58 protein-coding genes and 1 pseudogene (2 of these 59 cut by a window edge) are annotated in these 54,241 nt (G+C 62.8%); 34 read left to right on the forward strand and 25 right to left on the reverse strand.

Annotated features, from left to right (window positions below; translation table 11 throughout):
- Nucleotides 1–404, reverse strand: partial view of a CDP-2,3-bis-(O-geranylgeranyl)-sn-glycerol synthase gene (locus tag AArcSt11_RS05205; RefSeq protein ID WP_250595227.1) — the 5' portion only. 142 nt of this gene lie to the left of the window's left edge; only the first 404 of its 546 coding nucleotides appear in the window; its start codon is at nucleotides 402–404; the stop codon falls past the left edge of the window.
- 85 nt (nucleotides 405–489) lie between these two features.
- Between AArcSt11_RS05205 and AArcSt11_RS05210 the strand changes: the two genes are divergently transcribed.
- Entirely contained in the window at nucleotides 490–1,326 is an 837-nt protein-coding gene (locus AArcSt11_RS05210; protein ID WP_250595229.1) for a proline dehydrogenase family protein, read from the forward strand.
- 68 nt (nucleotides 1,327–1,394) lie between these two features.
- Complete coding sequence (locus AArcSt11_RS05215; protein WP_250595230.1) at nucleotides 1,395–2,144, forward strand: DUF502 domain-containing protein; 750 nt, start codon at nucleotides 1,395–1,397, stop codon at nucleotides 2,142–2,144.
- Nucleotides 2,145–2,160: 16 nt separating this feature from the next.
- On the opposite strand, the gene AArcSt11_RS05220 is transcribed toward AArcSt11_RS05215, so the two are convergent.
- Complete coding sequence (locus tag AArcSt11_RS05220; protein ID WP_250595231.1) at nucleotides 2,161–3,090, reverse strand: branched-chain amino acid transaminase; 930 nt, start codon at nucleotides 3,088–3,090, stop codon at nucleotides 2,161–2,163.
- Between the two features lie 108 nt (nucleotides 3,091–3,198).
- Between AArcSt11_RS05220 and AArcSt11_RS05225 the strand changes: the two genes are divergently transcribed.
- From AArcSt11_RS05225 to AArcSt11_RS05235, 3 genes are all read left to right on the forward strand, one after another.
- The gene (locus AArcSt11_RS05225; protein ID WP_250595232.1) at nucleotides 3,199–4,506 is read left to right on the forward strand and encodes a serpin family protein; all 1,308 of its coding nucleotides are present in this window, start codon (nucleotides 3,199–3,201) and stop codon (nucleotides 4,504–4,506) included.
- A gap of 68 nt (nucleotides 4,507–4,574) precedes the next feature.
- A complete protein-coding gene (pyrE, locus tag AArcSt11_RS05230; protein WP_250595233.1) occupies nucleotides 4,575–5,096 on the forward strand; it encodes an orotate phosphoribosyltransferase in 522 nt (173 codons plus the stop codon).
- 1 nt (nucleotide 5,097) lies between these two features.
- Nucleotides 5,098–6,255 (forward strand): MFS transporter, encoded by a 1,158-nt coding sequence (locus AArcSt11_RS05235; RefSeq protein WP_250595234.1) that lies wholly within the window; start codon nucleotides 5,098–5,100, stop codon nucleotides 6,253–6,255.
- A gap of 102 nt (nucleotides 6,256–6,357) precedes the next feature.
- Here AArcSt11_RS05235 and AArcSt11_RS05240 read toward each other — a convergent pair whose 3' ends face one another.
- Nucleotides 6,358–7,380: a Gfo/Idh/MocA family protein gene (locus tag AArcSt11_RS05240; RefSeq protein WP_250595235.1), complete on the reverse strand. Its 1,023-nt coding sequence runs from the start codon at nucleotides 7,378–7,380 to the stop codon at nucleotides 6,358–6,360.
- Nucleotides 7,381–7,469: 89 nt separating this feature from the next.
- On the opposite strand from AArcSt11_RS05240, the gene AArcSt11_RS05245 reads away from it, so the two are divergent.
- The 4 genes from AArcSt11_RS05245 to AArcSt11_RS05260 are packed head-to-tail and all read left to right on the forward strand — an operon-like array spanning nucleotide 7,470 to nucleotide 8,919.
- Nucleotides 7,470–7,745, forward strand: a complete 276-nt coding sequence (locus AArcSt11_RS05245; protein WP_250595236.1) for an AbrB/MazE/SpoVT family DNA-binding domain-containing protein — start codon at nucleotides 7,470–7,472, stop codon at nucleotides 7,743–7,745.
- Nucleotides 7,742–8,209 carry a type II toxin-antitoxin system VapC family toxin gene (locus tag AArcSt11_RS05250; protein ID WP_250595237.1) on the forward strand — a complete coding sequence of 156 codons (468 nt, stop codon included), beginning with the start codon at nucleotides 7,742–7,744 and terminating at the stop codon, nucleotides 8,207–8,209. Before AArcSt11_RS05245 ends, AArcSt11_RS05250 begins: the two co-directional genes overlap by 4 nt.
- Nucleotides 8,210–8,252: 43 nt before the next feature.
- A complete protein-coding gene (locus AArcSt11_RS05255) occupies nucleotides 8,253–8,531 on the forward strand; it encodes an antitoxin VapB family protein (RefSeq protein ID WP_250595238.1) in 279 nt (92 codons plus the stop codon).
- Nucleotides 8,518–8,919 carry a type II toxin-antitoxin system VapC family toxin gene (locus tag AArcSt11_RS05260; RefSeq protein ID WP_250595239.1) on the forward strand — a complete coding sequence of 134 codons (402 nt, stop codon included), beginning with the start codon at nucleotides 8,518–8,520 and terminating at the stop codon, nucleotides 8,917–8,919. Before AArcSt11_RS05255 ends, AArcSt11_RS05260 begins: the two co-directional genes overlap by 14 nt.
- Before the next feature lie 31 nt (nucleotides 8,920–8,950).
- On the opposite strand, the gene AArcSt11_RS05265 is transcribed toward AArcSt11_RS05260, so the two are convergent.
- Nucleotides 8,951–9,430 (reverse strand): hypothetical protein, encoded by a 480-nt coding sequence (locus AArcSt11_RS05265; RefSeq protein ID WP_250595240.1) that lies wholly within the window; start codon nucleotides 9,428–9,430, stop codon nucleotides 8,951–8,953.
- Between the two features lie 156 nt (nucleotides 9,431–9,586).
- Between AArcSt11_RS05265 and AArcSt11_RS05270 the strand changes: the two genes are divergently transcribed.
- Entirely contained in the window at nucleotides 9,587–10,606 is a 1,020-nt protein-coding gene (locus tag AArcSt11_RS05270; RefSeq protein ID WP_250595241.1) for an aldo/keto reductase, read from the forward strand.
- 14 nt (nucleotides 10,607–10,620) lie between these two features.
- Here AArcSt11_RS05270 and AArcSt11_RS05275 read toward each other — a convergent pair whose 3' ends face one another.
- The 4 genes from AArcSt11_RS05275 to AArcSt11_RS05290 form a co-directional block, all read right to left on the reverse strand.
- Entirely contained in the window at nucleotides 10,621–11,340 is a 720-nt protein-coding gene (locus tag AArcSt11_RS05275; protein ID WP_250595242.1) for a universal stress protein, read from the reverse strand.
- A gap of 51 nt (nucleotides 11,341–11,391) precedes the next feature.
- On the reverse strand, nucleotides 11,392–12,603 hold the full coding sequence (locus AArcSt11_RS05280; RefSeq protein WP_250595244.1) for an MFS transporter: 1,212 nt from the start codon (nucleotides 12,601–12,603) through the stop codon (nucleotides 11,392–11,394).
- Between the two features lie 66 nt (nucleotides 12,604–12,669).
- Entirely contained in the window at nucleotides 12,670–13,353 is a 684-nt protein-coding gene (locus tag AArcSt11_RS05285; RefSeq protein ID WP_250595246.1) for a DUF7546 family protein, read from the reverse strand.
- Between the two features lie 3 nt (nucleotides 13,354–13,356).
- Entirely contained in the window at nucleotides 13,357–14,796 is a 1,440-nt protein-coding gene (locus AArcSt11_RS05290) for a heme o synthase (RefSeq protein WP_353617698.1), read from the reverse strand.
- A gap of 117 nt (nucleotides 14,797–14,913) precedes the next feature.
- Between AArcSt11_RS05290 and coxB the strand changes: the two genes are divergently transcribed.
- The 4 genes from coxB (at nucleotide 14,914) to AArcSt11_RS05310 (ending at nucleotide 19,259) form a co-directional block, all read left to right on the forward strand.
- Nucleotides 14,914–15,666, forward strand: a complete 753-nt coding sequence (coxB, locus tag AArcSt11_RS05295) for a cytochrome c oxidase subunit II (protein WP_250595248.1) — start codon at nucleotides 14,914–14,916, stop codon at nucleotides 15,664–15,666.
- Nucleotides 15,667–15,793: 127 nt separating this feature from the next.
- The gene (locus AArcSt11_RS05300) at nucleotides 15,794–17,725 is read left to right on the forward strand and encodes a NosD domain-containing protein (protein WP_250595250.1); all 1,932 of its coding nucleotides are present in this window, start codon (nucleotides 15,794–15,796) and stop codon (nucleotides 17,723–17,725) included.
- Nucleotides 17,722–18,447, forward strand: a complete 726-nt coding sequence (locus AArcSt11_RS05305; RefSeq protein WP_250595252.1) for an ABC transporter ATP-binding protein — start codon at nucleotides 17,722–17,724, stop codon at nucleotides 18,445–18,447. The genes AArcSt11_RS05300 and AArcSt11_RS05305 overlap by 4 nt, the downstream gene beginning before the upstream one ends.
- On the forward strand, nucleotides 18,444–19,259 hold the full coding sequence (locus tag AArcSt11_RS05310; protein WP_250595254.1) for an ABC transporter permease: 816 nt from the start codon (nucleotides 18,444–18,446) through the stop codon (nucleotides 19,257–19,259). The genes AArcSt11_RS05305 and AArcSt11_RS05310 overlap by 4 nt, the downstream gene beginning before the upstream one ends.
- On the opposite strand, the gene AArcSt11_RS05315 is transcribed toward AArcSt11_RS05310, so the two are convergent.
- From AArcSt11_RS05315 to AArcSt11_RS05330, 4 genes are read right to left on the reverse strand one after another with little or no spacing between them, the layout of a single operon-like run.
- Nucleotides 19,260–19,823 carry a nitrous oxide reductase accessory protein NosL gene (locus AArcSt11_RS05315; protein ID WP_250595256.1) on the reverse strand — a complete coding sequence of 188 codons (564 nt, stop codon included), beginning with the start codon at nucleotides 19,821–19,823 and terminating at the stop codon, nucleotides 19,260–19,262.
- Nucleotides 19,824–19,880: 57 nt separating this feature from the next.
- Nucleotides 19,881–22,253, reverse strand: a complete 2,373-nt coding sequence (locus AArcSt11_RS05320; RefSeq protein WP_250595257.1) for a heavy metal translocating P-type ATPase — start codon at nucleotides 22,251–22,253, stop codon at nucleotides 19,881–19,883.
- Nucleotides 22,254–22,255: 2 nt separating this feature from the next.
- Nucleotides 22,256–23,059 (reverse strand): sulfite exporter TauE/SafE family protein, encoded by an 804-nt coding sequence (locus AArcSt11_RS05325; RefSeq protein ID WP_250595258.1) that lies wholly within the window; start codon nucleotides 23,057–23,059, stop codon nucleotides 22,256–22,258.
- A gap of 3 nt (nucleotides 23,060–23,062) precedes the next feature.
- Nucleotides 23,063–23,275, reverse strand: coding sequence for a DUF8131 family protein (locus AArcSt11_RS05330; RefSeq protein WP_250595259.1), 213 nt, complete (start codon nucleotides 23,273–23,275; stop codon nucleotides 23,063–23,065).
- Nucleotides 23,276–23,374: 99 nt separating this feature from the next.
- Between AArcSt11_RS05330 and AArcSt11_RS05335 the strand changes: the two genes are divergently transcribed.
- The 8 genes and pseudogenes from AArcSt11_RS05335 to AArcSt11_RS05370 all read left to right on the forward strand — a co-directional run bounded on the left by AArcSt11_RS05335 (nucleotide 23,375) and on the right by AArcSt11_RS05370 (nucleotide 28,149).
- On the forward strand, nucleotides 23,375–23,539 hold the full coding sequence (locus AArcSt11_RS05335) for a cytochrome oxidase (protein ID WP_250595260.1): 165 nt from the start codon (nucleotides 23,375–23,377) through the stop codon (nucleotides 23,537–23,539).
- Nucleotides 23,536–24,030, forward strand: a pseudogene (locus tag AArcSt11_RS05340) (cytochrome c oxidase subunit II); the annotation flags it as partial. The gene AArcSt11_RS05335 and the pseudogene AArcSt11_RS05340, both read left to right, overlap by 4 nt.
- A 2-nt stretch (nucleotides 24,031–24,032) precedes the next feature.
- Entirely contained in the window at nucleotides 24,033–25,745 is a 1,713-nt protein-coding gene (locus tag AArcSt11_RS05345) for a b(o/a)3-type cytochrome-c oxidase subunit 1 (RefSeq protein WP_250595262.1), read from the forward strand.
- Nucleotides 25,742–25,936 carry a hypothetical protein gene (locus AArcSt11_RS05350; protein ID WP_250595264.1) on the forward strand — a complete coding sequence of 65 codons (195 nt, stop codon included), beginning with the start codon at nucleotides 25,742–25,744 and terminating at the stop codon, nucleotides 25,934–25,936. Before AArcSt11_RS05345 ends, AArcSt11_RS05350 begins: the two co-directional genes overlap by 4 nt.
- Nucleotides 25,937–25,945: 9 nt before the next feature.
- Nucleotides 25,946–26,620, forward strand: coding sequence for a DUF7546 family protein (locus tag AArcSt11_RS05355; protein ID WP_250595266.1), 675 nt, complete (start codon nucleotides 25,946–25,948; stop codon nucleotides 26,618–26,620).
- Nucleotides 26,621–26,673: 53 nt separating this feature from the next.
- Nucleotides 26,674–26,931 (forward strand): hypothetical protein, encoded by a 258-nt coding sequence (locus AArcSt11_RS05360; RefSeq protein WP_250595267.1) that lies wholly within the window; start codon nucleotides 26,674–26,676, stop codon nucleotides 26,929–26,931.
- A 90-nt stretch (nucleotides 26,932–27,021) separates the two neighbouring features.
- A complete protein-coding gene (locus AArcSt11_RS05365) occupies nucleotides 27,022–27,861 on the forward strand; it encodes a cytochrome c oxidase subunit 3 (protein ID WP_250595269.1) in 840 nt (279 codons plus the stop codon).
- A gap of 6 nt (nucleotides 27,862–27,867) precedes the next feature.
- Complete coding sequence (locus tag AArcSt11_RS05370; protein WP_250595271.1) at nucleotides 27,868–28,149, forward strand: DUF7410 domain-containing protein; 282 nt, start codon at nucleotides 27,868–27,870, stop codon at nucleotides 28,147–28,149.
- A gap of 18 nt (nucleotides 28,150–28,167) precedes the next feature.
- Here the strand turns inward: AArcSt11_RS05370 and AArcSt11_RS05375 are convergent, their stop codons facing one another.
- On the reverse strand, nucleotides 28,168–28,443 hold the full coding sequence (locus AArcSt11_RS05375; RefSeq protein WP_250595273.1) for a DUF7111 family protein: 276 nt from the start codon (nucleotides 28,441–28,443) through the stop codon (nucleotides 28,168–28,170).
- Nucleotides 28,444–28,533: 90 nt separating this feature from the next.
- Here AArcSt11_RS05375 and AArcSt11_RS05380 point away from each other — a divergent pair, with 90 nt between their 5' ends.
- Nucleotides 28,534–28,821 (forward strand): PadR family transcriptional regulator, encoded by a 288-nt coding sequence (locus AArcSt11_RS05380; RefSeq protein ID WP_250595275.1) that lies wholly within the window; start codon nucleotides 28,534–28,536, stop codon nucleotides 28,819–28,821.
- Here AArcSt11_RS05380 and AArcSt11_RS05385 read toward each other — a convergent pair.
- Entirely contained in the window at nucleotides 28,803–29,966 is a 1,164-nt protein-coding gene (locus AArcSt11_RS05385) for an acyl-CoA dehydrogenase (protein WP_250595276.1), read from the reverse strand. The genes AArcSt11_RS05380 and AArcSt11_RS05385 overlap by 19 nt on opposite strands.
- Before the next feature lie 142 nt (nucleotides 29,967–30,108).
- On the opposite strand from AArcSt11_RS05385, the gene AArcSt11_RS05390 reads away from it, so the two are divergent.
- Nucleotides 30,109–31,164, forward strand: a complete 1,056-nt coding sequence (locus AArcSt11_RS05390) for a phytoene/squalene synthase family protein (RefSeq protein WP_250595277.1) — start codon at nucleotides 30,109–30,111, stop codon at nucleotides 31,162–31,164.
- A gap of 68 nt (nucleotides 31,165–31,232) precedes the next feature.
- A complete protein-coding gene (locus AArcSt11_RS05395; RefSeq protein ID WP_250595278.1) occupies nucleotides 31,233–31,694 on the forward strand; it encodes a DUF7992 family protein in 462 nt (153 codons plus the stop codon).
- 3 nt (nucleotides 31,695–31,697) lie between these two features.
- Here the strand turns inward: AArcSt11_RS05395 and AArcSt11_RS05400 are convergent, their stop codons facing one another.
- Nucleotides 31,698–32,417, reverse strand: a complete 720-nt coding sequence (locus tag AArcSt11_RS05400; RefSeq protein WP_250595279.1) for a ThuA domain-containing protein — start codon at nucleotides 32,415–32,417, stop codon at nucleotides 31,698–31,700.
- Between the two features lie 63 nt (nucleotides 32,418–32,480).
- On the reverse strand, nucleotides 32,481–32,705 hold the full coding sequence (locus tag AArcSt11_RS05405; protein WP_250595280.1) for a ribbon-helix-helix domain-containing protein: 225 nt from the start codon (nucleotides 32,703–32,705) through the stop codon (nucleotides 32,481–32,483).
- A 137-nt stretch (nucleotides 32,706–32,842) separates the two neighbouring features.
- Between AArcSt11_RS05405 and AArcSt11_RS05410 the strand changes: the two genes are divergently transcribed.
- Complete coding sequence (locus AArcSt11_RS05410; protein ID WP_250595281.1) at nucleotides 32,843–33,115, forward strand: DUF5827 family protein; 273 nt, start codon at nucleotides 32,843–32,845, stop codon at nucleotides 33,113–33,115.
- A gap of 10 nt (nucleotides 33,116–33,125) precedes the next feature.
- On the opposite strand, the gene AArcSt11_RS05415 is transcribed toward AArcSt11_RS05410, so the two are convergent.
- Both AArcSt11_RS05415 and AArcSt11_RS05420 read right to left on the reverse strand, forming a co-directional pair.
- Nucleotides 33,126–33,719, reverse strand: a complete 594-nt coding sequence (locus tag AArcSt11_RS05415) for a DJ-1/PfpI family protein (protein ID WP_250595283.1) — start codon at nucleotides 33,717–33,719, stop codon at nucleotides 33,126–33,128.
- Between the two features lie 54 nt (nucleotides 33,720–33,773).
- On the reverse strand, nucleotides 33,774–34,352 hold the full coding sequence (locus AArcSt11_RS05420; protein WP_250595285.1) for an MBL fold metallo-hydrolase: 579 nt from the start codon (nucleotides 34,350–34,352) through the stop codon (nucleotides 33,774–33,776).
- Between AArcSt11_RS05420 and AArcSt11_RS16930 the strand changes: the two genes are divergently transcribed.
- From AArcSt11_RS16930 to AArcSt11_RS05440, 5 genes are all read left to right on the forward strand, one after another.
- Entirely contained in the window at nucleotides 34,351–34,476 is a 126-nt protein-coding gene (locus tag AArcSt11_RS16930; protein ID WP_259371238.1) for a hypothetical protein, read from the forward strand. The genes AArcSt11_RS05420 and AArcSt11_RS16930 overlap by 2 nt on opposite strands.
- Nucleotides 34,477–34,507: 31 nt before the next feature.
- Nucleotides 34,508–35,251, forward strand: coding sequence for an FAD-dependent thymidylate synthase (gene thyX / locus AArcSt11_RS05425; protein ID WP_250595287.1), 744 nt, complete (start codon nucleotides 34,508–34,510; stop codon nucleotides 35,249–35,251).
- A gap of 71 nt (nucleotides 35,252–35,322) precedes the next feature.
- Complete coding sequence (locus tag AArcSt11_RS05430; RefSeq protein WP_250595289.1) at nucleotides 35,323–36,507, forward strand: helix-turn-helix transcriptional regulator; 1,185 nt, start codon at nucleotides 35,323–35,325, stop codon at nucleotides 36,505–36,507.
- A 193-nt stretch (nucleotides 36,508–36,700) separates the two neighbouring features.
- The gene (locus tag AArcSt11_RS05435; RefSeq protein ID WP_250595290.1) at nucleotides 36,701–40,492 is read left to right on the forward strand and encodes an MMPL family transporter; all 3,792 of its coding nucleotides are present in this window, start codon (nucleotides 36,701–36,703) and stop codon (nucleotides 40,490–40,492) included.
- Nucleotides 40,489–41,250, forward strand: coding sequence for a TrmB family transcriptional regulator (locus AArcSt11_RS05440; RefSeq protein ID WP_250595291.1), 762 nt, complete (start codon nucleotides 40,489–40,491; stop codon nucleotides 41,248–41,250). The genes AArcSt11_RS05435 and AArcSt11_RS05440 overlap by 4 nt, the downstream gene beginning before the upstream one ends.
- A 63-nt stretch (nucleotides 41,251–41,313) precedes the next feature.
- Here AArcSt11_RS05440 and AArcSt11_RS05445 read toward each other — a convergent pair whose 3' ends face one another.
- Together AArcSt11_RS05445 and AArcSt11_RS05450 are read right to left on the reverse strand one after the other, a co-directional pair.
- Nucleotides 41,314–42,645: an acyl-CoA thioesterase/bile acid-CoA:amino acid N-acyltransferase family protein gene (locus AArcSt11_RS05445; protein ID WP_250595292.1), complete on the reverse strand. Its 1,332-nt coding sequence runs from the start codon at nucleotides 42,643–42,645 to the stop codon at nucleotides 41,314–41,316.
- Between the two features lie 125 nt (nucleotides 42,646–42,770).
- Nucleotides 42,771–43,838, reverse strand: coding sequence for an mRNA surveillance protein pelota (locus AArcSt11_RS05450; RefSeq protein ID WP_250595293.1), 1,068 nt, complete (start codon nucleotides 43,836–43,838; stop codon nucleotides 42,771–42,773).
- 109 nt (nucleotides 43,839–43,947) lie between these two features.
- Between AArcSt11_RS05450 and AArcSt11_RS17205 the strand changes: the two genes are divergently transcribed.
- The gene (locus AArcSt11_RS17205; RefSeq protein ID WP_250595294.1) at nucleotides 43,948–45,633 is read left to right on the forward strand and encodes a histidine kinase N-terminal 7TM domain-containing protein; all 1,686 of its coding nucleotides are present in this window, start codon (nucleotides 43,948–43,950) and stop codon (nucleotides 45,631–45,633) included.
- 18 nt (nucleotides 45,634–45,651) lie between these two features.
- Here the strand turns inward: AArcSt11_RS17205 and rqcH are convergent, their stop codons facing one another.
- Nucleotides 45,652–47,772 (reverse strand): ribosome rescue protein RqcH, encoded by a 2,121-nt coding sequence (gene rqcH / locus AArcSt11_RS05460; protein ID WP_250595295.1) that lies wholly within the window; start codon nucleotides 47,770–47,772, stop codon nucleotides 45,652–45,654.
- An 89-nt stretch (nucleotides 47,773–47,861) separates the two neighbouring features.
- Here rqcH and AArcSt11_RS05465 point away from each other — a divergent pair, with 89 nt between their 5' ends.
- A complete protein-coding gene (locus tag AArcSt11_RS05465) occupies nucleotides 47,862–48,644 on the forward strand; it encodes a ZIP family metal transporter (RefSeq protein ID WP_250595296.1) in 783 nt (260 codons plus the stop codon).
- Nucleotides 48,645–48,652: 8 nt separating this feature from the next.
- Here the strand turns inward: AArcSt11_RS05465 and AArcSt11_RS05470 are convergent, their stop codons facing one another.
- Together AArcSt11_RS05470 and AArcSt11_RS05475 are read right to left on the reverse strand one after the other, a co-directional pair.
- Nucleotides 48,653–49,063: an SHOCT domain-containing protein gene (locus tag AArcSt11_RS05470; protein WP_250595297.1), complete on the reverse strand. Its 411-nt coding sequence runs from the start codon at nucleotides 49,061–49,063 to the stop codon at nucleotides 48,653–48,655.
- 79 nt (nucleotides 49,064–49,142) lie between these two features.
- Nucleotides 49,143–49,337 (reverse strand): DUF7511 domain-containing protein, encoded by a 195-nt coding sequence (locus AArcSt11_RS05475; protein ID WP_250595298.1) that lies wholly within the window; start codon nucleotides 49,335–49,337, stop codon nucleotides 49,143–49,145.
- 132 nt (nucleotides 49,338–49,469) lie between these two features.
- Between AArcSt11_RS05475 and AArcSt11_RS05480 the strand changes: the two genes are divergently transcribed.
- Nucleotides 49,470–50,429, forward strand: a complete 960-nt coding sequence (locus tag AArcSt11_RS05480) for a sensor histidine kinase (protein WP_250595299.1) — start codon at nucleotides 49,470–49,472, stop codon at nucleotides 50,427–50,429.
- 223 nt (nucleotides 50,430–50,652) lie between these two features.
- Here AArcSt11_RS05480 and AArcSt11_RS05485 read toward each other — a convergent pair whose 3' ends face one another.
- On the reverse strand, nucleotides 50,653–52,311 hold the full coding sequence (locus AArcSt11_RS05485) for a tRNA uridine(34) 5-carboxymethylaminomethyl modification radical SAM/GNAT enzyme Elp3 (RefSeq protein ID WP_250595300.1): 1,659 nt from the start codon (nucleotides 52,309–52,311) through the stop codon (nucleotides 50,653–50,655).
- Between the two features lie 43 nt (nucleotides 52,312–52,354).
- Nucleotides 52,355–54,241 carry the 3' portion of a DHH family phosphoesterase gene (locus tag AArcSt11_RS05490; protein ID WP_250595301.1) on the reverse strand. It continues 294 nt past the right edge of the window, so the window shows 1,887 of its 2,181 coding nt (coding positions 295–2,181); the start codon falls outside the window, past its right edge; its stop codon occupies nucleotides 52,355–52,357.

A 54,241-nucleotide genomic window follows, 5' to 3' on the forward strand; every position in this document is an offset into this window, starting at 1 on the left:
AGCACGAGCGAGACGACGACGAAGTCAAGTTGATCGATGCCAGGGAAGGCCGCACCACGTTCGCGTCCCGTTCGGCGTTTCAGAAAGGAAGCCAGGATGTCGCCAAGCATCGCTCCGGCGGCCAGCGCGAGCAGCGCTACGATTGGGAACTCGGCGACAGTGAAGCCAAGCGCCGAACTGACACCCTCGGCGAGGAAATTCAACAGGAGGCCGAGGCCGACACCTGCGAGAATGCCGCCCGCCGTACCGCGCCACGTCTTTCCGTCGCCGAGGACGCGCTTCCCATCCCAGGTTCGCCCGCCATCGATCGGTGGCCCACCGCCGGTCAGCACGGCCGCGTTGTTGGGGACGTACGCGGGCAACATCAGCCAGAAGGCGACGACGACGATCTCCAGTGGATTCATACACGGGTCTGTCGGCCGGTCGGCATAAACGGCTACGATTCTCGGCGGGGAATAGTATACAACCCTACACTACCAACGGTCCGATATGCTCCCGCCGATTGCGAGCAACTTCGTTGCCGGAGAGACGCCCGCCGAAGCACTCGCTCACGCCCGCGAGTACAACGAACACGGCATCGGCGTGATCCTCAACCTGCTCGGCGAGCACTACGATGCCCGTGCCGACGCGGCAGCGGACCGGGACGCGTATCTCCAGCTAATCGAGGATATCGCTGCGGAGGATCTGCAGGCCTGTATCTCGGTCAAGCCCTCGCAGATCGGCCTCGACGTCGACCCCGAGTTCTTCCGGACGAACCTCACGGAGATCGTCGAACACGCCGCACCGCGGGACGTGTTCGTCTGGGTCGATATGGAGGATCACACGACCACCGATGACACTATCGACGCATTCGAGCCGCTTGCTCGCGAACATGGGACGGTGGGACTCTGTCTGCAGGCGAACCTGCAACGGACCCGCGACGATCTCGAACGACTGGCCGACGTCCCCGGAAAGCTCCGACTCGTCAAGGGGGCGTACGACGAGCCAGACGACATCTCCTACGGGCGCAAGGAGCGCGTCAACGCCGAGTACCGCGAACTGCTCAGGTACGCCTTCGAGCACCGCGATGCAGGCGTCGCCGTCGGCAGCCACGACCCCGCAATGATCGAGCACGCACAGGAACTCCACGAACGCCACGGGACAGACTTCGAGATCCAGATGCTGATGGGCGTCAGAGAATCCGCTCAGTTCGATCTTGCCGAGGACTGTACGGTCTGGCAGTACGCGCCCTACGGCGATCGATGGCTATCCTACTTTTATCGGCGCATCAAAGAGCGCAAGGGGAACGCGCTGTTCGCGGCGAGAGCGGTCCTTGGCCGATCCTGATCGTTTTTCCTCGCGCTTGCCGGTGAAGGATAACAGCGCTCATTAGGGAGGACGCCGAAGTGGAAGTAATGACAACATGGAAACGGGACTTCGGGAGTGGCCTCGTCGTCCTGGTTCCGATCATCGTCACGCTCTGGGTAGTTATCTGGCTGGCCGGATTCATCGCCGGACTTCCGTTCGTCGCCGCTATCGACGCCGACCTGCTCGCGACGGTGGGGCTGGGTTGGCTTCCGACAGACCTGGTGCGGGTCGTCGTGACCCTGTTCGTGTTCGTGTTGCTGGTATTCGCGGTCGGCTATCTAATGCGGACCGCGCTCGGCGGGTTCGCCGAGAGCGCACTCGACGATCTGGTAAACCGCCTTCCCGGTCTTCGCGTCGTCTACAACGCCTCGAAGATGGCGGCCGAAACGGCACTGGGCGGGACCGACGCCCTCCAGACGCCGGTCAAGATAGAACCGTGGGACGATATGCGTCTCACCGCGTTTAAGACTGGCAAGCAGACAAGCGACGGTCGGGAGATCCTCTTCATGCCAACCGCGCCGAACATCACGACTGGCTTCGTTGTCGAGGTCAAATCCGAGGACATCAAAGAGGTCGACGAGCGCGTCGAGGAGGCGCTGACACGACTGCTGAGCGCTGGGTTCGGTGACTCCAACGGGAACGGGCCGGGGAGCCAGAGTGTCGGTGGGATCCCAATCGATGTTCAGGAGGCGGCCGACAGCGAGTACGGTCGGCTCGACCCACGGCGGGTGTCGGGAGGGCGAGAACAGGAGGAACACGATGAGAGCACCGACGTGACGATTGAGTCCGACGAGTGAGACCGGGGCCGAAGCGCTACACGTAGGTGAACCAGTCGTCGTACTTCTCGGGCGGCGATTCGAGCATGTCGAAGAACTCCTGTTGAATCTCCTCGGTCACCGGGCCGCGCGTTCCGGAGCCGATCTCGACGTTGTCGACCTGTCGGATCGGCGTGACCTCCGCGGCGGTTCCGGTGAAGAACAGTTCGTCAGCCGTGTGCAACTCGCCGCGGCCGATCGTCGCCTGATCGTGGACGGTGTAGCCCAGATCGCGGGCGACCTCGATGACGCTCTGGCGGGTAATGCCGTCGAGGATCGACTGGGAGAGCGCGGGCGTAAAGAGTTCGCCGTCGCGCACGAGGAAGATGTTCTCGCCGGGGCCTTCGGCGACGTAGCCGTCCTTGTCGAGCACGATTGCCTCGGTGTAGCCGTTCCGCCGGGCTTCCTCGCCAGCGAGCATGCTGTTGACGTACAGCCCGGTCGTCTTGGCGTTTGTTGGAATCTGGCTGGAGGAGTGTTTCCGCCACGAGGAGACCATCACCTCGACACCCTTTTCCAGAGCGTCCTCGCCGAGGTAGGTGCCCCACGGCCAGCACGCGATGGCGGTCCGGGTCGGGCAGTCTTTGGGGCTTACGCCGAGACTGTTGTAGCCGTAGAAGGCGATCGGCCGGATGTAACAGGATTCGAGATCCTGCCGGCGGATCAGCTCCATCGTCGCCTCGGTCAGCTCCTCACGCTCGTGGTCGATCTCCATCTCGTAGGGCTTGCCGGACTCGTAAAAGCGGTCGAGGTGGGCATCCCAGCGGAAAAGCGCAGGGCCGTCGTCGGTGTCGTAACACCGGACGCCCTCGAAGATCCCGGTACCGTAGTGGAGTCCATGTGTGAGCACGTGGATCTGGGCGTCCTCCCAGTCCACGAACTCGCCGTCCATCCAGATGGTGTCGACGTCCATCTCGTCAAATCCCATATGCACTCAATTGAAGCCCGTGTTTAAAACGGTTTACGAGGGAAGATGACGACAGCGGCTCTTTGAGTCTACAGAAAGCCCTTTGTGTGGGTCGTCGACTCTGCAAGTATGACACGGGAGCGAATGATGCCGACGCGTGGTCGTCGCGAGGTGCTGGCGCTGGCCGGCGCGGTACAGGGCGCACTGCTCGCGGGGTGTCTCGACGGAAACAGTAGCCCCGGTGGGGGGATGGGCGGCCACATCGACGACCTGCCGACCCGGGACCTGGATCAACTCGTCGCGGGCAACGACCAGTTCGCACTGGACGCCCTCATGGAGTTGATCGAGGAGAAACCTGACGAGAACCTGTTTTTCTCGCCGTACAGTATCCGCGCCGCACTGGCGATGACGTGGGCAGGAGCACGCGGCGAGACGGAAGCCGTGATGGCTGACGCGCTGGCGTTCGCGCTCGACCAGGACGACCAACACGCCGCCTTTGGGGATCTGGAGGCCGAGCTTGACGCCCGTTCGGACGCCACCGAAAACAACGATGGCGAGCCGTTCACGCTCCGCGCGGTCAACGACGTCTGGGGGCGCAAGGAGTACCCGTATCGAGACGAGTACCTCGACGCCCTCGACGAACACTACGGCGCGGAGCTCCACTCCGTCCCCTTCGAGACCGATCCGGAGGCCGCCCGCCAGGAGATCAATGAGTACATTGCCGAGCAGACGGAGGACCGGATCGACGAACTACTGCCGGAGAACTCGATCTCCGCCTCGACCGTCCTCGTGCTCACCAACGCAATCTACTTCCACGCGAGCTGGCTCCACCAGTTCTCGGAGGGGTCGACCGAGCCCGCCGAGTTCAGCGCGCTCGACGGTTCGACCGACGAGGTGTCGATGATGTCCCAGGAGCAACGGTTTCCCTACACCGAGGTCGAGGGCCACCAGCTCGTCGACCTACCATACGTCGGCGAGGAGGTGAGTATGACCGTGATCCTGCCCGCGGAGGGCGAGTTCGAGGAATTCGAGGAAGCTCTCGATCCGGCAACACTGGGCGGACTGCTCGACGAGCTATCGACGATCCAGGGGACGATCGAGTTGCCCCGGTTCGAGTACGAGTCGTCGTTCGCGCTCAAAGACGTCCTCTCCGCGCTTGGGATGGAGGTCGCCTTTGACCTCGGATCGGCGGATTTCAGCGGGATTGTCGAGGGCGGCGGCCTTGCGATCAGTGACGTCTGGCACGACGCCTTCGTCGCGGTCGACGAGGAGGGGACGGAGGCTGCCGCGGCGACCGCGGTCGGGATGGAGGAGTCGGCACCGCAGGAGACTTTCGAGATGACTGTCGATCGCCCCTTCCTCTTCTGTATTCGCGACCGGCCGACCGACACGCTGTTGTTCGTCGGGCGGGTCGTCGATGCCGCGGCGGCGCAGTGAGCAACCCGGCCGGCCCACCGCGCCGACGTTTCACGGCGCTTATACCGTCCCCGTGACGAGTAAGGAGTATGGCAAACGACGAGCTCATCGCGGCGCTACGAGACGCCGACGCGGTCCAGTACGGCGAGTTCGAGCTCTCCCACGGTGGGACGAGCGAGTACTACGTCGACAAGTATCTCTTCGAGACCGACCCGCACTGTCTGGAGTTGATCGCCGAGGCGTTCGCGGAACGGATCGGCGACGAGAAACTGGCGGGGGTCGCACTCGGTGCCGTCCCGCTGGTGGCAGTCACCAGTGTCGAGACTGGCCAGCCCTACGTGATCGCTCGCAAACAAAAAAAGGAGTACGGGACGGGGAACCTGATCGAGGGGCGTCTCGACGACGGCGAAGAGGTGGTCGTGCTCGAAGATATCGCGACGACCGGTCAGAGCGCCGTCGACGCCGTCGAGGCGCTGCGCGAGGCGGGTGCGACGGTCGACCGTGTGGTAGTCGTCGTCGACAGAAACGAGGGGGGTCGCGAGAATCTCGCCGAAATCGACGTCGAACTCGAATCGCTTGTGACGGCCGAGGAGCTGCTGGCAGACGCCTGAAGTGGGCCGCACTCGCCTCTTCGCCTCGCTGTGCGGGCTCGTCTTTCTGGTCAATCTCGCACGGATCATCTTCGCGCCGTTGCTCGACGTCTTCATCGCCGAGTTCGCCATCGGCGAGGCGACCGCCGGACTGATCGTCACGCTGGCGTGGGTCGGCAGTGCCTCGCTTCGCCTGCCGACGGGCTGGCTGTTGACGAAGGTCCCTCGCCACCACCTCGTGCTGGTGTCGGGGACGATCCTCGCGGGCTCGTCGGCGGTCGCCGCGACGGCGACGACGGTACCCCATCTGATGCTTGGGACCTTCCTCATGGGAATCGCTTCGGGCGTTTACTTCGTCTCGGCGAATCCGCTGGTGAGCGAGCTCTTCCCCGACCGCGTGGGCCGCGTGATGGGTGTCCACGGCGCAGCCAGTCAGGTCGCCGCGGTCGTCGCGGCCCCCCTGGTTGCGCTGACGCTGTTCGTGAACTGGCAGCTCTCACTGTGGCTGATCGCCGTCGCCGCGGCACTCGTCACCGTGTACATCTTCGTCGTCGCACGGGAGACTGAGCTGCCGGATGCGGGGCGACACGATAGCAACCTGCTCGCCAGCGCGCTCTCGGAGTGGCGACTCATCGGGACGGCGCTGGCGATCGCGGGCATCACCGTGTTCATCTGGCAGGGCGTGTTCAATTTCTACGAACTCTATATGCAGTCGAAAGGGCTCTCCCGGGGCATGTCGAGTACGATGCTCACACTCGTCTTTGCCGCCGGAATCCCCGCGTTCTTCGTCGGCGGCGATCTCGCCGACCGGCTCCCGAAAGTGCCCTATCTGCTGGGCATTGTCGGGACGTTTGCCGCCGGGCTCTACGCGCTGACGGCCGCCGAGAGCCTCTGGGCACTGATTACCCTCACCGTCATCGTCGGCTTCGTCATCCACGCACTGTTCCCTGCAGTCGACACCTACGTCCTCGGAACGCTCCCCGACGAGACCCGCGGGAGCGCCTATGCTGTCTTCAGTTCTATCTGGATGCTCAGCCAGTCGCTGGGCTCGTACGTCCTTGGCGTCTTCATCGAGGGAGGATACACCTACGACGAGGTGTTCGCCGCCAGCGCGGTCGTTCTGGGTGCGAGCGTGGTCGTGCTGTTCATCGTCGACCGGACCGGTCGGCTTCCGGGCTGACGAGATCGGCCGTGTTACGGACTCAGGATCGATATTCTCCTTTACTTCGAATACTGTAGTAATATGCTACAATTATTGAAGTAAGTGGCTGAAGTGGGCGGACTACCCGCTTCGAGCGTTTTCGATCAGCGCCTGCACGTCGACGCGCTCGCCGCGTTCGGCCGACATGGCTGCCGCCTCGGTGAGCGCAATGGCCCGCAGGCCGTGCTCGGGCGGCACCGCAACCGCTGTATCGTCACGGATCGCATCGAGCAGGTTCTCCAGTTTTGCCTCGGTCAGCGAGACGAAATCCGTCTCGCCCTCGACCGGAATCGAGGCCGGTTCCTCGCCCGGTTCTGTGCGTGCCACGCCGCTCTCGCCCTGCGAGACTCTCCCGTCGGTACCATAGATATCCAGCGAGTCACCGACATCCGGCGTCGTCGGGCCATTACCCACGAGCGCGGCGCTCGCGGTCACTCGCCCGTCCTCGCGCTCTAGCTCCACGGAGAGCGCGCTGTTGATGTCGACGCCAGTCCCGGACTCGTCGATCGTCGCGCTCACCGAGACCGGCTCGGCGTCGAGTACCCACAGCAGGACGTCGAGCAGGTGCGAGCCCGAATCGTAGAGGAAGCCCCCACCCGAGAGGTCAGGGTCGCCGCGCCACGTCTTCGCGTAGTCGACCCAGTCCTGTTCGAGGTGGCAGTCCACGAAGTGTGGCTCGCCGATCACCCCCGACTCGACGCACTCGCGGAGTTCGCGAAAGCGCGGATCGAAGTGGCGCTGGTAGCCCACCTGCACCAGCTGATCGGACGCCGCGGCGGCGTCGACGAGCGCCACGGCGTCCTCGACGGTCGTCGTCATCGGCTTCTCGACGTGGACGTGCGCGCCGGCGTCGAGCGCCTGCAGGACCTGCTCGCGGTGGACCGAGTGGATCGAGGCGACGTTCACGATCTCGGGGGTGTGCTCGTTGAGTAGTTCGTCGGTCGTCTCGTACGCCGGGGCGTCGAACTCGCTTGCGAACGTCTTTCGGGCTTCCCCGGACGGGTCGGCACCAGCAATCACGTCGACGCCGTCCATGTCCGCGAATAACTGGAGTTCTAGCTGACCGAGACCGCCGAGTCCGAAGCCCGCGACAGTGAGTGTCATAGTTTGGGGTTGTCGCCGCGCCGACTAATCTCTGTGGCATGATACGGACTGACGAAAACTGTTATACATTTCCCACTCAAAGTGGGACTATGGTGCAGGTCGACTCGAAAGGGCGGATCGTCCTTCCAAAAAAGCTCCGCGAGCGGCTCGGTATCGTGCCCGGTACGGAGGTCGACATCCGCGAGGAGAACGGGAAAGCGGTCGTCGAACCGGAACCCGAGCCCGAACAGGTCATCGACCGAATGGAGCGACTCGTTGGAGAGACCGGTGCGGAAAGCGACCTGAAGCCGCTTGACGATGTGGCCCCGAGCGCCCGTCGGCACCGGGAGGCGGTGGACCGTGGCGCGCGTGAGGACAGCCGATGACCGACGGCGGCGGGCCGTACCTGTTCGATGTCGGTGTGATTGCGCTGGCCCACACCGACGCGCCGGTCCGCGACGCCGCGCTCTCGTACGTCCACGACGCGATCGCGGGCGAAATCGACGCCGTCGTCCCCTACCCCGCGCTGTTCGGTGCCCACGCCGTGCTGACGACCTACTACGGGCGGACGAACGCCGAGGCCGCTCGACTGCTGGAGAACTTCATGGACGCGAGGCGGATCCACTGGTGTGACCGACTGCCGGAGGCGACGGTCCGCGGCGGCTTCGACCGCGTCCGGAGTGCGAACGTCGGCGGCTGGGATGGCTACTACGCACAGGTCGCCATCGAGGAGGGTGTCAACACGGTGCTGACGATCGACGACGACTTCGAGCGGTTCGACGCGTTCGAGACGCACGTCATTCTGTCGAGAGACGAGTTCCAGGAACTGAACGCGTTTCTCGGGGAGTGATCCGTCACCAATAGTTTTGTGTTTGTGTATCTATACACAAACTATGGGGACGAAAACCATCGGCATTCGGGAGGACGTATACGAGCGGTTGAAGGCTCGAAAACGAGAGGACGAGAGCTTCACGGACCTCGTGGATCGCATACTGGATGACACCACTGTCGATTGGCGTGAGGGATTCGGAACGCTCACGGAGGGAGACGCGGACGAACTCGAACGGATCGTCGAGGATAGTCGTGATCGGACAGGTGAAGGGCTGTCCGCACGCCAGCGGGAGGCTCTCGACGAACTCGCGGATGTAGAGGCAGACGATGAAACTGCTTGATACAACCTTCCTCATCCATTACTGGGCGGGACGGCAAGCGGTTGCAGAGTATCTCGAACGACACGAAGAAGAGGAGTTCGTGACGACGACACTGAACATCAAAGAAATCGCCGTCGGACGGGAGATTCAGGGGACGCTCGATCCAGTCGAGATTCAGTCACAGTTCGAGTGGACGACGATCCTCCCGTTCCAGATGGAACATGCGGTTACTGCTGGCGAGCTAGAAGCGGAATTTCACCGGGACGAAACAGTGAATCAGGACGAAATCAATTCCCTTGCCGGAGATCTACTGATTGCCGCCGTCGCCAAAGCGGAAGGCGCGACAGTCGTCACGCAAAATACGGACGACTTCGAGCGATTCGATGGAGTGGCTGTAGAGAGCTACTGAGTGTATGTCTCGTGAATCAGCGCCTGTCAGGTTACTCTTCACGCCCGATCCCGAGTGTCACGATTGCGATCACTTCTCCTTCATGTTCAAGATACGGGGCGTTCGGAAGTCCCTCCGCATTCTGCCGTGGGAGGTCCTCGTAGGCGTCCTGTGTCGCCTCGGCTTTGTCGGATGTCGCACTGACTCCGTGGATCGAAATCCCCTCGAACTCCCCGTGATCAGAACTGCGAACAGTACCGCGTTCGTACTCTACGTCCGAAAGCTTCTCGAACAGCTCGGCGAAGAGCCCGACCCCGTCGACTCTGTCGTCGTCCGATGGAACCGGATCGATCGATGACGGAACGTCTTCGATAACCCAGGCTTCGATATGCATCAGTTCCCCGGATTTTTGCTCGTCCTCAGTACTGTCTTCACGTTTATCGCCGCTAGTCGTCGAGTTGGAGTCTAGACAGCCTGCGAGGAGAGCCGGAGCACTCGCACTGAGGACCTGCCGACGGCTCGGGGGCGTCATCGGCTACCCTCCAGCGCGTATTCAGGGGTGACCATGGGTGATCGTTGATCGGATCGTCGTATATGTTTTGTGCCCGTCACGACGGTTCCACTATCCGACGTACCAGCTGACCGCTACCCAACCGATTAACTCCCTCGGCGGGCGATATACGGTCGTATGGAGTACACACAGCTCGGTTCGACCGGCACGTCAGTGTCACAGCTCTGTCTCGGTACGTGGCGCTTCGGCCGCGATACCGACGGAACCGTCGAAACGACGAAAGAGGAGGCCCACGAACTGCTCGACGCCGCCGCCGAGCGCGGGATCAACTTCATCGACACCGCGAACGTCTACGGTACGCCGAACGGGAAAAGCGAGCAGTGGATCGGCGAGTGGCTGGAGGACCAGAATCGGGACGACTTCGTCCTCGCCTCGAAGGTCTACTTCCCCTACGACGGCGACGGCGAACCGGGACCGAACGACTCGGGGCTCGGACGCAAACACATCCGAGCACAGATCGAGGGTACGCTGGATCGGCTCGGCACCGACTATCTCGACCTGTACTACATCCACCGCTTCGACGACGACACGAAGGTCGAGGAGACCCTGCGGACGCTCAACGACCTCGTGCGCGAGGGCAAGGTCCACTACATCGGCGCGTCGTCGATGGCTGCCTGGAAACTCACGAAAGCCCTCTGGAAGAGCGACGTCGAGGGACTCGAACGGTTCGACGTGACACAGCCCCTTTTCCACGCGGCCTACCGTGACGACGTGGTCGACTATCTGGACGTCTGCGCGGATCAGGAGATTGCAGTCTGTCCGTACTCGCCGCTGGCGGGCGGATTCCTGACGGGCAAGTACGAGCGCACCGAGGACGGCATCGAGGCACCCGACGACTCCCGCGGGGCGATCGACCCGAACTTCGACGACTACTACGTCTCCGATCGGGGCTGGCAGGTGCTCGACGAGATCCGGGCCGTCGCCGAGGAGGTCGACGCCACGCCCGCACAGGTATCCCTGCGCTGGCTCATGGATCAGGAGAAGTTCACCTGCGTCCCAATCGTCGGCGCGCGCACCGTCGATCAACTGGATGAAAACGTCGGCGCGGTTGACGTCTCGCTCAGTGACGATCAGCACGACCGGATCTCCGAGGCCCGCTACGACGAAGAGGGCAAGCGCTGGGGCCACCGCGACTGATTGCGGGCCTGTACTCACCGACGCCTGACCACGAGCGTCGGGCGGTTCGTCCGGTCGCTGATCCGCCCGGTGACACCACCGAGGATCCGTCGCCGGAGCGACGGCTCGGATTCACCGACGACCAGCAGGTCGTACTCCTCGGCAGTCGCTGCGATCGTTTTCGCCGCCGATCCGGAGCGTTCCTGTTTCCATCCGATCCGATCGGGATCGACGCCAAGTTCGCGGAGCTTGTCACAGGCACCGCGCAAGAGGAACTCCGCGCGCGCCTCGTCGGCATCGGAGTCGGCGACGTGGAACACGGTGACTGTTACCTGGCTGTTTTCGAGCAACCGCCCGGTGAACTCCACGAGGCGCACGATGTTCGGGTCGCCCTTGATCGGGACGAGTATGTCGTCAACAGCGTTGTCGACCTCGCCGGGCGTCACCACCGCGTCAACTCCGTACTCCTCGGCGACCCGATCGACCGTTTGCGACCGATTCCTCGTGAAGACGACGGTCGAAACGACGTCGTTCTGCCCCTCGAACTCGTCGACGATTGCGTCGGTCCGCTCGCGCGCCGCGTCGCCGAACTCGGCTTCGTACTGCTCGGTCGGGGTCTGATCAGGAACCGTCCCGTAGCCGAGGACGACCACTCGGTGGGGGCCCAGCAGATCGATAAGCGCGCCCGGTGGAGTCGTTGCTTCGTCAACCTCGACTGGGAGCAGGACCGTTGGCTGTGAGAGAGCGGTTGTCATATGTACTAACGTGTCGGCTACAGCATCAACGGCGGGGGATGACAGGGAGCTCTAGCGGCTGAGCAGCAACACCGCCGCGAGTGCCGCGGCGCAGGCGATCGTCACCGTGAGCACCCAGAACGCCGTGACGAAGCCGACCGACTCCGAGAGGACGCCGACTACGGCGGGGGCGAGCGCGCCCGACCCCATCAGGAGCGTCCGGACGATTCCCAGACTGCCACCAGCAACTGACTCGGGGAGGACCGACATCCAGTAGGCACCCCGCACCGGCCGGAAACCATGTGAGCCGAGGCCGATCACCACGACGACCGCACCCAGCACGAGCGGACGACCGGTCGGCGTCAGGACGACCAGCGCGGCGAGGGCGGCCGTCGCCAGCGTGAGGGTGGCGACGATGACCGGTAACTCGCCAACCCGGTCACTGACCGTCCCTGAAACAATCTGCACCACGCTCGCGGCGAACAGCGCGCCAAAGAGCAGTCCAGCAGTCGCGGGGGTCAGCCCCGCCTCGCTGGTGAGATACAGCGGCAGAAAGGCAACGACGCCGTTGTAGGTGAACCCGAACAGCACCGTGACGAGGACAAAGGCGAGGAGACGGGGGTTCCGGAAGAGCGTGACGTATTCACGAACTGTCCCGCCTGACGCGCCAGCACTGTCCGTCCCTTCCGGATCAGAGACCCGCAACGCGAACGCGACCGTTCCGACGATCCCCGCGAGTCCAGCCACGAGAAAGACCGTCCGCCAGCTCTCGCCGAGCAGGGCTGGTCCCGCGAGGACGGCGACGACGACCGCCGGTGCGGCTACACCCGCAAGCGTCCCGATAGTGTCCATCGTCCCCAGTGCTCTCCCCGTTCTGGCGGGATACAGCCGCGAGAGCAGACGGATTGCGACCGTCTTGTGTGCGCCGGTCCCCGCGCCCATGAGGACCATCGCGCCGACGAGGACGGGGAAGGGCGAGTCGACGACCAGCGCGAGTGCGGCCAGCGCGGCGACCATACTTCCGGTCGCGATGACCCGAACCGAGCCGAATCGATCCGCGAGCGCGCCGGAGGGAAACTGCATCGCGGCGTACGTCAGCATGAACCCGGTGTACGCAACCCCGATTTCGGCGTTCGTGACACCGTAGACGCCCTGTAGCGGCTCGAATAACGGCGGGAAGGCATAGCGGACGAACTTCGCGAGAAACCAGAGCAAGGAGACCAGTACGAGCGCGTCGAACTCAGTGAGCCTCGCGGATACGGTTCGAAGCGATGGGCGGGCCACGGGTACAGGGACGTTTCTCCTTCCGAAATATAAAGCGCCCGAGACGAGCTGCCCCCGCGGGAAGCGTTAGCGCCCGAACGGCCGCCAGTACAGCAGGCCGACCGTCACGACGAAGATGACGGTCGACAGGCCAAACGAGAAGCCCGAGGTCGCCGCCGTAAACGCGCTCGCGGAGCCGCCGGTGATACTCGCCACGACGGCGGCGATCAGCGGCCACGTACAGCTCACACAGGAGACCAGTCCCAGCAGGCCCGAGACCGCGGCGTTGGTCGCATCGATGATCGTCGCATAGACGAGGTAGGCAAGTGCCGCGTATCCTACGATAAACGCCGGCATCAGGGACAGTTCGATCAGCTCGCCGCCGTAGTACAGGTTCGGCACGAGACCGGGGGGCCCTGCTACGTTCACGTTGAGCCCGCCCGCAAAGGCGACGTCATAGAATGACGCCCCGGGGGCGATCAGTCCGCCGAAGAGGGCGAGCAGGCCGAAGTAGAGGGCAGCGATTACGCCTGCTTTCCGGCGCGTCCGCACGGAGGCGTCGGCAGGCGACGTGCGATAGAGCGCCCACGCGCCGACGTTCAGCCAGATCAACGGGTAGAGATGGAACGTCGTCACGCTCGTCTGGCCGAGCATGAGCAAATACACCCCGAACAGGATCAGCTGTGTGTTGATGATGACCGCGTACAGCAGGGCCGTGTTCCTGTCGGGAAGGAAGCGATCGAGGTCGGCTCGCTGTGTGAGTGAGCTCATCGGTTACAGTACGAGTGCGTCGACGACGATGGCGACGAGCAGCGCGCCGAGATAGGCGTTCGAGGCGTGGAATGCGCGAAACGCCGCTTGCTCGGTGCGTTCCCAGTGGAGGCGGACGACTGCCCAGAGGAAGACGCCGCCGAGAGCGACCGTCGTCGCGGCGTAGAGGACGCCGAGATCCGTAATCACCGAAAGCGCGCTCGCGCCCAGCAGGGTTGCTGCCAGATACCACAGGATGTGTTTTCTCGTGACCGCCTCACCGTGGACGACCGGCATCATCGGGAACCCGCCCCGGGCGTAGTCGTCCTTGTACGCCAGCGCGAGGTTGTAAAAGTGGGCGGGCGTCCACAGAAAGATCACGCCAGCGAGCGCGAGTCCGGGCAGGCCGATCCGTCCCGTCACGGCGACCCACCCGATCATCGCGGGCAGCGCGCCGGCAGCACCGCCGATAACCGTGTTCTGGACCGTGTTCGGCTTGAGCACCAGCGTGTAGATGACGCTGTAAAACAGGATCGCAACGAGGCCGAGTGCAGCCGCGAGGACGTTCACTTGGAGGAAGACGGCGAGTGACGCGAGGGTTAGCAGGCCGCCGAAGGCCAGTGCGTTCCGGACCGGGACGAGGTGGGTTGCGACCGGTCGGTCCGAGGTTCGGGCCATCTTTTTGTCGACATCGCGTTCCAGCACGTGATTGAACGTGCCGCTCGCGCCGATCGCCAGCACACCCCCGGTAAGTGTCAACACGATGGTCCGGATGGTCAGGTCGGGGCCTGCGGCCAGCGCCATTCCTGCTGATGCCACGAGACAGAGCAACCACATCAGACGCGGTTTCATCAGTCGGAAATAGGCGAACGCGGTCAGTTTCGCCCGGCCCAGCACGTCGTCCGGGACTGTGGGGGTCGGGACATCGCCGACTGGCTCCGGGTCGGGATCCGGCTCAGTGGGATCGCTCTCGACGTCGAGTCCGGCCGTCTCGGCTTCGAGCGTCCACGCGAGCGCGAGCACCAGCGTTCCGAACACGAGCATTGCGACAAGCAGATGCAGGTTCGAGAGCACGCCGGTCAGGCCAACGGTCGCGGCGGCCGCGCCGATAGCTACCTGTGTCGTGTACAGGACTACACCGAGCCCGAGCGCCGCCCGGACACGTCGTGACGCGTCCCCGATCAGAGCGATTGCGGCGGTGATCGCGACCAGTACGCCGACGAGCAGAGCGGTAACCCGGTGGCCCCACGCGATTGCGATCTGTGTATCGGAGATGGCAAACCACTCACCGCCACAGGCTGGCCAGCCCCCGCAGGCCGCTGCAGCGTCGGTGATCGCGGTCGTCGCGCCGACGACGATCAGCAGATACACACCCATCACCGTCGTGGCCAGTAGCCACGTGAACCGGTCGTGACTACCGACCAGCGGAAACCTCGATTCGCTTCGAACGGGGGGGTGTGACACGTACGACTACCTCTTGTGATACCCTTCGACTGGGGATACTTATGCGGCGCGCTTCGCCCGGCCCTCGCTCGAAAAGTCAGCACATATTTAACCCCCTTTCCCTAAGAACGACCCATAATGAAGAGAGCGCGGATCGCCCTGATCACCGTGTGGACGGGGACGCTGTTGCTGTTGCTGGCCCAGCCAGTTTCGGCGGCGTCTACCTCCGCCGAGCTGATCAGCGACCTCAACGAACGGCTGATCATCGTCGCCCTGCCGATCACGCTACTGGTCGAAGGGATCCTCATCTACGCCGTCCTGAAGTTCCGGAACAACGACGATCCGAAGCCGACCGAGGAGAACCGCCGTCTGGAGATCACGTGGACGATCGCGACCGCCATCGTCCTGCTGTTCGTCGGATTCGCCGCCTTCGAGGTCATGGCGGATCCCCAGGTCAGCTCGATGGCCGACGACGAACCGCCCGAAGACGCCGTCGTCATCGAAATCGAGGGTGACGACGCCTGGCAGTGGCACTTCGAGTACCAGAACGAGTACGAGGGTGTCGAGATGACCAACGAGATGTACATCCCCAAGGATCAGGAAGTCTACATGCAGGTGACCGCAGAGAACTGGTTGCATATGGTCCACATACCGGATCTGGGTGTGAAACAGCAGGCCCAGCCCGGCGTGGTCCACACGGTGTCGACGACGCCGACCGAGACCGGCTCCTACCAGGGCTACTGTACGGAGTACTGTGGTGCTGGCCATTCGGGAATGCTCTTCGAGACACACGTTGTCACTGAAGAGGAGTTCGACGAGACAATGGAAGAGCAACTGGCCGAAGCCGAAGAAGAGGAGAACGGCGACGAAGCGAACGGTAACGACGAGTAACCCGCAGGTGTTTTTCAGCTCGATCAATGCACGGTACAGCTACTGCTGTACGCGTTCTGACTGGCCGTTCGAGAACCATACCAGACAACGTAAATCGGCACACCCGATACAACGACGTGTGAACCAGATGCTGTACCGTGGTCGGGAGCTAACCATTGCGGTGGTGATTGTCGCTGGCCTGATCGGCATTATTGCTGCCGGCGTGTTCGCCGCTGATGTCGAGGATTCGACGCCCTCGCCGGAGCCGTTCGACTCGGTGACAACGCTGGGTATCTCACAGGAAGACCAGCGCGACGCCGAGCACGATGACCTCTCGATTCCCCGTGTACAGGTATTTTACTCCCAGTACGAGTACGTGGTCGGCTACTACGGCGTCGAGCAGGCAGTTAGCACGCTCGACCAGCCCGAACACGACCAGCAGTTTGGCTATCCGCTTGTCGTCTACGTCTCTGACTACGGGGGGACAACGGTCGAGCTTACGGATGAAGGGTATCTGACCGCCGAAACGTCGACCGGCTGGGTCGACGCGAGCGACGCGTACTTTGTCGTCGATAGCGAGGCCCGGACGCCGGCTGGCGAAACTGTCGTCCCGTTCGGTTCGGAATCCGCGGCCACGGTGTTCGTCGACGAGCACGGAGGCGAGATCGTCGACTGGCCCGAGCTCCGAACGCGCTCGTTCGACGTCGACAGTGCCGCTGTCGTGCGCGACCGTGTCGACGAGCAGCGATCACAGGCCGACGAGCAAGTCGATGCTGTCGAGCCATTGCTCGACCGCGACCCGGTACGAACCGTCGAGGACGACGAGACTGTACAGGACGCGATCGACGACGCGCCGGCGGGATCGACAGTCGAGATCCCAGCCGGAACCTACGAGGAGACCCTTCGGATCGACGAGCCCCTCACGCTCCGGGGCGAGGACGCGACGATCCGCGGTGACGGCGAGGGGAACGGTATCGAAGTCCGGGCCGACGACGTGGCCATCGACGGCGTTCATGTCGACGGAGTTGGCAATCAGACTCGCGATCCCGATGCGGCGACAGAAGACGGCGACGAGGAAGACTGGGACGCCAACATCGAATCGGGCTACGGCCACGGTGATGCCGGAATCCACGTGGTCGACGCGACCGGCGTCTACGTCACGAACGTCTCGATCGAGACCCCGGCAAACGGCGTCTTGCTCCGTGACGCACCCGATGCGGTCGTCGACGACAGCACGGTCGACGGGAGCGAGGAGTGGCGCGACGGGTTCATGGGCGTCATGTCGATGCGCTCGCCCGGCGTGGTCCAGAACTCCACGTTCGACGGTGGCCGCGACGGCGTCTACCTCCATCGATCGCCCGAGACAGTGATCCGGGACAACGAATTCTACGACAACCGCTTTGGCGTCCATCTGATGCATACATCGGATTCGGTGATCGCGGACAACCACGCTCGCGGGCAGGAACTCGCCGGACTGACGATTATGACGAACCCGACACACAACGCGATTGTCGGCAACGATGTCCGGGAGGCGACGCATGGGATCCTCCCCGCCGGGTCCCAAAGCTACGTCGCCGACAACGTCGTCGCGGACAACGAGTATGGCATCACGACAAGCGCGGACCAGTCGCTGTACGAGGCAAACGTCATCTACGACAACGACGTTGGTCTCCGCACCGGCTCGATCCTCGCCTCGAACCGGGTCGTGCACAACGATATCGTCGCGAACGACCAGCACGTCGACGCGAACATCGGTCCGTTGCGGATCTGGACCTTCGACGGCCAGGGCAACTACTGGGACGGGGCATACGGTACGGAATCGGGGGGCGTACTGGATCGCTCGTACTCCCCAACAGATCCCGTACAGGGACAGCTCCACCGGACTGATGGCGCACTCACGCTCGCGGAATCCCCCGCCGCGCGCGGATTGAGCGAGCTTCGCGGCACCACGCCCGGCCTGCGCAGTGGAAGCGTCGTCGACACCGCGCCGCTTGCGGAGCCAGTGAACCCTGACAGACTCGCCGAACTCGACGACGAGCAACGGTCGGAGCTCGGTGAGGATGGAGGTGACACGTCATGACAACCGAGGCGATCCTCCGTGCCGATGCTGTCAGCCACTCCTTCGATGAGGTCGAGGTGATCGACGATATTTCGGTCGACGTCGAACCGGGGGAGGTGATGGCGATCGTCGGACCGAACGGCTCGGGAAAGACGACGCTCTTGCGCGTGCTGGCTGGACTGTTGCCGTCGACCGATGGGACCGTCGAGTATCGGGGGCCGGACCGCGAGCGCGAGATCGGGTACCTCCCCCAGCGCCCAACCTTTCGACCGGGGTTTACAGTTCGCGAGACGATCGATTTCTACCGCGCGCTCGTCGACGAGGAAGGGACGGATCGGCTCTCACAGGTCGGTCTGGCCGACGCTGCGGACCGACGTGTCGAGGCCCTTTCCGGCGGGATGACGCGGTTGCTCGGAATCGCACAGGCGACGGTCGGCGATCCACCGGTGGTCGTGCTCGACGAACCGGGGAGTGGTCTCGATCCCGGGATGCGTCGTCGGACGTTCGAGGTGACGAACGACCTCGCGGACGACGGGACGGCGGTGCTCGTGAGTTCACACGACCTGTCGCTGGTCGAGCGGACGGCGGATCGTGTACTGGTGCTCGACCGCGGAACCGTTGTAGCGGACGGCTCGCCCGACGAACTACTGGGGACTCACGGAATGGATTCGCTCTGGGACGTGTTCGGCGAGGCTACCACGGGATCGACTGATGCCGTCGACGTCGCGGGGGTGACCCAATGAGCGGTCGCCGTGCGGCGCGGGTCATCTTCGGTCGCGAACTCGCGAGCATTGTCCGCACGCGTAGCTATCTCCTGCTGTTCGTCGGCGTTTCCGCGGTGATTCTCGGGATCGCAACCGTCGGTGGCGGGACCGGTGCGGGCTACGTTCCCACCGCAGTCGACCTGCTCTTGCCGCTCGAACTGCTCGTCCCCGCGGTCGCGTTCGCAGTCGGCTACCGGTCAATCGCGGACGACGTCCAGCGCGATGAGCTATCGGTGCTTTCCACCTACCCCGTTCCGGACTGGGCGTACGTCGGCGGCGTCTACGCCGGTCGGGCAGTAACCGTCGTGGGAATCCTCGGCATCCCATTGCTCGTCGTCGGCATCCTCGTCTCACTCTCTGCTGGCCCGGATACGACCATCGTCGCGACACATCGCGGGATCGACTCGCCGGTCCTGTTCGGCCGGTTCGTGCTTCTCACGCTCGCGTACGGGTTGATGGTGCTGGCCGTCGTACTTGCCCTTTCTGCGCTGGCGAGCAGTCGGAAAGCAGCGTTAACGCTCGCCGTCGTCGGCCTCGGTGGACTGGTCGTTGGCCTCGACCTGCTCGTTCTCCGTGGCGTCGGGACGGGATGGGTGACTGGCGATACGCTGCTGACAGCAATCGCGGCGTCGCCCACGAGCGCGTATCGTGGGCTGGTGTTCGAGACGGTGCTGTACGTCGCGTTCGAGGCAGAAACCGGTTACGCGTCTCCCGTTGCGAGCGCGTTTAGCCTGCTAGCATGGACCTTGATCGGCCTGAGTATCACCGCGCTCGGCGTCTCTCGCCGGTGATCAGTTCCCCATCGCGTCGAGTAGCTCACGGTTGATTTCTCCGTGGGTAACGACGTCGCCACCGTGCTCGTCCGCGAAGGTCGTGGCATCGCCATCGTCCTCAAACGGGATCAGATCGGGGCCCATCGCGCCGTGGGCATCCGATCCTGCGACAAAAGTAATCCCTGTTTCCTCGGCGTAGTCGTCCGCGTCCAGATGCGCGGAGATGAACGGCTGCTCCTCGTCCCCCGTGAGGCTGTAATCGACGCCACTGTAATCGGTGAGATACGTGACGATCGGTGTTTCTCCGGCATCTTCGGCATCGAACCGGTATCGGTAGGTACAGGTGCCGCTGCAGAAGTGCGCTGGACCCTCCCGATCGTCCGGGTAGTCCTCGAAGAATATCTGCCCAGTCGGACCGGGGTGTTCCTCGATCACCATGCCACACTGATCACAGGACTGACCGTCGTCGAGGGCGATCGGCTCCGGTGCATCGTCATCACCGAGACAGCCGGCGAGCGCGCCGATCGCTACCCCGCCTGCAGCTGCCAGAATACGCCGTCTACTGAGGTTGCTCTCGTACATGGGAAGACGCAGGTGCTGGACGGTATTAGGGAGTCTGGTACGAGCGCCGAAACCCACCTACAGACTCCGCGAAGAGTTGAGGACGACCAGAAAGCTCGATAGCGCCATCGCGGCGGCAGCCAACAGCGGGTTCAGATATCCGGTGATGGCAAGTGGAATCGCGATGGCGTTGTAGACGAACGCCCAGCCGAGATTCTGTCTGATCCGACGGTTCGTCCGCGCCGAGAGGTCGAACACGTCCGGGACGCCGTCGAGATTCCCGCTGGCGATTACGGCGTCGGCGGCGTCCGTCGCGAGTTCGGTCCCGTTACCGAGCGCGATCCCGACGTCCGCCGCGGCCAGCGCCGGTGCGTCGTTGCTCCCGTCGCCGACCATTGCCGTCTTGCCCTGCGTCCGGAGCCGTTTTACGGTCTCGGCTTTGGCCTCGGGCGGGACGCCGGCGAACACGTCATCGACCGCCGGGGCGGCCCGGAACCGCTCGGCTGCTGCCCCCTCATCGCCGGTGATAACCACGACGCGTCGTTCCTCACCGACCCGTGACAGGACGTCTTCCCAGTTCGGTCGTGGCGTATCGCCGACCACCACGACGCCCTCGGCCCGCCCGTTCCAGCCGACGACGATGGGTACGGTCCCGCTGTCACGCGCTTCGGCGACCGTCGACTCGAAGCGGTCGGGGATCTCCCAGTCGCGCTCTGCGAACAACAGTGGATGACCGACAATGATCTGGTCGCCGTCGAGACGCCCCGTAACGCCGCGGGCGTGACGTTGGAAGTTGTCGACGCTCGGAAGGGTATCGGGTGCGCGCTCGTTCACGTGGTTTACGATCGCCCGGGCGACCGGGTGTTCGGTCAGACGCTCGAGCGCGGCCGCACGGGCGAGCACGGCTTCGGTATCGTCGGCATCGACGCGCTCGACAGTCATTTCGGCAGTCGTCAGGGTTCCAGTCTTGTCGAAGGCGACGATGTCGACGTCCGGCGCATCCTCGAAGATCGTCTCCGCGGCGATTACGATCCCGCGTTTTGCGGCCGTCTGCACGCCGGACGCGACAGCAAGCGGCGTGGCCAGTCCAAGCGCACAGGGACAGGAGACGATCAACACGGTGAGCGCGGTTAGCATCGCCGGCGTGAACGCCGATCCGGTGGCAAGTAACCAGAGGGCGGTCACCGACGACAGCAGGATGACTAGCGGGACGAACACGATCGCGAGCCGATCCGCGAGCCGCTGGACACCGGGGCGCGTGCTCTGGATCGACCACAGCAGTTCGACGATCCGGTCGAGGGTGCTCGCGGCCTCCTCGCCGACTTCCACGACGAGTGGCTGGTCGGTCACCACCGTCCCGCCGAGCACCGGATCACCCGGCCCCTTCTCGACGGGCACGGATTCGCCGGTGATCAGCGCCTCGTCGACCGCAGCGCTGCCGTCAAGAACGGTCCCGTCGAGCGGCACCCGTTCGCCGGGCCTGACGAGCAGTTCCTCGCCGGCATCAACCGTGTCGAGTGGGACGCGCTCGCCGCTTTCGTTCAGCCGGGCGTCCTCGACCTGTAGCTGTGTCAGTTCGGAGAGCAGTCCAGCCGCGCGTTCCTTGATCCGCCCCTCGTAGTAGTTGCCCGCAGTGACGACCAGGACGACCGCAACCGTCACGTCAAAGTACAGATCCGACCGGCCTGCGAGCATCGCGATGGTGCTGTAGGCGTAGGCCCCTATCGCCGCGAGCGCGACGAGCAGGTCCATGTTCGGCTGTCTCGCACGGAGGCTGACGAGGGCTCCCCGGAGGATCGGGTAGCCAGTGTAAAAGAGGATCAGCGAAGTTAGCAGCCAGATATTCGCGTAGATGTAGAGCCCGTCGAACCCGCCCAGTTCGACGACAGGGTCGAAACCGAAGTAGGTGGGATAGAGGAAGAGTACGTACCACAGCATCACCATCATGCCGAAGAGACCGCCGCCGAGCAGGAACTTCACCAGCGCGGCGCTCTCGGTGGTACCGTTCGTGTCTTCTGCCCGGGGACGTGCCTCATAACCCATCCCCGAAATCGCGTCAGGAATACCTTCGGGGTCGGTCGTATCGGCGTCGTAGGTCACCTGGACGGTGTCGGTCGCATAACTCGCCCGCGCCGCCGCGACGCCCTCGATCCCGCTCGCGCGGTTCTCGAGGAATACCTCGCAGGTCGAACAGTGCATGCCATCGACCGCGAGATACAGTTCCTCCCCCTCGATATCGTCTGGATCGTCGGCATCCTCTCCCCGAAGTTCGTCGACGTCGTCGACATCCACGTCACCCAGCGTACGCTGGACCTCCAGGCAGCCGCGACAGCAGAACTCGCCGTCGACTTCGGGATCGGTAATCGGATCCGCGGGGACCGGCAGATCGCAGAGTCGACACTCGCTATCGCTTGGTTCGGATACCTGTCGGGGGGAAGCGGCATCTTGCATGATCAGAGCGGCTGATAGTGGGGCAGCGGCGGATGTGGTAGATGGATCCCGTACAGCATCAGTCCGTGCTGGAGGGGAATGTACCCCAGCAGGATGAACGCAGCACCGAGCGCGCGATGGACGCGCCGCCGTGATGTCGCCGAGACGGCCTGAATGAACGTGCCGTAGACGAACAGTGTCGGGATCGTCCCGAGACCGAGCACACCCAGTGCGAGCGCCCCGCGGATCGGATCGCCTGTCGCGAAGGCGTACAGGTAGGCCGGGTAGATGATCGGACACGGCAACAGTCCGTGTATCGCGCCGAGACCGACGATCCCGCCGGAGGTCGCCAGTCTGTCGACGCGGCTCGTGATGAGTCCACTGAGGCGTCCAAAGACGGCTCCGAAGAGTGGAACCCGCCCGCCGGGCACGCCGGACTGGCCACGAAGGTAGTAGACGCCAGCGAGTATGATCGCGATCCCGACGACGATGCCAGTACTGGCACGGACCGAGTCGCCTGCAGCCGTAATAGCGTCACTCGACGCGAACGCGGCCGCACCGAGCAGGCCGAACAGCCCGCCGATTGCCGCATAACTGAATGTGCGGCCGAGATTGAACAGTCCGTGCTGGCGGACCTCGAACCACGAGAGCGTGTCGGAGCGGCGGTCGTCTCTCGATGCCGAGATTCGATCACCGTACGTTGTCACGAGCGGCCCGCACATACCGAGACAGTGGGCCCCGGCGAGGAGACCGACCAGCAAGAAGACACCGAACTCTGTGGTCGAAATCCCGCCACCCCCGATTACCGCGAGAACGGTCGAACCCATCAGCTACGTCGACTCGTGGGAGCTGTCCTCGGCGCCGTGATGATCTCCGTCTACAGGGCGCATCGCAACGTACAGCGACGCGAAGATGATCACGATGTTTACTGCCGCGACGTACCCCGCCAGGCTTGGGCGTCCGAACGCGTACGCGAATGCCGGGATAATGGCCAGTAATCCCAGCGCTGCGCCGCGCCGTGGCGTGAGGAGCGAAGTAGTCATGCCCTCATATCATGGGATGTGCTTTATGAATGTTTGTCCCAATCCCAGAACGTGAGAATAGCCGACAGCATAGAAATGGGCTGTTTCTAAAGGGGCCATATGACCGAGGAGCGCGAGATACGAGAAATAGGACACGACGAGTTCGATCCGATCGGGACGCTCTCCCTGATCGCGATATATTTTGCAATACTCGCAATAATGTGGTTCTTCATGTATTTCGTTGAATTCGCCGAACACGGCCCCACGGTGATCGGAACAGTATGAACATTCACACCTACGAAAAGCTCTGGCTTGCTGCGTCGATGTTGCTCATTGTGGGGTTCATCGCGACGGTTACCTACGGGGCGGTCGGCCTCGGGATCGCGATGATCGACGACTCGGAGTCCTCGATCAATCCGGATGCACTCGATGAAGACGACCGGTTTACCGATCCGCGCGTCGAGGAGATGGATGATGGGACCTACGAGGCCTACGTCGTTGCCGAACAGTACCGGTTTAATCCCGATCCCCTCGAGGTGCCGGCCAACAGTACAGTAACCTTCTACGTCACATCGCCGGACGTGATACACGGCTACGAAATCGTCGGGACGAACGTCAACACGATGGTGATTCCCGGAGAGGTAGCGACGATGACCGTCGAGTTCGAGGAGCCCGGCGAGTACGGCGTCGTCTGTAACGAGTACTGTGGCGCTGGGCATCACGGGATGGAAGGGGAAGTGCACGTTGTCCCTGAAGACGAGTTCGAGGTGAGCGAGGAATGAGCACGTACGTCGATCGGTTTCCACAGGAAGCCCGCGTCATCCGCTATGCGCTGTACAGCTCCTTCGTCGCGCTGTTTTTCGGCGGCGTCTTCGGGCTGATCCAGACACTCCACCGCACTGATTTCGTGCGGATTATCGACTCGACGAAGTACTACGACGTGCTGACCGGCCACGGCGTCTTCATGGTGATCACGTTCACGATCTTCTTCCTGGTCGGCATCTTCACGTGGGCTGTCACGTCGAGCCTCGACAGACACGTCGAGGATATCCGGTTTACCTGGTCGTGGTACGGACTGATGAGTCTGGGAACCGTCTTCGTGGCGATCCCGATCTTCGCGGGCTTTGTCGACTCGATCGATATGAGCGCCGCCGTCCTGTTTACCTTCTACGCGCCGCTGCAGGCACATCCGCTGTTTTATATCGGACTGACGATGTTCGTCATCGGGACGTGGCTTGCCGGGGCAGACTGGTTCCGATCGTGGTGGGCCTGGACGAAGGAAAACCCCGATGACAGGATCCCGTTGCAGACGTTCATGGTGCTGACGACGATGATCATGTGGTACATTGCGACGCTCGGTGTCGCCGTCGCCATCCTCGTCTTCTTGCTCCCGTGGTCGCTCGGGCTGATCGACACAGTCAATCCGCTACTGACGCGGACGCTGTTCTGGTACTTCGGTCACCCTGTCGTGTACTTCTGGCTGATGCCCGCGTACCTGCTGTGGTACACTGTGCTCCCCAAACTCTCGGGCGGACGGCTGTTCAGTGACCCGCTGGCACGTGTCGTTTTCGTGCTCTTCCTGTTGCTCTCGACGCCGGTCGGGATCCATCACCAGTATCTCGATCCGGGGATCGCGGAAGGGTTCAAGTTCATCGCGATGACCAACACCATGTTCTTGCTCCTGCCGAGCCTGCTCACCGCCTTTACCGTGGTCGCCAGCATGGAACACGGCGCGCGACAGCGTGGCGGCGAGGGCAAACTCGGGTGGCTCAAGGCCCTTCCGTGGCGCGACCCGGCCTTTGCCGGGATGGCGCTTGCAGGGCTGATGTTCGCGGCAGGGGGCTTTAGCGGGATGATCAACGCTGGGATGAACATCAACTATCTCGTCCACAACTCGCTGTGGGTGCCCGGCCACTTCCACCTGACAGTCGGGACTGCCGTCGCGCTGACGCTGATGGCAGGGACGTACTGGCTGCTCCCACAACTGACCGGCTCACCGCTGTACAGCAAACAGATCGGGCTGTTCCAGGTGATCCTCTGGTTCGTGGGGATGACGTTCATGTCGAACGCTATGCACCGTGCTGGTCTGCTCGGTATTCCCCGCCGGACTGCCGAGCCGCAGTATCAAGATGTCACGTTCGAGGCGTCGATCGGAACGGTCGGGGAACTGGACGCCCAGATCGCGCTCGGCGGGACGATCCTCTTCGTCTCACTGATCCTGTTCCTCGGTAATGCCCTGCTCACCGCGCTCGGGCCGCGCGTCGAGAACCCTGTCGACGACGAGCTCCCCCCGGCACTGTCCGGACCCGAAGATGCCCCGCAGGTCCTCGACAATCTGAAGCTCTGGACCGCGATCGCGGTCGTGCTGGTGATCCTCGCGTACACGCTTCCGATCGCCAGTATTGTCAGCGATGGCGGCCTGTTCGGTCTCGGTGGTGAGGCATTTCCGGTCATGACCGATCTCACCCCCCTCATCGAGGTGTTCCGATGAGCAGGATCTCGAACACAGGGCTTCTGATCCTGATCGGCTTTAGCATTCCAGTTCTCATCGAACTCAGGACGCTTCTGTCGTTCATGAACATCGAGATCTCCGCCCGAACCACCATACTCGTCGGCGCAGTCTACATCACGGCACTCGTCATTTACGGGACGTTCCCGGACGGTTCGAACACAGGCTCCTGATCGGAACCCATGACACGAATTTGGCACCCGGACACCGTCGACGCATCCGCACTGCATCGGCTGTTCGTCGCGGGTGCCGGAGTTCTCTTGCTCGAAGTCGCGGCCGTACTGGCGTATGTACGAGCGACCGGTGCGACCGATGTTCCGGCGTGGCAATACGCCTACCCGCTGATCTGGATCAACCTGACACTGATTGCCGTTGCTGTGGCGTGGCGACGGTCACCGCCACTATCCGGGTCTCTCGCAGCCATTGCAGGAACGTACTTCCTCGTGCTCGCGTGGATCGGTGGGATCGTCTCGCTCGGTGGATCCGGAGGCGGCCTCACCGTCCACACGCTCCCACCCGGATGGGGGCCGATGATCGCCTACGAGAGCTCGCTACTGACGCTCTCGCTCGTGCCGTTCCGCGTCGTCGGCTATCTCGGACTGACCTATCTGGTTTATGTCGCACTCGGGCGCTCTCTGGGGGCGGGAACCGTCGGACTGGTAGGACTCTTGAGTTGCGTGACCTGTACCGGTTCGGTGCTTGCCCTCGTCGTCGGTGCGCTCGGTGGCGGATCGGTCGCGACGATGGGGACGGTCGACAGCGCGGCGGAGCTTTCCTTACTCGTCTTTGCCCTTTCGATCGTTGCCCTCCTCTGGGTCATCGAGCGCCCCTCCAACCAGAACATAGTTCCCGAATAGTGAGAACTGCCCGCTTCTTTAATAATACAGTCGCCAAATAACGGGTAAACAGTATGTCCGGTCACAAAGCACTCGAAAGCGGTGGGGTCGATATCGGCGAGCAGTGGTGGTTCCGAACGCTCGTTGCCGTGCTCTGGCTGCTGGTCGGTGCACTTGCTGCGATTGGGGTGTACTCGGTTGCCCCCGGTATATTCGCCGACGTCCCGACACTGCTCGTCGGATCGCTGGTCTCCCTCTTCCTTCTGGTCGTCGTGACGATCTACATTGGCCGAGCGCTGGCGACAAACTATCAGCCACAGCGACGGTTCTAGCTGTTCGACGGAGAGGGAATTCTCGGAGAGGCTCGTTCGTGGCTGGTTCGGTTGGATGGATTTTTAATAGTCGGCATGTAACCCCTCTATATGACTGTTGACGACGCTGCAGACGACCACGGGCACCACCTCCCCGCGGTGAAAGACTTCCCCCGCGGGTTCGGGGAGGCGAGCTGGTGGCCCTTCATCACGGCGATCGGTGGATCGGGCTTTTACATTGCCGCAGCGATCTATGTACTCGGCGAACAGCTCGTCGGCGGTGTACTCTTCGCGCTGAGCGCGCTGATCTTCCTTGGCGGTCTGTACGGCTGGCTCTACCACGCCTTCGTCGCCGACTTCTGGAGCCGCGAGGCCGACCACAAACACGAGTCGAAGCTCCGCTGGGGAATGCTTGCGTTCCTCGGCTCCGAGATCGCCACGTTCGGTGCCCTGTTCGTCTATTACTTCTTCCTCCGCGTCGGCGCGAGCTGGCCATCCGGCGACTTCAGCGACGTGCCCGCACTGCTGAACTCGGTCGTGATCTTCAACACGATCGTGCTGCTCGCCAGTAGTGCGACGATCCACTACGCACACGTCGCGCTACTCAACGAGGATCGCAAGCGGTTCATTCAGCTGTTCGGCGCGACGATCCTGCTCGGCCTGATCTTCATGGGGGGCTGGGCGTTCGAGTACTACGAGTTCATCGTCCAGTACAACTACGGCTTCTTCGAGGGTGCATTCTCCAATGGCTTCTACGCGTTGACCGGTTTGCACGGGATCCACGTCTCACTCGGCATCGCGATGATGGGATTCGTTTTCGTCCGGGCGCTCAGAGGCCAGTACTCGGCGGAACGTCACGTCTCCGTGAGCACTGTCTCGATGTACTGGCACTTCGTCGACATCGTCTGGGTGTTCCTGGTCGTCGTGCTGTACGTCGGTGCGGGCCTGTAATCGCTCATGTCCGGGACCCAGCGACACGGTTCGAGCCGGTACGAGGTTCCGGAGGACGCCGCGACACACACCTGTCCATACTGCGACCGGCCGTTCAGAACCGAACGACTCCGTCGGTTACACGTCGGGCTCGACCATCCCGAACTCATCGACGACGACGAACGTGACGCCTTTCAGGATACGTATCTGGACGAAAACGAGGAGATCGGCCTCTTTCGACTGAAGGTGCTCGCGCTTCTCGTGCTGATCTACTTTTCGTTCCTGTTCGTCTATCTGGTCGTCAACTGAGAACGTCGTTGGGATCGGTCACATCCCCATATCATTCGCATCGTCGGGCACCGGCAGGTCATTCGGCGACGTTCCCAGTAACTCCGCGGCGTGATCCAGCGCCATGTCGAAGCCATAGTACCGTTCTAGCTCGTCGCCGTCCGCACTCGGCCGGACTTTCAACATCGCGTACCCTTCGATGTTCTGTGCGATGGCGGCCGTCCGGCCGTCCCGCTCGAACGCGAGGATGCGCTCGGTCTCGGTCGTGTAGTACTCGGCGCTGACGTCGCCTGCCTCTGCCGTCGCGTCGCTCATACCCGGCGGTTAGGACGGCCCCTAATCGAAGCTGTCGGTTCCGGAAGCTGGATCGGAACGCCAAAGCGCTCAGCGCAAGTGGTATCGGGTATGTCCCAGTGGCTCCAGAGCGGCCTTCGGCGCGACCTCTGTATCCTGCTGTACGGCGAGGAACGCAACGGGCAGACGCTCAAGACGGCGATCGAGCGACGATACGACAAACGCTTCGAGCCGCGGCAGTTCTACGGCGCGCTCGACCAGCTAGAACGAACGGGGTTCGTCGAGAAGCAAACCGAGGGATTGCACGACGTGTACGCGCTGACCGAGCCGGGACGCCGGAGCGTCGAGCGCCAGTTCGAGTGGATGCGCGAGGAGCTCGACTACCCGTCGAGCACCTGATCGCCGATCGTGTTCCGCAAGACCTCGCTCGTCCCCTCGTAGATCTCGTTGAGCTTGGCATCGCGGTAGTAGCGTTCGACCGGGAAGTCCTTGGTGTAGCCGTAGCCGCCGTGGATCTGGATGCCCTCGTTGGCCACCTCGCGGGATACCTCGCTTGCGTAGAGTTTGGCCTGTGCAGCTTCCTTGATGTACGTTTCTCCCCGAATCTTCCGGTCGGCCGCGCGGTGCATGAGCAGTTTTGCGGCCTGCAGTTTCGTGTCCATGTCGGCGATCTTGTGTTTGATCGACTGGAACTCGCCGATGGGCTGGCCGAACTGCTCGCGCTCGTTGGCGTACTCGACCGCCGCGTCGAGGGCGGCCTGCGCGATGCCGACCCCGCGTGCCGCGATGGTGATCCGCCCCGCGTTGAGCGTCTTCAGCGCCTGGACGAACCCGTCGCCCTCCGCGCCGAGACGACGGTCGGCGGGGATTCGCAGGTCGTCGAACCGCAACTCGGCGGTCGGACAGCCCTTGTCACCGAGTTTGTGTTCGGTGCCCTCGACGTGGAACCCGTCGTCTTCCTCGGGTCGAACCACGAACGAGGAGATACCCCTGTTTCCCGCCTCCTCGTCGGTTTTGGCGAAGACGACGACGGTCTCGGCGACCGACCCGTTTGAAATCCAGAGTTTGTTGCCGTTCAGGACGTACTCGGCGGCATCGCCATCGCCACTACCAACCGGATCGGCAGTCGTCTCCATCGCGGGCACGTCGCTGCCAGCGCCCGGTTCCGAGAGGGCAAACGCGCCGATCTCTCGGCCCTCATTGAGCGGCGTCAGATACGTCTCTTTCTGCGTGTCATCGCCGAACTCGTAGAGCATGTTTCCGGCGAGGCTGGTGTGGGCGGCGACGATTGTCCCGAGCCCGCCGCTGCCGCGGCTGATCTCCGCCAGCGCGAGCGCGTAGCTGTGGTAATCGAGTCCGGCCCCGCCGTACTCCTCGGGAAACGGCATCCCGAGCAGGCCGAGGTCGGCCATTTCGTCGAGCAGATCGCGGGGGAACTCGTCGGTTTCATCGATCTCCCCTGCCCGCGGGACGACTTCTTCGTCGACGAACTCCGTCACCATCTCGTCGATCTGGCGTTGCTCCGTCGAGAGCGTGAAATCCATATCGAATCGTTCGTGGCGTGTCACTTCACCGTTTCCATAACGTGCATGAAAAACCATTCACAACGTGCGGGCAGTGGGTATCCTCTCGGCGGCGATTCCTTAGACCTTTTTATCTCTGGGGTCTAGAGGAATTACTACGAGGATGAACGACACCCAAGAGGTGACGTTCGACGAGGACCTGGCCTGGTGTTTCGACGCCGTCTCCGACGTCTCGCGAACGTTTGCGATTACGATCGACGTGCTGGACGAGCCGATGGCTTCGCGGATCTGTGTCGGCTACCTCCTCTGTCGCGTCGCGGATACGGTCGAGGACGCGGGTCATATCCCGCCTGACGTCCAGCAGGGGCTGCTCGAGGAGTACAACGATGCGATCGCCCGGGACGCCGACGTGACGGTCAGGGAGTTCAACGAGGATGTCGCCGAGTGGATCCCTGAAGAGCCCGGCGAAGACGCTGACGACTGGGCGGTCGTCGGGAATGCTTCCCGTATCGTCCGGACCTTCGAACACCTCCCGGAAGCGGACCGGGAAGCGATCCGCGAGCCCGTCCGAGAACTGGTCGGCGGGATGGCGACGTTCGTCGATCGACACGCCGAGACGGGCGGGTTGCGGATCGAGACGCCGGACGAACTCGAGGAGTACTGCTGGTACGCCGCCGGAACCGTCGGCGAACTCATCACGAATCTGGTCACCCGGGGAACCGACCCACAGCGAACCGAAGTGTTAGAAGAAAACGCTCGTTCGTTTGCCCTCCTGCTCCAGCTTGTCAACGTCGCCAAGGACGTCACCGACGACTACCACGAGGAGAACAACGTCTATCTGCCCGCGAGCTGGTTGCAAGAGTACGGCGTCGACCAGGATGCCGTCTGCGAGAAGCACAACCACCGCGAGGTGACGAGTGTGATCGAACGCGTCACCGATCGTGCGGCGGGCTATCTCGACGACGCGCTGGTCTATCTCGAGGCGTTGCCGGAACACCGCGGGAACACGCTGGCCGCGTGGGCGATCCCCTATCTGCTCGCGGTCGGGACGATCCGCGAGCTCCGTGAGCGCCCCGAAGACGTCCTCGAAGAAGGCGGCGTCAAGGTACCAAAGCCGGAAGTACTTCGGCTGATGGCAGAGTTCGACAACGGTGTCGACAAGACCGCACTGGCCGAGTTGCGCCACCAGATGGAGCGTCAGCCGCTCCACCAGCACTGACTGGACGTCCCAGCGCAGTTCGACCGCCTGCGGGAACCTTATTCACTCCACGCCCCTACTACGTGTATATGAGCCTCGACGTCGAACCGCCCGAGCTACCGGAGCTGACCGAACAGGTTCCTGACAAGTACGAAGACGATGACCATCTCGACGAGACCTCCGAGTATCGACGTGACGAGCTTGAGACGCTCCTCCACGACGGCGCGTGGCTGGACGGGTTTGAACAGTGGGCGGCACACACTGATCTCGATGAGGAGGAGTACAGGATAGCGGTCGAACTCGGCATGTTCGCCGCGTTCGATTTCTTCTGGGACGACTTCGCGGATCGCGTGGGATACAACGCGCCCGGGATCCCCGAGGACTGGCGTGAGACGGAATATCATCCCGATATCGACTCCTGGGGAACCGTTTCGGGGATCAACGCCGCGATGACCGAGTTCGGCCAGATCGTCTCGGAGGTGCTCAAAGAGGAGTACATCGACTGGGAAGCCGAGTACGAGGCACCGGATGACCTGCCGGACTTCGACTGATCCCTACTTTTCGATCGGCTCGACCGGATCGGCGTTCCCGAAGTACGGCTCCGGACCGTCGGTCGGCGCAGCCCAGTCGACGGCGTTGAGCAGGACCTGTCGGATCTCCTCCTGGAAGTAGACCGGGTACTCCTCGTGGCCGGGGCGGAAGTAGAAGATTCGGCCGCTCCCACGGCGGTAACAACAGCCGCTGCGGAACACTTCGCCGCCCTCGAACCAGCTCACGAAGACCAGTGCGTCGGGCTGTGGGATGTCAAAGCGCTCGCCGTACATCTCTGCCTCGGGCACTTCGAAGGACTCGTCGAGGCCCTCGGTGATCGGATGTCCCGGCTCGACCGTCCAGAGCCGTTCGATCTCGCCAACCTCGCGCCATTTGAGCGAACAGCTGGTCCCCATCAGGCGCTTGAACGGCTTCGAGTAGTGCGCGGAGTGGAGTGGCAGGAATCCCATCCCATCACGGACCCGTTCGACGACACGTTCTGCGACGTCGTCGCGCACTTCGTCATGGGCGATATGGCCCCACCACAGGAGGACATCAGTGTCGTCGAGGACGGCCTGAGGGAGACCATGCTCGTCTTCGTCGAGCGTCGCAGTGCGGACATCGTGGCCCGCGTCTTCGAGCAGTTCCGCGAGGGCGGTGTGGATCCCTTCGGGATAGATCTCGCCGACCTCGTCGTTCTCTCGCTCGTGGCGGTACTCGTTCCAGACAGTGACACTGACCATACATGGCAGTCAACGCCTTTGGTAAAAGCACCCGCGCTTCTCTATGGACGAACGGAATCGATGCTAGAAGACGTACTCGTCGTCGTGACCCATCATTCCGTCGTCTTCCAGCCCGTCGTCGAACCCTTGCTGGTTGTCGTCGGAGGGGCCACTGGTCTTGTACGCTTTGAGGCCTGCGGACAGCAGGTCTTCGATCGCTTCTTCACGGTTTACGAACTCGCCTTGCTCGATCATCTGGGTGATCTGCATCTCCAGATGTTCGGGCACGTTGATCTCGACTTTGGGCATTGGACAGTGGGGCTTTGCCGGAGCCATATTTAAGTTTGACGGGGATCGTCCGAAATCGAGAGCCGATAGTGGACAGGGATTTAACGAGCCGGAATCGAACCGGGTCATTTACCCGCCAGTCAGGTCTACAGAGTGGTATGCCGCTACCGAAATCGGAGTTCGACCAGCTCTTTCCCTGCGAGTTCAGCACGCCCGAAGACCTGCTCGAACCGGATCAGCTCTACACCGTCTACGAGATCGCCCGCATGCTCCAGCAGCTCGATCCCGACGCGGAGATCGAGGCCGAAACCGAGGACGTCCTGCTCGACTGGGCGATCCCGTGGGTGATGGTTCACGCCGACGATCTGGTGATCGCCGACCCACGATCCGAGGACGAACCGGGCTACTACGGCCTGAAGACCGACGAGTGACGCCCACTCATCAGTCGTCAGCGGCCATCGGCTCCTGATGGTCGATTTCGGTCCCCAGCACGTCGAGGAACGCCTCGATCCAGCCGGGGTGGTCCGGCCAGGCCTGGGCCGTCACAAGATTCCCATCAACCGCGATCCCCTCTTCCCAGTCGCCGCCCGCGTCTCGGACGTCCGCCTCGAGCGCGGGATACGCGGTGCAGGTTCGTCCGTCGATAACGTCGGCCGCCGTAAGGATCTGTGCGGCGTGACAGATCGCCGCGATCGGCTTGTCTTCCTCGTCGAACGACTGGACGGCATCGATCACCGCGTCGTAGTTCCGCAGATACTCCGGGGCGCGACCGCCGGGCAGCACCAGTCCGTCGTAGGTATCGACGTCGATGTCGTCGAACGTCGCCGTCAACTGGAAGTCGTGCCCGCGTGACTCCATGTACGTCTGATCTCCCCGAAAGTCGTGGATGGCCGTCTTGATCGTCTCTCCCTCGTCTTTCTCCGGACAGACCGCGTCGACTTCGTGCCCCACCGCCTGGAGCGCCTGAAACGGCACCATGATCTCGTAATCCTCACCGAAATCGCCGACTATCATCAGTAGTGATTTGCCTGTCATTATTACCTCCGTGTTCGACCACGACGGCATGGATCAAAGTCCTATCACCGGGAGCTACCGTTCGCGCGCCATTCGCCCGGAACGCTCGATCTGGGAGTACGGTTCATTGGTGATGCTCGGCCCGTGGCCCACGTGTAGCTCCGAGAGCGAGTTGTCGACCCGATCAAGCACCCTGTCGATACTCTCGACCAGCAGTTCACGGTCACCTTCCGGAAGATCCGTCCGACCGAACGCTCCGTTCTGGAAAACGAGGTCACCGGCGAACAGCTGGCTCCCCGCGGCCGAATAAAAACAGAGGTGATCGTTCTTGTGTCCCGGAGTGTGCAGGGCGACGTACTTGTCGTCCCCGAGTGTGACCGTCTCTTCGTCCGCGATGGCGGCGTCGACGGCTGGCTGGTCGACATCATAGCCCCACGTCTCGACGTCGAAGGCGTCCGTGATTGCTGGCAAATTGTCGATGTGGTCCTGATGCGTGTGCGTCAGGACCACCGCATCGAGCGCGTCGACGCGCTCGCGGAGCTTGCCGACAGCATCGAAGTTCGCGCCCGTGTCGACGAGCACCGTTCGATCGCCCGGAACGAGAAACGCGTTGCTGGTGAACGCCTGCACGCCCTGCGCGATGTTCGTGACCATGGGACTGGTACGTCCGGTCGATGTTTGGGCCTGTCGACAGGCGGACGCCGTCGAGACCGGCCTGGCAGGGATCGCCCGTTCTCATGCCGGGCCGGTCGCCTCTCGTCGCAGGTCGGAACAGTAGGATTATCTATCTCCCCCCTAGCCACGTGTGTATGGAAGTCCAACTGCTCGAAGCAACGGAGACCCCCGAGGAGGTCATCTGCACTGGCGCGCGGAACGATTACATGTCGGAGTTCGTCGGCGATCAGTCCTTCGAGGAGATCATGGAGTCGGTAGAGGGCGAAACGATCGAAGAGAAGAAGGCGACACTGATCGGCCACCTGCTCGACCACGGCCACTTTGGGCCGTTCGAGCACCCGCAGATCACGTTCGCGGTAAAAGGACTCAGCCGATCGTGTATGGCACAGATCACCCGGCACCGGCACGTCTCCTTCGACGTGCAGTCGATGCGCTACGTCGCCTTCGACGACGTTGATCCTGCTGACGTCGAGGACGGCGAGATGGTTGTCACACCTCCCTCTGCGAGCGATCCAAACTGGGTCGGCCGGAACCAGAAAGCGGGACAGGTCGACGACGCGACGGTCGAGCGACGCGAGGAGATTTTCCAGCAGTCGGTGCGCCAGTCGGTGGAGGACTACCAGGAACTGCTTGATCTGGGGATGCCGCCGGAGGACGCCCGATTCGTCCTACCGATCGGGACTGAAGTGAACATGGTAATGTCGATGAACGCCCGGATGCTGATGCACGTAGCCGATATGCGAGGCGAGGCCGACGCCCAGTGGGAGATCCGTGGACTAACCGAGGAGATTCTCGATCTCGCCGAGGAATGGTGTCCGATCACGTTCGAGCACTACAACGAACACATGAAGGGACGGAAGAACCGACTGGCCCCCTGACCTGTCAGTAGAACCCTTGCCCGGTGCCTGTCGCAAGGTCTTTTGTACTACCCGCGTTGTTCTAATACACTATGGAGCGCTCGCTGGGTATCGGACTCGTGGTTATTCTGCTGGTTGTGGGTACTCTCGGCGTTCTGCCTGCAGCCAGCATCGTGACGGCAGGCGAGCACGCCGCCACGAGCGAGCTCGAAACCGACAGCCAGCTGTCGGCTGCCCAGAGCGACGAAGTCGACAACGAACAGTTCAAGCTCACGATCCACGAAAACGGGACGGCACAGTGGACGTTCCAGACGAACCGCCATCTCGACGACGAGGAGGAGGTCGAACAGTTCGAGACGTTCGCAGCAGAGTTTAACGACGACGAGGACCACCAGCTGTTCGCCGACTTCCGCGATCAGGCGACGGCACTCGTCAGGAACGCGGACGACGAACTCGATCGCGAGATGGCAGCCCGGCAGTTCGAGCGCGAGGCTGGCGTCGAAACCGATACGCAGGGTAACTCCGTCGGCGTCGTCAGAATGTCGTTTTACTGGGAGGGGTTCGGTGACCAGCAGGACGACCGCGTGGTCGTCGGCGACATCTACGAGGGGGGACACTATATCGGTGAGGACCAGTGGATCGTCTTCGAGGCCGGAGATGGACTCGTTTTCAGCGAATACGAGCCGACCGAGACCGGAGAACTTTCGGGATCTAATCTAACCGATAGCGACTCGATTACGTGGAAAGGTGAGGAGGTCTTCAGCGATAATCAGCCACGGGCCGTCCTGCAACCTGCAGATGCAGTCGATGAAGAGGAGATAAACGGTGAACCGAATGAGAATCCGGACGAGTCCGACAACAACCCGTGGATGCTGTTCACCGGAATTATCGTGCTCGTGCTCGGAATCGGAATTATCGCCGCGTGGCGACGCGATGCGACCGTGTTCGAACAGCTTGTAACCGCTGATGCGGCCGAGACATCGACAGATTCGACGGAGCCGTCGGCCTCCGAGTCGACAGGCGATTCGGCGGTTCCGGACGAGGAGTTACTGACCGACGAAGCGCGCGTGACCTCGCTCCTCGAAGAGAACGGCGGCCGGATGAAACAGGTTCGGATCGTCGAGGAGACCGGCTGGTCGAAGTCGAAGGTAAGCATGCTTCTCTCGGATATGGAAGACGAGGGAGACCTCTCGAAGTTGCGGGTGGGCCGTGAGAACATCATCAGTCTCGATGGACACGAACCGGAAGCCGCCGGATCGCCATTCGAGGACGAATAACTCAATTTGACCGGTCTCGGGACAGCACGTTGTTTGTTGAGATTTTGAACGGGAGTTCGCCAGCCACAGCAGATTCCCCTGATTGCGACACCGTTATATTCTGGGCTTTGTTAGTAGTCGAATAACAACAGGGCTGTTGTATGGATCCTACTAACAGAACACTCCGCGTCGAATATCGGCCGCCGGTGGTCGCGTGAGCCTTCCAGAACGCCTCGCTTCGCTCGTTACGACATACAGCAAGACCGCAATAGCGGTCATGCTGGTGTTGACGCTGGTCGTGGGCAGCGGTGTGGGGATGGTCGAACAGTCGTCCTCGCTTGACCAGTTCGAAAGCGAGAACGACGAGGTCGAGGGCCAGGAGTACATCGACGAGAACTTCGTCGCACCGGGCCAGGAGAACGTCACACAGGCACAGATCATCGTCCGTGGTGACGACGTGCTCACCCGTGAGTCGGTGCTGTCGACGCTCGAATACCAGCAGGCATTACACGATGACGCCGAGATCAACGACACGCTCGCGGAGGACGATCCGATCACGGGCGTCTCGAATCTGATCGCGATCACGGCAATCCAGAGCGAGCGCGCGGAAGAACTTGAAACACGCGGCGAGGAGCTCGAAGCGGATCAGGAGGAATTAGAGCAGGATACAGCTGATCTCGAAGCCCGAGCTGGCAACCTCGAAGACGCGCTGAACGAAACCCAGCGGCTCCAGACCGAACTCGACGAGGTCGAACGCCAGTACGAAAACGGCGAGATCGACGAGGAGACCTACGAGGCCGAACAGGAGCGGATCGAAGAGGAGATCGGCGGAGTTGTTGAGGACGCCACCGCCGATCTGACCGACGAGCAAGCGGGAACGTTCGAGGATGCCGTCAGTCAGCTTCGCCCGCTCGTAAGCGATCGCAACGATCTCGTTGCAGCCCAGGAGGAGGGCGCGGACAACCAGGACGAGATCGATGAGATCGACGAGTCGATCGGAGAGATCTACGAACTCGGGACGGTCGGCGTTTTCGAAGACGAGTTCGAGGCGCTGGAAGAGCGGGGGGACGACCTCGAACAGCGTGGCGACGAGCTCGAAGCGGATCAGGAGGAACTACAGGACGGCTCTTCGCCCTCGCTCGACGACCAGATCGAGCACGTCGGCGGGATGGACGACGACGAGTTCGAGGACGCGGTGACAACGGTACTCGATCCCGATGACGGACAGGACTTCGCGTTCCAGTTGATGCCGACCGGCTACGAACCGGGTAGTACCAGCTCCGACGCCCGGATGATGATCGTTCGGCAGGACGTCCCCGAGGCCGGTGATTTCGAGACCGGCGACGTCTCCGACGTGCTGGTCGACACGCAGCTTGCAATGCAGTCGATCGGCGACGAACTGAGCACTGACGACGAGGTAATCGTCTTCGGCTTCGGCGCGATCAGCGAGGAGATTGACCGGTCGATGGGCGAGTCGCTGGCGATCGTTGGACCGCTTGCACTCCTCTTCGTCGTCGTCGCGCTGGCAATCGCGTATCGGGATCTGCTCGACATCCTGCTCGGGACTGCCGGGATCTTTGCAGTGCTGATCTGGACCTTTGGCTTCATGGGCTGGGCAGGGATCCAGTTCAACCAGATCTTCATCGCGGTTCCCGTCCTATTGATCGGGTTATCGATCGACTACGCGATCCACATATTCATGCGCCATCGCGAGCAACGCGAGGCGGACGGCTACGCGGAGGGTGATGGGATCCGCCGTGCCATGACCGTCGGCCTCACCGGGGTCGGCGTCGCGCTCGTGTGGGTAACCGCCACGACCGTCTTCGGGTTCCTCTCGAACCTCGTCAGCCCCGTCGCGCCGATCCAGGAGTTCGGCGTTGTCAGTAGCGTCGGCATCGTCTCCGCGCTGTTAATCTTCGGCGTCCTGATCCCCGCACTGAAAATCGAGCTCGATGAACTGCTTGAAGGCTGGGGATTCAACCGTAAGAAACGGGCGTTCGGGACCGGCGGCGGTCGGTTCAGTGACGTGCTCTCGACCGGTGCAATTCTCGCTCGGAAAGCGCCGGTGGCGATTATTCTGGTCGCGCTGGTCATCAGCGCGGGCGGCGCGATCGCCGGCTCGCAGGTCGATACCAGTTTCGAGGACGAGGACTTCCTCGCGGACGACCCGCCAGACTGGATGAAGAACCTGCCCGACGCTATCGCACCTGGTGACTACTCCGCGAAGGCTAACTTCGAGTACGTCAACGAGAACTTCGTCCGACAGGATACACAGGCGAACATTCTCGTGAGAGGTGATGCGACCGACGCGGAGACCCTAGAGCGGATCGACGCTGCGGAAGCCGAAGCAGGGGAGACTGATTCGGCCGTGATTCTCTCCCGCGGCGGAGCGGATACGGAGAGTCCGATCGGCACGATGCAGTCGGTGGCCGACCGGAACGAGAGCTTCAACGAGACGTTTACTGATGCCGATACGACCGGCGACGGCATTCCCGACGAAAACATCGAGGAAGTGTACGACGAACTGTACAATGTCGCACCCGACGAGGCAGCAAACGTCATCTATCGGACCGACGACGGGGAGTACGAGGCGCTCCTGTTGACCGTCTCCGTCCGCGGGAGTGCAGCGACCGCCGACGTGACCAGCGAGATGCGCGCTGTCGCCGGTGGGATCGACGACGACGGGTCCCACGAAACCAGAAGCGCTATCGCGACTGGGGGTCCGATCGTCAACGAAGTCATTCAGGGGCAGCTGTTCGACACTGTCATCCAGAGTCTGCTGGTGACGCTTGTGACGGTGTTCGCGTTCCTCGGTGGGATCTACCGGCTGCAGCACGGGAGCGCGATCCTCGGCGTGATCACGCTACTCCCGGTCGCACTCGCCGTCAGCTGGATCCTCGGGACGATGTACGTCCTCGGGATGCCGTTTAACGTCCTGACGGGGATGATCACAAGCCTGACTGTCGGGCTGGGGGTCGCCTACAGTATTCACATTAGCGAGCGCTACAACCTCGAACTGGCCAGACACGAAAGCGCGTGGGACGCGATGCACATCGCGGTTACCGGTACCGGCGGCGCACTGCTCGGCAGTGCAGCGACGACCGTCGGCGGCTTCGGCGTACTCGCCTTCGCCATCCTGCCAGTACTCCAGCAGTTCGGCATCATCACGGGGATGACGATCATCTACGCATTCCTCGGGAGCGTGATCGTTCTGCCCTCGCTGCTGGTGCTGTGGACCCGCTACATCGGTCCGGCGGAGAAACTTGATGTCGATCCATCGGACCAGCCACCGGACGACTCCCCGGAGACGGGATCGGACGACGCCGCCGCTCCGCCAGCATCGAACGTCGATGTAGCGAGCGCCGATGCACCGAGTGTCGAGCGCGTCGCGACCCGAAGCCTCGCACAGGAGACACTCGAACCCGGCGATCAGTTCGAAGCGACCATCACGGTCGAGGCATCTGACGGCCGCGTCGTCCTCGCCGAGGAAGCGCCCGGCGAGGGTGGTCACGTCACCGAACTCACGCCCGAGCCAGTCGAGTGCGAGCAGGTCGGCCGGACGCTGTACGTGCTCTGGGAGTCGGTGACGCCCGTCGATCTGCGCATGAGCTACGTGGCGACGGTCCCCGAGGACGTACCGGGTGGTGAAACCATCGAGTTCAACGGGCGAGTGACGACGGCGGACGGTGCTCGACCGGTCGGCGGAACCGAGACAGTCCCTGTCAGGACTCCCCTGCTGGAACGACTCAACGATGAGGACGCGCCCGACGAGGACGTCCTCTCCGAGGCGGGAGCCGGTGCGAATGACGGCGATATCACTCGGTCGACGCTGGAAGACGTGTATCGTCGGTGGGTCTCGGCAACAGATCCGAATGATGACGGATCGACGGCTTCGGAGCCGGCTACGGGTGAAGATGGGAGCTTCGAGGGGCATGCCAGAGCAGCCGACACCGACGGCGGGACCGACAGGGAGTCGTCCCCGGACGACGAGGAGGGCGACCCATGAACGAGTCAGACGCGATCGAATCGCTCGAACGGCTCGGGCTGACCAGCTACGAGGCGAAGGTGTTCATCGCGCTCCAGAAGCTCGGCGGCGGAACCGCCCGCGAAGTTCACCAGATCACCGACGTACCGCGCTCGCAGGTGTACAGCGTGGCCGACGGGCTGGCCGATCGGGGACTGGTCGAGGTCCAGCAGTCGAACCCGATCCAGTACCGGCCCGTAAGTATCGACGAGGCCCGTGAGACACTTCGTTCGCGGTTCGAGCGCGAGCAACAGCAGGCGTTCGACTACGTCGAACAGGTCCAGCGCGAGCACGACGACGGACAGGAAAAAAAGGAAGCGATCTGGACGCTCCGTGGTCGCGAGCGGATCGACGCGCGCACCCGTGAGATCATCGACGGTGCGGAATCGAGGATCGTGTTCGGGACGGGTGATCTGTCGATACTTTCCGAGGCGATGGAACAGCTCCTTCGGGAACGCGCCGCCGATGGGCTCTCTGTGCTCGTGATCAGCGAGTCCCAGGAGGTCCGTGCGGTGTTCGCGGACGATGATCGGATCACCGTCGTGCAACCGCCGATGCAGTATGACGAGGAAAACCCCGCAGGACGAATCGTCCTCGGGGACTGGAACGCGCTCCTGATGAGCGTGACCGACGAGGAGGCAGTCGACCCAAGCGGTGAGGAAACGGCGATCTGGAGCGTCGACACGAGCTTCGCGACGATGCTATCCGGGATCATCGAAGCGAACCTCGGGATCGAGTGATCGACTGGCCGATGTCCCGGTTACCACGACTCGATACGGATGACATCCCCGACTGTATCGCGGTCACTGATTCGTCCCGAGTTCGAAGAATTCGAGCACACGCGGCCAGGCGTCTGTAGCGGCTGCTGCAGTTCCGGCTATCGTCCCTCCAAACGGTCCACCCGACCGGTTCGGCCACGTCGGGAGCGAGGGCACCCCGATGCCGTGACCAGCTGCGTCGTAACTGTGATGTTCGAACCGATGGTCGTATCCGACCGTTTCGAGCCGCTGTTCGGTCCGGTCGAGAAGATATCGTGACGGCCAAACCTGATCGTCGCCTCCCGAGAGTAACAAGATCGGAGCGCCGATCTCTTCGAGTGGGATTTGGGCCGCACGAATCGTCTCTTCAGGCGTGGTTTCCTCGATCCACGTTCGATACCCCTCCGTGAGATCACCTCCCTGATCGAATGCCTCCAGGGATGGATGGGCCAGCGGCTCCCCGTCGATCGACCAGGCTGAGGTGTCCGGCGTTTCCGGCGCTGGATCCAGGTTCTCGTCGAGAACGATGGCGTTGAACAGCATTCCAGCGCCGGCCCAGTTGACGACGGCACCGACATCGTCGTGACGGGTGCCAACCAGCAGGGCGAGTTCGCCACCACGGGAGATACCACCGAGTCCGATCGGCGCTTCGGTCGTCGCCTCGTGGTCCGCGAGCCAATCGACGGCACTATCGGCGTACTCGACCGGAACCTCGACGAGGGCGTCGGGGAGGGTCTGAACATCCGGCGAGAAGTACTGCAATGCCAGGACAGTAAACCCGTGCCGGGCGAGCAACCGTGCGGGGGCGAGCGGTCTGTTGCCGCCAGAGCCGTGAAACAGAACGATTCCCGGAGCAGGGCCGTCTGTCGGAGATTCGACGAGCGTGCCGACGATCGGTGAGGTGATTTCAGTTTCGTCGCTGTCCGGCGCTGCGAGGTGTCGTTCGACGGTCCTCTCGGCGATCGGGTCGTCAGCCGTTTCCGGCACCACCCGGAAACGGACGGACTGGGTTTGCTGGTCGGTGTCGTACGTCGGCAACGCGAAGTCCCCCGGTTGCATCGACCAGAACAGCCCCATTGCAGCCGTCTGTTCGTAGGTTCCACGGTTCGGCGACGCCTCCTGGAGATGGACCGCACCATCGCCCGGTTCGAACAGTCCCCGTCCGAACCACCGGTTTCCGCTCCCGTCCTCTGTTTCGGCCTCTATCCAGACCCGTTCCTCGGACTCGATGTCCGTGACACTGATATCGATTCGCTCGTCGACGAATGCCGTCTCCGGCACCTGAATGGTCGCGATCTCCCCGAACAGGTCGAGACAGCCAGCTACGGACGTGAGACCGAAACTTGTGGCCGCTGTGAGCAAGTCCCGTCGGCGCATCGCCCGTACGTTCGTAACGGTGATTTAAAAAACCAGAGCCGATTGCAGTACGCGAGACAGTTGTAAACGCGCCGGTGCTGTGCAGTCGGGAAAATAACCGACATCGAGAGCCGGTGCCGCAGCGCTCACTCCAGCCGGTAGCGCAACAGCGCGGCGATCCCACCGAGATTCGAGAGCTGCTGGCCGGGATCGAACTCGCCGGAGAAGACGACGACGTCGCCGCCCTGCTGTTCAACCTGCGTGATCACGTCGTCGGCGTCGATCTCCCACTCGCCTTCCCCGCTTCGTTCGTGTCTGAGCCGGTCGTCGAGGATCAACAGCGTCTCGACCGCGCCGAACTCCGCGGCCTCGGCGACGTTGTCGGGCCCATAGGATGCTTTCGCCCCCTCGGCCATTCGTTCGGTCAACTCGTCGATCAACCCGGCCTCCTCGGCGATACGGGTCTCTGCCTGGACGTCCGCGACCGCACCGCGTTTCAGCACCTCGTGGACGCCGCGATCGCCGACGCCGCTCGTGTCGACCATCGTAATTTTATCGGTAACCTCCGCGGCCTCCTCCTCGATGTACGAGTAAGCGTCCTTCTTGGTGAATCCCGGCCCGGCGAGGATGATCGCATCGACGTCCAGACGCGCGAGCGCGTCGGTTAGCTCCTCGAACAGCTCCTCGCGCGAGCGGGAGAACTCGCCTTTCCCGGTCGTCCCGGTGAAACGGGCGTACTCCTCGGTCCCATACTGCTCGACGGAGTGGATGTGGGCCTGCCCCTCTTCGACGGTGGCGATGACGACGTCGGGGTTCTCGGTTGCTTCGACGGCCTCCTGTAAGCGTTCCTCCTGATCGGGTTTGAATCGCTTTTCGACGGTAATCTCGTCGCGCTCCTCGATGTTGAGTGTGTGGTGGAGCCCGAGCTGGTCCTCGCGGGAACAGTCGTCGATGGTACCGGCGACGCGAAGCCGATTCGAGAACTTGTGGAACTCGACCTCCTCGACGTCGATGGTGACGTACATGTGTTCGCGCTCGCCGCCGGTGTCACGCATCTGGTCGTCGTTACGCTGGATCCGCCGGGTCGTATCGCCGCCGACGAGGTCGCCGGGTTCGAGGACGTACTGCAGATGCCAGAGGTCGTCGAGGCTTTCGGGGACGAGCGTCATCCGCTCGCGGCCTCCCTCGACCGGATGGCGATCCTGAATTCTCATATCGATTGGTGTGTTCCCGTCCGGTAAGTGCGCTGTTATTCGTGCTCGCTTCCGGAGTGGCGATACACTAAATTATCAGTAATGTATGGTGTAGAACGAACGATCATCAATGGACGGAGTTGCCGCGATGCCAGCGTGGGTGTGGGTGCTCGTCGTCGTCGCGTTCACGACGGCAGGGCTCGCCGCGTACACGTTCCGGTACCGAACGATTCCCGGCGCACTCTGGCTTACCGCGATGAACCTCGTGGTCTGTGTGTACACTGGAACCTACATCCTGCAGGCGATGACGATCCGTTCGCCAGCGACGCTCGCGTTCCTGGAACACCTCCAGCTTGCACTCGGAACACTGTCGGTCGCGTGCTGGTTCCTCTTCGTCCTCACGTACACCGGTCGCGCAGAGCTACTGGGTCGGCGCGGACACGGTGCCGTCGTCGCCCTGCTCTGTATCGTGTTCGTGGTGAACGTCACGGGGCCGATCCACGGACTGGTCTTCTCGGAGGTGTTCGTCGACCTCTCGGGCGACGTGCCGATCGTCAACACCGAGTCGAACGTGATCCACGTCGTCCAGTTGCTCGCGCTGTTTTCGCTGTCGCCGATCGGTCTCGTCTTCCTCCACAGATCGCTCTCGGAGTACGACGAGCTGTTCTCCGAGCAGGCGTTTGCCCTTCTCCTCGGATCGGTTTCGCCGTACGTGGCGGCCGGAATCGACGTCATGCAGCTCGAACCCGATCCAGCCATGCCGCTGTTACCACTCGGGTTCGGCGCGATGAGCGTTGCTCTCACGTACGCGGCTGCCAGACATCGCCTGTTCGAGTTCGTCCCGGCAACCCGTCGGATCGGCGAAGCGAGGGCACTCCAGCAACTCGACGACGGCGTCGTCATCGTCTCGACTGACGGGACGGTGTTACAGATCAACGAGAGCGCCTGTGGACTGCTTGATTGTGACCGCTCAGCGTGTCTCGGTGAGCCGCTGTCAACGCTGCACGAGACTGGAGATCACGGTCCAGCGGATGTCCCCAAAACGATCGACCGACTCGGGCGACGGCTCCAGACGAACCGCTCAGCCGTCGAAGGACCGACCGGTGACGTGATGGGCTATGCCGTCGTCTATCGGGACGTCACGGGGAAACGGCGACGACAGCAGCGGATTACCGTGCTGAACCGGCTCCTCAGACATAACTTGCGCAACGAACTCTCCGTCGTCGAGGGGCATGTCACTCAGCTGGCCGACATTGAGGATTCCGAGCAACGCAGACAGCGTGTCGACGAGCTCGAAACCGTCATCGAGCGGATCGTCGATCTCAGCCGGCAAGCACACGCCGTCGAACGCCACCTGTCGGTCGCCGACCGTACGATCGAGCAGGTCGCAGTGGCCGACGTAGTCGATCGGATCGTTGAACGGACTGCCCGGAACTACCCCTCGGCCGAAATCGTCAGCAACGTCCCACCGGATCTCGCTGTCTCGACCTACCCCCAGCAACTCGAAGTGGTACTCGAAAACCTCGTCGAGAACGGCATCCAGCACAACAACTCCTCAGAACGACGGCTCGGGATCACTGCAACGAGGGACTCGGATGGTGTCGCCCTCGGGATCGCCGACGACGGCCCCGGAATCCCCGATCACGAGCTCGAGGCGATTGAAGCCGGAGAGAACTCACAGCTCTACCACGGGAGCGGACTCGGACTCTGGCTCGTCAGCTGGGTCGTCGCAGTGCTCGGCGGCGATCTCGACTTCGAGGTAACCGACGACGGAACGACCGTACACGTGTGGGTGCCGAATCGAGGCGACGAGTAACAGAGACTGTGGTCTACCTTATTCGTCCAGCATTCGACTCCCGCCCGGCGGCAGGAAATGCTGGATCAGATCGGGGCTCGCGACCTTCCGGACGAAGGAGGTATCCGCGAAGCGCTCGCGGAACTGCCGGTAGATCCGTTTTGCCACGTCCCCCTGTGCGTACCTGCCTGGTTCGACCTCGATCACAGTCTCGGCGTGCGCGCGAACCGCGGCGGGTGGCCCACCGATCACTCGCGTCGACGGTTCACAGGTAATCCCGACCGCGGCACCGATCTCGACGTCCCGGAAGTACTCCCGGTCGCCACGGATCGCAAAGCCGCCTTTCTCCAGAAACTCGCCGCTCTCGGGCGTCTTCGAGACCTGGTCGTGATCGACTGCGTAGACGTCTCCCGAGTACCGGCCATCCTTCCAGACCGACGAGTAGGATACCGCGAACTGTGCGGCCTCCTGCTCGCTGGAGTCAGGGATGTCGACATCCCGTGCCGCTTCGCTTGGATCCGTAGCCTTGAGAATCGTCACGGGGCCGCCGTGGGCCTGCGCGTGGAAGAACCGATCTCCCTTGTCGAGATACTTTTTCACCAGTTCCTCGTTCTGGTCCGCGTTCCGGCCGCCGATCACGAGATAGCCGTCGGTCGTGCGGAACCAGCGGAACCGCTCGTACCACTGCTCGGAGCTACGGACGGGGATCGACGGCATGGAGAGCCAGTCGCGATCCGTCTCTTCGTCGCCGCCATCCTCGTCCATATCGTCTTGCTCCTGTCGTCGCTCCCACTCGTCGCGGCGCTGCTTGACGTCTTCGAGCGCCTCGCGGGTGTCCTCGATGGCCGCCAGCGCGCCTTCTTTCTTGTCCTCGATGCGCTTTGCCTCCCGATACAGTCGGTCGGCGTTGTGTTCGACCCCCTCGCTCGCGTCGAGACGGACGTCGACGCCGTCGATATCGACGGTGACGAACCCTTCGTCGGCGTCGAGCTGCTGGACGGCTTCGGCCTCTGCGATTCCTTGCTCCGCCCCCTGTTCGAACGTCGCTTCTATCTCGTCCCACGGCACGTCGTCGGCGCGGGCCGACTGAATCGTCGAGAGTATGTCATCAACCAGATCGTAGTTGGCATACAGCGATTCGGCTTTCTCGCGTTCGGCCTCGGCGTCTTGCTCGAATCCCTCGATCGCACCTTCTTGCTGTTCGATAATTCGTTTCTGTTTCTCGATCTCGTTTTCGAAGTCCGGACGCTGTGTCTCCCCCGAGTTCTCCTCTTCCTCGGTCAGATCGAGCTGATAGAAGTAGTCGTCGATGGCCGCGTTGAACGTGTCGAACGCCTCGCTGTCGAGGTGATCGTACTCCTCCAGCGGAATCGGCGTCACGTCGACCCGCCGCCGACTCTCCCCATCCGTCTCCTCGTAGTAGACGCGTGGATCGAGCCCACCAGTTCGCAGCTCGATCGCGAGTTCGTCGATGGCGGCGTACAGCGGCTCGTACACTGACTCGTCGGCCTCGCCGATCTCGGTCGTTTTGTCGATCCCGGCACGGGTGCAGAGCTCCTCCGCGTAGAGCCCGCCGAAGTTGAGCTGGGTGGCGAGGGTCCTGACGACATCGGAATCGGAGTCGTCCATCATCGCGACAAAGGCCTCGTAAGACATCGTGAGCGGATGGACCTGCGACTCCGGGAACTCGTACTGTGCGCCGGGGGCGACGGTCCGGGATTTCAGTCGGACGGTGTCGAGACAGTCGACTACCTCGCGATTCGCGTCGACGACCGCGATGTTCCCCGGACCGAACAGCTCGGTGATGATCGTGGTGTTCTCGTCGTCGCGCTCGAACTCGAAACTGAGGATACGATCGAACTCGTACTGTTCGACACCGGCGAAATCGGCCCCCGAAAGACGATTTCGTAGCATCATCGCGAAGTTCGGCGGTCGTCCCGGCGCGTCGGGGACGTGCTCGGGCGCGGCGAGATGGGCACGTTTCACGTCGCTGATCTCGACCAGCAACTCGACACGTCCGCGGTCGAAATCCCGCATCTTGAGCCGGAGGAAGTCATCGCCGTAGAGATAGGCTTTGTCGACTTTCGCCCCCTCGTAGGCTCCGAACTCGGAGACGAGGGCGGCGAGATCGACGCTCGTCAGCTCCTGCTTCTGGTCCATACCCACAGGTCTTGCCGGGGGCAAAAATGCGTGTCGCTCCAGGGGGACACTGAAGTCACCTCCGCACGAACTGTCGGGTGATCGGATAGATGGTATCAGTCCTGGAGGTCTCGCTGATCGCGCTCGCTGCCGGTGCCGCCACGGGAATCGGCGCGCTGCCGATCCTGGTCACCGATCGGATCAGCCACCGGACCTACGACGGGGCTGTCGGCATGGCTGCAGGAATTATGTTCGGCGCGGCCGTGTTCGCCCTGATCGTGCCCGGCCTCGAATTCGGCGGCATCGGTGAGGTGCTGGGCGGGTTCGTGGTCGGCGGCGTCGCGTTGCTCGCGATCAACCGGACGCTCCCACACGTCCACCTTCGCTTTCGTGGTCCGGAATCGCACGGCACAGACGACACCACAGGGCTGGAGGACGCCGAGAACTGGCGACAGGCAGTGCTGATCGCCGGATCGATCACCATCCACAACATCCCCGAAGGCCTCGCGATCGGTATCGCGTTTGCCAGCGGTCTGGACACTGTGGGCATCGCACTCGCCATCGCCATCGCCGTCCAGAACGTGCCCGACGGGTTCGCGATGGCGGTGCCAGCCGACAGAGCGGGGCTCTCGAAAGGAAAGACCATCCTGTACACGACGCTTTCGGGGGCGGTCCCCGAGCCGATTGCGGCCGCTCTCGGGTTCGCGCTCGTGGCGATCGTCTCGGGACTGTTCCCCGCGGCCGCCGGATTCGCCGCGGGGACGATGATCGCCGTCGTCTTCCGGGAGATGATCCCCTCCAGTCACGGCCACGGCTTCGCCGATCTGGCGACGCTCACCTTCCTCACCGGCTTTGGCGTGATGCTCGTCGTCGATACCGTCCTCGCTGTCTGACCGGCGGCTCAGCGCTCGAACTCCGGCTGGCGCTCCCTGCGTTGCTGTCTGTCCTCGACGTCTTCGAGCGTCTCCGTTTCCAGCAAGCGCTCTAGCTTCCGCTCGAACTGCTCGTCCGTCAGCTCCCCCCGCGCATATCGGTTCCGAAGAGTTTCGAGTGCGCTTTCGGCCTGTGGCTCGTCGTCCGCATCCGTCGGTTCTTCGCGATCAAACTCCTCGACCCATTCTTCCATCTCTTCTTCGTCGCCGAACAGCATCGCGGTCACGGGGACAATAACGATGTAGCCAAAGAGCAGGAATGCCAGCCATGCCATGCTATCGGGGAACAGAAACAGCATCGCCAGCCACGTCCCGGTAACGGCTGTCGACGCGATCCCGACAGCGTTCTCGCGGAACCGCTCCGCCGTTCGCTCGTCCATGAATTGCCTCTACAACGGCACTGATAAAAACTGTCGGGATTTCTACGGGTACTCCCGCCAGCCGGGCAAACTGATCTGATCACTGTTGGTCGTCGAGAGCTACGAACGACCCCGCTTTCGCCGATATCCAGGTGGTCGTCTCCCGATCATTCGGGACGTCGGACGGAAAAATAGTACACTCATCGGCTTCGTCATCGTACTCTTCGATTATCGCGCGGAGCTCGGCGAGGTCTTGGTTGCTCTCGTCTTCGTGGAGCTCGTGTGGTTCGTTCACGGGTGGTATTATGGGACCGCTGCGGCAGTGTTGTTATTTTTTTACCCAGTATTATTAATTCTGACGTTTGCCGTTCCTGTGGGTCTATTACTACTCGCCATGGTTATAGGCATCGAACTACTGATACTCCGTATGAGTCGCGTCAAGTCCCTGATCAGCATGTCGCCGCTGAAAATCTCGCTCGGGTACTTGGTATTCGGAATCCTCTGGGTCCCTGGCACGGACCTGCTGCTGGCCGCGCTCGTTACTACTCAGGCACCGCCGACTGCGATCGGACTGGCAAAAAGCTGGATCTTCATCACCCTTTCTGCCGTGTTAATCTACCTGCTCTCGACCATCCACCGCCAGCAGATGTCAACCGCCCAGACGAAGCTACGGGCTGCGAACGAACAACTGCAGGTGCTCCACCGCGTCTTTCGGCACAACATCCGAAACGACATCAACGTGATACAGGGGTACGCCGAGATCCTTACCGAGCGTCTGGACTGCGAAACGGACCGGGACCACGCCAGAGCGGTCCAGCAGACTGCCGAAGGGATCACGGCAATCAGCGAGAAGCTGAAGATGCTCGAAAGCGTCGATCCGACCCTCAGCGACGAGCACGTTGTTGATCTTGTCGAAATCGTCAAAAGCGAGGTCGAACACGCCGAGTCGGGGAATGTCGCCGTCGATATCACGACCGATCTCCCGTCCAGAGCGTGGATCGACTGCGACGAGTCGATCCGATACGCCGTTCGAGAAGTCCTCGAAAACGCGGTCAGGCACAACGAAAGATCTCCTCGTCAGATCCACATCTCGCTGGATCGGATGGACGGCGCGGTCTCGCTTGACGTCGAAGACAACGGTCCGGGAATCCCGGATGCGGAACTGCGATCACTCGATGCAGGCGAAGAGACTGCACTCGTCCACGCCAGCAGCGTCGGTCTGTGGCTGGTCAGGTGGGTGTCACAGCTTCACGACGGCCGGGTTCAGTTCGACACCGAGGATTCCGGCGGGACGACAGTCTCGTTCGAGTTTCAGGCAGGGTCCAGAACGACGCTCCTCGATGCCGGGACGAGCGTCAACGATCGGATCGAGGCGGTGGCCGACTGACTGGCTCGCTCAGAAGGACTCGCGATGCTCGACCGTCATGATCCCGTTCGCTACCTTCACGGGATATTCGCTCGCTACAGCCGCTTGCTCACGTACGGCCCCTCACTGCGACCTTTTTCATCGTCGGTTGGCCACGCTTCGCTCGCCACCACTCCTCGAAAAATCTCGGCCAAAAACTGCTCGCTCGGGACGACTCGCGATGCTCGCCGCCCCAGATCGCTCGCTACAGCCGCTTGCTCACGTACGGCCCGTCCTGATAGTAGCCGAGTTTCTCCCGGTAGTACTCGCGGGCACCGATGCCGCTGATCACGCTGACTTTGTCGTAGCCTGCGTCGGCAGCCAGCCCTTCTGCGGTCTCGATCAGGCGGCGGCCATACCCCTTGTGCTGGTGCTGGTCACCCGCTGCATCCTTGCCGATCCCCGCCTCACTGCCGTACACGTGGAGTTCACGGACCAGCGCGGCGTCCTGTAGCTCCCTGCGTACGGGGTTGTTCGGGAACCGCAGTCGACAGAAGCCGACCAGGAGATCCTTCTCGAAGTCCTCGAAGCTGATGAAGTGTTCCGTCCCGCCGCTTGCCTCGTAGGTCATCACGTCGAGCTCGATGTTTTCGGGCTCCTCGTCGTTCATTCCCGCCTCACGGGACCGGATATCCTCACACTCCCAGCCGTGGTTGTCCATCTCCTTCCAGGCGAGCTGGCGGAGGTTGGACTTCCAGACCCCGGCGTCGATGAAATCCGCTGGGATGTCCCGCTGGACGCGCTGGAGCCGGGTGTACCGGGGGATCATCGACATGATCTCGGCGACGATCTCGGCGGCCTCCTCGTTGGTCAGCGGATCGTACTCGCCGTCGTGCCACATGTCGTAGGTCCGGGTCCCGCGGACGATCAGCGTCGGGTAGATCTTCAGGTAATCGGGCTTCCACTCCTCGTCTTCGAACAGCCGGCGGAAGTCCTCGAGACACATCTCGTGGGACATGCCGGGCTGGCCGGGCATCATGTGGAAGCCGACCTTGAACGCGGCGTCCCGGAGCCGTCGATTGGCGTCGATCGACGCCTGCGCGCCGTGCCCCCGATGCATCTCGCGGTTGATCCGCTCGAACGTCGTCTGGACGCCGACCTCGACTTTCGTACCGCCCAGATCGAGCATCCGGTCGATCTGTTCCGGATCGCACCAGTCGGGCTTCGTCTCGAAGGTCGTCCCGATGTTTCTGATCTCGTTTGTCTCGTTTCTCGCGATGACGTCTTCGAGGTACTCGAACTCGACGTCTTCGGGATCGGGTGCGAAACTCAGTTCCTCGGCGGGCGAGGGCTCTGCGTCCAGATCGTAGTCGTTCATCGCCTGGAGGGCGCGCTTGACGAACCACTCCTGGTAGTCGTGGCTCCGGGCGGTCATCGTCCCGCCCATCAGGATCAACTCGACCTTGTCGACGGGGTGGCCGATCTCCCGAAGCTGGTGGAGCCGCAGGGTGACCTGCCCATAGGGGTCGTAGTCGTTTTGCTCGCCGCGGGCCGCCGCCGGTTCGTGGCCGGTGTAGCTCTGCGAGCTCGAAAACTCCGAGCCCGGCCCGCCGGGACAGTACAGACACTTCCCGTGCGGGCAGTTGTGCGGGCTCGTCATGATCGCCACTGGTGAGACGCCCGAGGCCGTCCTGACCGGCTTGCGCTGCAGGACGGCTTCCAGTTCCTCGCGACGCTCCTGTGGTGCGTAGTCCAGTAGCTCGGTATGTTTGGGCACCTTCGGCGAGGAAAACTCCGAGCAGACGTCGAGCTTGGCGCTCTCAAGATCCTCTCGGTCTACGTCCCCCGCGAGGATCCGATCAACCAACTCCGCACAGGCGTTCTCGAACGCCTCGCTCTCCGTGGCGTCCGACTCGGTACTCATTACCGGAATAAAGCGACTTGCCGCGAATAAGGGTATCGACTGATTACAGCTCGCTCGCGATCGATGCGATGACGGCTTCGAGCACGTCATCACGGCCGCCCGCGAGGAACTCGATGTGACCGTCACGCCCGCCGACTGCGGAGACGGCCGCGTTGTCGGCTCGCTCTGCGGCGTGTCCGGCGATCTCGCGGACGTCGAGGCCAACCGAGCTACGCACGTGGATCTCGTCGTCGTCGACGCCGAGCGTCACGAGTGGCGTCCCCAGCTCCTCGCTCTCGCGCCGGTGGAGTGCGTCGACGAGCAGCGTCGTCGTCGGGAAGTCATACTGGTGGGTGTACGCGTCGGTATCGAGGACCGCGAAGTGGACTCCCTTCGCCTCCCGCGTGGTCAGGTTCCGCTCGGCCGTCCCGATCTCGGTGTCGAGTTTCGTTCGGAACTGCTCGCTGACGTGCCCGGCGAGCCCTTCGGCGCGCTCGAACAGCAGATCCGTGATGAGCTCGCGTTTGTCACGATAGGTCTGGTAGAACGCTTCCAGCGCAATGGCTTCGCGAAGTTCCTGCACTGCCTCGGTGTCGTAGCCCGCTTCGCTGGCAAGCTCGACGTACTGCTCGGGAGCGGCTTCCCAGTACCCAACTGCGGGGACGTGTTCGAGATCCGCGCGAACGTCGGGATTGACCGCCGCAGCGACGTTCGCCGCGATTGCGGGCGTCGTGACGTCCTCGGCGGAAACGAAGGTGTCGACGGCTGAATCGACACCCTCGTCCGGCGCGTGGGTGTCGAGAACGACACGTTCGACGTCGTAGACGTCCAGCAGTTCGTAGCCGTCTCTGGACTCTTTCGTGCTGCCGACGTCTACGAGCACGACCAGAGGTAGCTGTTCGCCGTGTCGCTCACGGGCTTCCAGCATGTTCGTCACGTCGTTGGTCGCGGCCTCCATGTCGTAGATGTGGCCTTCGAGCGGTCGTCGGTTGAAGTAGTTGTAGACCGCGTCCTGTCGGTCGTGTTCCTCGCGGATCAGCGGGAGCGCGGCGCGTTCGAGCGCGGCACCGGCCGCGTAGCCGTCGGCGGTCGCGCTGTGCCGGACGACGATCGGTCGACCGACCATGATGGCACGGCGGATCGCCGTGCTGGCGGCCTCGATCCCGTCTTCGACCGCAGCGACGGCGTCGTGGTCGGCCAGCAGGTCGATCTCGTCGGGCCGGGCAGCCTCGGAAAGGGCGGCGTTCAGACGGTCCTCGACGACCGCGCGCTCGCCGCCGGTCAGTTCGATCAGGGCTTCGGTTTCGACCTGCAGTTCCTCACGTCGGAGCTCGACCTCGCCGTCGAGTCTGACGAAGTCGTCGGTCTCGATGTCGGGATAGGCTCGAACGCCCGCTTCCTCGAAGGCGGCACACTCGACGGTGCCGGTCTCGTCTCGCAGTTCGAAGATCGTCGGCCCGCTGGTCTGTCGGACACTCACGACTTCGCCCTCGATCCGGACGCGATCGCCCACACGATCGTCGAGGGTGTCGATCCCGGAGCGTTCGATCGTCTCCGCCGCGACATCGTCTGCCGACTCGTCGTCGCTGTCCGGCTCCGCATCATCCGGCTCGGCATGGTCGTCCGGCTCTTTCTCGTCGTCCGGTTCGACATCTTCGAGGTCCGACTCCGCGTCGTCCGCCTCGTCGTCCCCTTCGTCAGACTCGTCGACGAGCGTCTCGACTGCCTCGTCGACTGCCGTCGTCGCGTCCTCGGTCTGTTGTTCTGCCTGCGTCGTGCCACCGTTCGGTGTCACCGTCTCCGTGGTGTCAGGTGTTGTGTCGTCGACCGTTGCCGACGACTTATCGGCGTTTCCCGACTCGTCCTCCTCGTGCACTTTGTCTCCGCTCGGTGCGTCAACCAGTCGGCCGCGGAAATCCCGATCCTCCTGCCGGATCGACCAGCCCAGGTC

The organism is Natranaeroarchaeum aerophilus (genome assembly GCF_023638055.1).
Lineage (GTDB): Archaea > Halobacteriota > Halobacteria > Halobacteriales > Natronoarchaeaceae > Natranaeroarchaeum > Natranaeroarchaeum aerophilum.

Bases quoted from the DNA above. Each gene is read 5' to 3' on its own strand.
- AArcSt11_RS05350 (WP_250595264.1), top strand. From the start codon at position 25,742: ATGAGCAGGATCTCGAACACAGGGCTTCTGATCCTGATCGGCTTTAGC.
- AArcSt11_RS05345 (WP_250595262.1), top strand. From the start codon at position 24,033: ATGAGCACGTACGTCGATCGGTTTCCACAGGAAGCCCGCGTCATCCGC.
- AArcSt11_RS05480 (WP_250595299.1), top strand. From the start codon at position 49,470: ATGAGTCGCGTCAAGTCCCTGATCAGCATGTCGCCGCTGAAAATCTCG.
- AArcSt11_RS05260 (WP_250595239.1), top strand. From the start codon at position 8,518: ATGAAACTGCTTGATACAACCTTCCTCATCCATTACTGGGCGGGACGG.
- AArcSt11_RS05250 (WP_250595237.1), top strand. From the start codon at position 7,742: ATGACCGACGGCGGCGGGCCGTACCTGTTCGATGTCGGTGTGATTGCG.
- AArcSt11_RS05215 (WP_250595230.1), top strand. From the start codon at position 1,395: ATGACAACATGGAAACGGGACTTCGGGAGTGGCCTCGTCGTCCTGGTT.
- AArcSt11_RS05420 (WP_250595285.1), bottom strand. From the start codon at position 34,352: ATGGTCACGAACATCGCGCAGGGCGTGCAGGCGTTCACCAGCAACGCG.
- AArcSt11_RS05285 (WP_250595246.1), bottom strand. From the start codon at position 13,353: ATGAGCTCACTCACACAGCGAGCCGACCTCGATCGCTTCCTTCCCGAC.
- AArcSt11_RS05355 (WP_250595266.1), top strand. From the start codon at position 25,946: ATGACACGAATTTGGCACCCGGACACCGTCGACGCATCCGCACTGCAT.
- AArcSt11_RS05255 (WP_250595238.1), top strand. From the start codon at position 8,253: ATGGGGACGAAAACCATCGGCATTCGGGAGGACGTATACGAGCGGTTG.
- AArcSt11_RS05385 (WP_250595276.1), bottom strand. From the start codon at position 29,966: ATGGATTTCACGCTCTCGACGGAGCAACGCCAGATCGACGAGATGGTG.
- AArcSt11_RS05300 (WP_250595250.1), top strand. From the start codon at position 15,794: ATGCTGTACCGTGGTCGGGAGCTAACCATTGCGGTGGTGATTGTCGCT.
- AArcSt11_RS05380 (WP_250595275.1), top strand. From the start codon at position 28,534: ATGTCCCAGTGGCTCCAGAGCGGCCTTCGGCGCGACCTCTGTATCCTG.
- AArcSt11_RS05330 (WP_250595259.1), bottom strand. From the start codon at position 23,275: ATGACTACTTCGCTCCTCACGCCACGGCGCGGCGCAGCGCTGGGATTA.
- AArcSt11_RS05240 (WP_250595235.1), bottom strand. From the start codon at position 7,380: ATGACACTCACTGTCGCGGGCTTCGGACTCGGCGGTCTCGGTCAGCTA.
- AArcSt11_RS05265 (WP_250595240.1), bottom strand. From the start codon at position 9,430: ATGACGCCCCCGAGCCGTCGGCAGGTCCTCAGTGCGAGTGCTCCGGCT.
- AArcSt11_RS05390 (WP_250595277.1), top strand. From the start codon at position 30,109: ATGAACGACACCCAAGAGGTGACGTTCGACGAGGACCTGGCCTGGTGT.
- AArcSt11_RS05410 (WP_250595281.1), top strand. From the start codon at position 32,843: ATGCCGCTACCGAAATCGGAGTTCGACCAGCTCTTTCCCTGCGAGTTC.
- AArcSt11_RS05395 (WP_250595278.1), top strand. From the start codon at position 31,233: ATGAGCCTCGACGTCGAACCGCCCGAGCTACCGGAGCTGACCGAACAG.
- AArcSt11_RS05365 (WP_250595269.1), top strand. From the start codon at position 27,022: ATGACTGTTGACGACGCTGCAGACGACCACGGGCACCACCTCCCCGCG.
- AArcSt11_RS05450 (WP_250595293.1), bottom strand. From the start codon at position 43,838: ATGAGAATTCAGGATCGCCATCCGGTCGAGGGAGGCCGCGAGCGGATG.
- AArcSt11_RS05405 (WP_250595280.1), bottom strand. From the start codon at position 32,705: ATGCCCAAAGTCGAGATCAACGTGCCCGAACATCTGGAGATGCAGATC.
- AArcSt11_RS05440 (WP_250595291.1), top strand. From the start codon at position 40,489: ATGAACGAGTCAGACGCGATCGAATCGCTCGAACGGCTCGGGCTGACC.
- AArcSt11_RS05485 (WP_250595300.1), bottom strand. From the start codon at position 52,311: ATGAGTACCGAGTCGGACGCCACGGAGAGCGAGGCGTTCGAGAACGCC.
- rqcH (WP_250595295.1), bottom strand. From the start codon at position 47,772: ATGGACCAGAAGCAGGAGCTGACGAGCGTCGATCTCGCCGCCCTCGTC.
- AArcSt11_RS05315 (WP_250595256.1), bottom strand. From the start codon at position 19,823: ATGTACGAGAGCAACCTCAGTAGACGGCGTATTCTGGCAGCTGCAGGC.
- AArcSt11_RS05305 (WP_250595252.1), top strand. From the start codon at position 17,722: ATGACAACCGAGGCGATCCTCCGTGCCGATGCTGTCAGCCACTCCTTC.
- AArcSt11_RS05375 (WP_250595273.1), bottom strand. From the start codon at position 28,443: ATGAGCGACGCGACGGCAGAGGCAGGCGACGTCAGCGCCGAGTACTAC.
- AArcSt11_RS05445 (WP_250595292.1), bottom strand. From the start codon at position 42,645: ATGCGCCGACGGGACTTGCTCACAGCGGCCACAAGTTTCGGTCTCACG.
- pyrE (WP_250595233.1), top strand. From the start codon at position 4,575: ATGGCAAACGACGAGCTCATCGCGGCGCTACGAGACGCCGACGCGGTC.
- AArcSt11_RS05400 (WP_250595279.1), bottom strand. From the start codon at position 32,417: ATGGTCAGTGTCACTGTCTGGAACGAGTACCGCCACGAGCGAGAGAAC.
- thyX (WP_250595287.1), top strand. From the start codon at position 34,508: ATGGAAGTCCAACTGCTCGAAGCAACGGAGACCCCCGAGGAGGTCATC.
- AArcSt11_RS05465 (WP_250595296.1), top strand. From the start codon at position 47,862: ATGGTATCAGTCCTGGAGGTCTCGCTGATCGCGCTCGCTGCCGGTGCC.
- AArcSt11_RS05275 (WP_250595242.1), bottom strand. From the start codon at position 11,340: ATGACAACCGCTCTCTCACAGCCAACGGTCCTGCTCCCAGTCGAGGTT.
- AArcSt11_RS05360 (WP_250595267.1), top strand. From the start codon at position 26,674: ATGTCCGGTCACAAAGCACTCGAAAGCGGTGGGGTCGATATCGGCGAG.
- AArcSt11_RS05310 (WP_250595254.1), top strand. From the start codon at position 18,444: ATGAGCGGTCGCCGTGCGGCGCGGGTCATCTTCGGTCGCGAACTCGCG.
- AArcSt11_RS16930 (WP_259371238.1), top strand. From the start codon at position 34,351: ATGGGACTGGTACGTCCGGTCGATGTTTGGGCCTGTCGACAGGCGGAC.
- AArcSt11_RS05325 (WP_250595258.1), bottom strand. From the start codon at position 23,059: ATGGGTTCGACCGTTCTCGCGGTAATCGGGGGTGGCGGGATTTCGACC.
- AArcSt11_RS17205 (WP_250595294.1), top strand. From the start codon at position 43,948: ATGGACGGAGTTGCCGCGATGCCAGCGTGGGTGTGGGTGCTCGTCGTC.
- AArcSt11_RS05210 (WP_250595229.1), top strand. From the start codon at position 490: ATGCTCCCGCCGATTGCGAGCAACTTCGTTGCCGGAGAGACGCCCGCC.
- AArcSt11_RS05430 (WP_250595289.1), top strand. From the start codon at position 35,323: ATGGAGCGCTCGCTGGGTATCGGACTCGTGGTTATTCTGCTGGTTGTG.
- AArcSt11_RS05370 (WP_250595271.1), top strand. From the start codon at position 27,868: ATGTCCGGGACCCAGCGACACGGTTCGAGCCGGTACGAGGTTCCGGAG.
- AArcSt11_RS05320 (WP_250595257.1), bottom strand. From the start codon at position 22,253: ATGCAAGATGCCGCTTCCCCCCGACAGGTATCCGAACCAAGCGATAGC.
- AArcSt11_RS05245 (WP_250595236.1), top strand. From the start codon at position 7,470: ATGGTGCAGGTCGACTCGAAAGGGCGGATCGTCCTTCCAAAAAAGCTC.
- AArcSt11_RS05470 (WP_250595297.1), bottom strand. From the start codon at position 49,063: ATGGACGAGCGAACGGCGGAGCGGTTCCGCGAGAACGCTGTCGGGATC.
- AArcSt11_RS05270 (WP_250595241.1), top strand. From the start codon at position 9,587: ATGGAGTACACACAGCTCGGTTCGACCGGCACGTCAGTGTCACAGCTC.
- AArcSt11_RS05220 (WP_250595231.1), bottom strand. From the start codon at position 3,090: ATGGGATTTGACGAGATGGACGTCGACACCATCTGGATGGACGGCGAG.
- AArcSt11_RS05335 (WP_250595260.1), top strand. From the start codon at position 23,375: ATGACCGAGGAGCGCGAGATACGAGAAATAGGACACGACGAGTTCGAT.
- AArcSt11_RS05415 (WP_250595283.1), bottom strand. From the start codon at position 33,719: ATGACAGGCAAATCACTACTGATGATAGTCGGCGATTTCGGTGAGGAT.
- AArcSt11_RS05225 (WP_250595232.1), top strand. From the start codon at position 3,199: ATGACACGGGAGCGAATGATGCCGACGCGTGGTCGTCGCGAGGTGCTG.
- coxB (WP_250595248.1), top strand. From the start codon at position 14,914: ATGAAGAGAGCGCGGATCGCCCTGATCACCGTGTGGACGGGGACGCTG.